The sequence below is a fragment of the Pseudoflavonifractor sp. MSJ-37 genome (genome assembly GCF_018917965.1).
Taxonomy (GTDB): domain Bacteria; phylum Bacillota; class Clostridia; order Oscillospirales; family Oscillospiraceae; genus Pseudoflavonifractor_A.
On the sequence record NZ_JAHLPP010000004.1, the window covers coordinates 114,679 to 170,483 of the forward strand.

General features: G+C 64.0%; 55 protein-coding genes and 1 other annotated feature (2 of these 56 only partly in view). Of the genes, 34 read left to right on the forward strand and 21 right to left on the reverse strand.

What is annotated here, in order from left to right; genetic code table 11:
• Positions 1–738 carry the 5' portion of an HpcH/HpaI aldolase/citrate lyase family protein gene (locus KQI12_RS09320; RefSeq protein ID WP_216572766.1) on the reverse strand. The gene continues 30 nt to the left of window position 1, outside the view, so 738 of the gene's 768 nt are visible here — the first part of the coding sequence; its start codon is at positions 736–738; its stop codon lies beyond the left edge, outside the window.
• 363 nt (positions 739–1,101) lie between these two features.
• Between KQI12_RS09320 and KQI12_RS09325 the strand changes: the two genes are divergently transcribed.
• Entirely contained in the window at positions 1,102–1,782 is a 681-nt protein-coding gene (locus KQI12_RS09325) for a 3'-5' exonuclease (protein ID WP_216572767.1), read from the forward strand.
• Between the two features lie 103 nt (positions 1,783–1,885).
• Here the strand turns inward: KQI12_RS09325 and KQI12_RS09330 are convergent, their stop codons facing one another.
• On the reverse strand, positions 1,886–3,970 hold the full coding sequence (locus tag KQI12_RS09330; RefSeq protein WP_216572769.1) for a heavy metal translocating P-type ATPase: 2,085 nt from the start codon (positions 3,968–3,970) through the stop codon (positions 1,886–1,888).
• A gap of 7 nt (positions 3,971–3,977) precedes the next feature.
• Entirely contained in the window at positions 3,978–4,280 is a 303-nt protein-coding gene (locus tag KQI12_RS09335; RefSeq protein ID WP_216572771.1) for a DUF6110 family protein, read from the reverse strand.
• A 598-nt stretch (positions 4,281–4,878) separates the two neighbouring features.
• Here KQI12_RS09335 and KQI12_RS09340 point away from each other — a divergent pair.
• From KQI12_RS09340 to rsmI, 8 genes are all read left to right on the forward strand, one after another.
• Positions 4,879–5,427, forward strand: a complete 549-nt coding sequence (locus KQI12_RS09340; RefSeq protein WP_216572773.1) for a QueT transporter family protein — start codon at positions 4,879–4,881, stop codon at positions 5,425–5,427.
• Positions 5,428–5,640: 213 nt separating this feature from the next.
• Positions 5,641–6,510 (forward strand): UTP--glucose-1-phosphate uridylyltransferase GalU, encoded by an 870-nt coding sequence (gene galU / locus KQI12_RS09345; RefSeq protein ID WP_216572775.1) that lies wholly within the window; start codon positions 5,641–5,643, stop codon positions 6,508–6,510.
• 195 nt (positions 6,511–6,705) lie between these two features.
• Complete coding sequence (locus KQI12_RS09350; RefSeq protein ID WP_216572782.1) at positions 6,706–7,950, forward strand: homocysteine S-methyltransferase family protein; 1,245 nt, start codon at positions 6,706–6,708, stop codon at positions 7,948–7,950.
• A gap of 76 nt (positions 7,951–8,026) precedes the next feature.
• A complete protein-coding gene (locus KQI12_RS09355; RefSeq protein WP_216572783.1) occupies positions 8,027–8,839 on the forward strand; it encodes a formyltransferase family protein in 813 nt (270 codons plus the stop codon).
• 14 nt (positions 8,840–8,853) lie between these two features.
• On the forward strand, positions 8,854–9,492 hold the full coding sequence (locus KQI12_RS09360) for a CatA-like O-acetyltransferase (protein ID WP_216572784.1): 639 nt from the start codon (positions 8,854–8,856) through the stop codon (positions 9,490–9,492).
• On the forward strand, positions 9,489–10,109 hold the full coding sequence (locus KQI12_RS09365; RefSeq protein WP_216572785.1) for a CoA pyrophosphatase: 621 nt from the start codon (positions 9,489–9,491) through the stop codon (positions 10,107–10,109). Before KQI12_RS09360 ends, KQI12_RS09365 begins: the two co-directional genes overlap by 4 nt.
• Positions 10,096–10,752: a tRNA1(Val) (adenine(37)-N6)-methyltransferase gene (locus KQI12_RS09370; RefSeq protein ID WP_371818003.1), complete on the forward strand. Its 657-nt coding sequence runs from the start codon at positions 10,096–10,098 to the stop codon at positions 10,750–10,752. The genes KQI12_RS09365 and KQI12_RS09370 overlap by 14 nt, the downstream gene beginning before the upstream one ends.
• A gap of 24 nt (positions 10,753–10,776) precedes the next feature.
• Positions 10,777–11,616: a 16S rRNA (cytidine(1402)-2'-O)-methyltransferase gene (gene rsmI, locus KQI12_RS09375; protein WP_216572790.1), complete on the forward strand. Its 840-nt coding sequence runs from the start codon at positions 10,777–10,779 to the stop codon at positions 11,614–11,616.
• 227 nt (positions 11,617–11,843) lie between these two features.
• Here rsmI and KQI12_RS09380 read toward each other — a convergent pair whose 3' ends face one another.
• Positions 11,844–12,089 carry an AbrB/MazE/SpoVT family DNA-binding domain-containing protein gene (locus KQI12_RS09380; protein WP_216572904.1) on the reverse strand — a complete coding sequence of 82 codons (246 nt, stop codon included), beginning with the start codon at positions 12,087–12,089 and terminating at the stop codon, positions 11,844–11,846.
• Positions 12,090–12,389: 300 nt separating this feature from the next.
• Between KQI12_RS09380 and KQI12_RS09385 the strand changes: the two genes are divergently transcribed.
• From KQI12_RS09385 to KQI12_RS09430, 10 genes are all read left to right on the forward strand, one after another.
• Positions 12,390–12,989 (forward strand): nucleoside recognition domain-containing protein, encoded by a 600-nt coding sequence (locus KQI12_RS09385; RefSeq protein WP_253290951.1) that lies wholly within the window; start codon positions 12,390–12,392, stop codon positions 12,987–12,989.
• Complete coding sequence (locus tag KQI12_RS09390; RefSeq protein ID WP_216572907.1) at positions 12,989–13,513, forward strand: spore maturation protein; 525 nt, start codon at positions 12,989–12,991, stop codon at positions 13,511–13,513. The genes KQI12_RS09385 and KQI12_RS09390 overlap by 1 nt, the downstream gene beginning before the upstream one ends.
• Before the next feature lie 120 nt (positions 13,514–13,633).
• The gene (locus tag KQI12_RS09395) at positions 13,634–14,635 is read left to right on the forward strand and encodes an ATP-binding cassette domain-containing protein (protein ID WP_216572796.1); all 1,002 of its coding nucleotides are present in this window, start codon (positions 13,634–13,636) and stop codon (positions 14,633–14,635) included.
• Positions 14,628–15,350 (forward strand): methionine ABC transporter permease, encoded by a 723-nt coding sequence (locus KQI12_RS09400; RefSeq protein ID WP_216572798.1) that lies wholly within the window; start codon positions 14,628–14,630, stop codon positions 15,348–15,350. The genes KQI12_RS09395 and KQI12_RS09400 overlap by 8 nt, the downstream gene beginning before the upstream one ends.
• Positions 15,351–15,501: 151 nt before the next feature.
• Positions 15,502–15,749, forward strand: a binding site (T-box leader).
• Positions 15,750–15,839: 90 nt separating this feature from the next.
• Complete coding sequence (locus tag KQI12_RS09405; RefSeq protein ID WP_216572800.1) at positions 15,840–16,715, forward strand: MetQ/NlpA family ABC transporter substrate-binding protein; 876 nt, start codon at positions 15,840–15,842, stop codon at positions 16,713–16,715.
• 183 nt (positions 16,716–16,898) lie between these two features.
• Positions 16,899–18,071, forward strand: coding sequence for an NADP-dependent malic enzyme (locus KQI12_RS09410; RefSeq protein ID WP_216572801.1), 1,173 nt, complete (start codon positions 16,899–16,901; stop codon positions 18,069–18,071).
• A 541-nt stretch (positions 18,072–18,612) separates the two neighbouring features.
• Positions 18,613–18,774, forward strand: a complete 162-nt coding sequence (locus KQI12_RS09415) for a hypothetical protein (protein WP_216572803.1) — start codon at positions 18,613–18,615, stop codon at positions 18,772–18,774.
• 164 nt (positions 18,775–18,938) lie between these two features.
• Complete coding sequence (locus KQI12_RS09420; RefSeq protein WP_216572805.1) at positions 18,939–19,682, forward strand: DUF4358 domain-containing protein; 744 nt, start codon at positions 18,939–18,941, stop codon at positions 19,680–19,682.
• A gap of 77 nt (positions 19,683–19,759) precedes the next feature.
• On the forward strand, positions 19,760–21,163 hold the full coding sequence (locus tag KQI12_RS09425) for an MBOAT family protein (protein WP_216572807.1): 1,404 nt from the start codon (positions 19,760–19,762) through the stop codon (positions 21,161–21,163).
• 18 nt (positions 21,164–21,181) lie between these two features.
• Positions 21,182–22,318: a DHHW family protein gene (locus KQI12_RS09430; protein ID WP_216572813.1), complete on the forward strand. Its 1,137-nt coding sequence runs from the start codon at positions 21,182–21,184 to the stop codon at positions 22,316–22,318.
• A gap of 64 nt (positions 22,319–22,382) precedes the next feature.
• Here the strand turns inward: KQI12_RS09430 and KQI12_RS09435 are convergent, their stop codons facing one another.
• From KQI12_RS09435 to KQI12_RS09445, 3 genes are read right to left on the reverse strand one after another with little or no spacing between them, the layout of a single operon-like run.
• Positions 22,383–22,979, reverse strand: a complete 597-nt coding sequence (locus KQI12_RS09435) for a hypothetical protein (RefSeq protein ID WP_216572814.1) — start codon at positions 22,977–22,979, stop codon at positions 22,383–22,385.
• 2 nt (positions 22,980–22,981) lie between these two features.
• On the reverse strand, positions 22,982–24,892 hold the full coding sequence (locus KQI12_RS09440; RefSeq protein WP_216572815.1) for a M56 family metallopeptidase: 1,911 nt from the start codon (positions 24,890–24,892) through the stop codon (positions 22,982–22,984).
• 3 nt (positions 24,893–24,895) lie between these two features.
• Entirely contained in the window at positions 24,896–25,270 is a 375-nt protein-coding gene (locus KQI12_RS09445; RefSeq protein ID WP_216572816.1) for a BlaI/MecI/CopY family transcriptional regulator, read from the reverse strand.
• Between the two features lie 174 nt (positions 25,271–25,444).
• Between KQI12_RS09445 and KQI12_RS09450 the strand changes: the two genes are divergently transcribed.
• Positions 25,445–26,929: a DUF1846 domain-containing protein gene (locus tag KQI12_RS09450; protein WP_216572817.1), complete on the forward strand. Its 1,485-nt coding sequence runs from the start codon at positions 25,445–25,447 to the stop codon at positions 26,927–26,929.
• A 58-nt stretch (positions 26,930–26,987) separates the two neighbouring features.
• Here KQI12_RS09450 and KQI12_RS09455 read toward each other — a convergent pair whose 3' ends face one another.
• Positions 26,988–28,400 (reverse strand): Sapep family Mn(2+)-dependent dipeptidase, encoded by a 1,413-nt coding sequence (locus KQI12_RS09455; protein ID WP_216572818.1) that lies wholly within the window; start codon positions 28,398–28,400, stop codon positions 26,988–26,990.
• 26 nt (positions 28,401–28,426) lie between these two features.
• Positions 28,427–29,131 (reverse strand): transcriptional regulator, encoded by a 705-nt coding sequence (locus KQI12_RS09460; RefSeq protein WP_253290952.1) that lies wholly within the window; start codon positions 29,129–29,131, stop codon positions 28,427–28,429.
• Between the two features lie 207 nt (positions 29,132–29,338).
• Here KQI12_RS09460 and KQI12_RS09465 point away from each other — a divergent pair, with 207 nt between their 5' ends.
• Positions 29,339–29,596 (forward strand): polya polymerase, encoded by a 258-nt coding sequence (locus KQI12_RS09465; RefSeq protein WP_216572819.1) that lies wholly within the window; start codon positions 29,339–29,341, stop codon positions 29,594–29,596.
• Positions 29,597–29,676: 80 nt separating this feature from the next.
• Positions 29,677–30,411 carry a tRNA pseudouridine(38-40) synthase TruA gene (truA, locus tag KQI12_RS09470; RefSeq protein ID WP_216572820.1) on the forward strand — a complete coding sequence of 245 codons (735 nt, stop codon included), beginning with the start codon at positions 29,677–29,679 and terminating at the stop codon, positions 30,409–30,411.
• A gap of 63 nt (positions 30,412–30,474) precedes the next feature.
• Here truA and KQI12_RS09475 read toward each other — a convergent pair whose 3' ends face one another.
• From KQI12_RS09475 to KQI12_RS09500, 6 genes are all read right to left on the reverse strand, one after another.
• Positions 30,475–30,879, reverse strand: coding sequence for a GNAT family N-acetyltransferase (locus KQI12_RS09475; protein ID WP_216572821.1), 405 nt, complete (start codon positions 30,877–30,879; stop codon positions 30,475–30,477).
• 45 nt (positions 30,880–30,924) lie between these two features.
• Complete coding sequence (locus tag KQI12_RS09480) at positions 30,925–32,232, reverse strand: HlyC/CorC family transporter (RefSeq protein WP_216572822.1); 1,308 nt, start codon at positions 32,230–32,232, stop codon at positions 30,925–30,927.
• Positions 32,233–32,540: 308 nt separating this feature from the next.
• Positions 32,541–34,448, reverse strand: a complete 1,908-nt coding sequence (locus KQI12_RS09485; RefSeq protein WP_216572823.1) for an LTA synthase family protein — start codon at positions 34,446–34,448, stop codon at positions 32,541–32,543.
• A gap of 96 nt (positions 34,449–34,544) precedes the next feature.
• On the reverse strand, positions 34,545–35,126 hold the full coding sequence (locus KQI12_RS09490) for an ATP-binding cassette domain-containing protein (RefSeq protein ID WP_216572824.1): 582 nt from the start codon (positions 35,124–35,126) through the stop codon (positions 34,545–34,547).
• A complete protein-coding gene (locus KQI12_RS09495; protein ID WP_216572825.1) occupies positions 35,123–35,890 on the reverse strand; it encodes an ABC transporter permease in 768 nt (255 codons plus the stop codon). Before KQI12_RS09495 ends, KQI12_RS09490 begins: the two co-directional genes overlap by 4 nt.
• Positions 35,891–36,021: 131 nt before the next feature.
• Positions 36,022–37,053 (reverse strand): ABC transporter substrate-binding protein, encoded by a 1,032-nt coding sequence (locus KQI12_RS09500; RefSeq protein WP_216572826.1) that lies wholly within the window; start codon positions 37,051–37,053, stop codon positions 36,022–36,024.
• Between the two features lie 149 nt (positions 37,054–37,202).
• On the opposite strand from KQI12_RS09500, the gene KQI12_RS09505 reads away from it, so the two are divergent.
• Both KQI12_RS09505 and KQI12_RS09510 read left to right on the forward strand, forming a co-directional pair.
• The gene (locus KQI12_RS09505) at positions 37,203–37,412 is read left to right on the forward strand and encodes a hypothetical protein (protein ID WP_216572827.1); all 210 of its coding nucleotides are present in this window, start codon (positions 37,203–37,205) and stop codon (positions 37,410–37,412) included.
• Positions 37,413–37,566: 154 nt separating this feature from the next.
• Complete coding sequence (locus KQI12_RS09510) at positions 37,567–38,628, forward strand: LCP family protein (RefSeq protein WP_253290954.1); 1,062 nt, start codon at positions 37,567–37,569, stop codon at positions 38,626–38,628.
• 62 nt (positions 38,629–38,690) lie between these two features.
• Here KQI12_RS09510 and KQI12_RS09515 read toward each other — a convergent pair whose 3' ends face one another.
• Positions 38,691–39,566: a prephenate dehydrogenase gene (locus KQI12_RS09515; protein ID WP_216572828.1), complete on the reverse strand. Its 876-nt coding sequence runs from the start codon at positions 39,564–39,566 to the stop codon at positions 38,691–38,693.
• A 3-nt stretch (positions 39,567–39,569) separates the two neighbouring features.
• Positions 39,570–40,589, reverse strand: coding sequence for a 3-deoxy-7-phosphoheptulonate synthase (gene aroF, locus KQI12_RS09520; protein ID WP_216572829.1), 1,020 nt, complete (start codon positions 40,587–40,589; stop codon positions 39,570–39,572).
• 458 nt (positions 40,590–41,047) lie between these two features.
• Here aroF and KQI12_RS09525 point away from each other — a divergent pair, with 458 nt between their 5' ends.
• From KQI12_RS09525 to KQI12_RS09535, 3 genes are read left to right on the forward strand one after another with little or no spacing between them, the layout of a single operon-like run.
• Positions 41,048–43,054 (forward strand): NAD(+) synthase, encoded by a 2,007-nt coding sequence (locus tag KQI12_RS09525; RefSeq protein WP_216572830.1) that lies wholly within the window; start codon positions 41,048–41,050, stop codon positions 43,052–43,054.
• A complete protein-coding gene (locus KQI12_RS09530) occupies positions 43,017–43,613 on the forward strand; it encodes a chromate transporter (protein ID WP_216572831.1) in 597 nt (198 codons plus the stop codon). The genes KQI12_RS09525 and KQI12_RS09530 overlap by 38 nt, the downstream gene beginning before the upstream one ends.
• Complete coding sequence (locus KQI12_RS09535; RefSeq protein WP_216572832.1) at positions 43,610–44,188, forward strand: chromate transporter; 579 nt, start codon at positions 43,610–43,612, stop codon at positions 44,186–44,188. Before KQI12_RS09530 ends, KQI12_RS09535 begins: the two co-directional genes overlap by 4 nt.
• Positions 44,189–44,260: 72 nt before the next feature.
• Here the strand turns inward: KQI12_RS09535 and KQI12_RS09540 are convergent, their stop codons facing one another.
• The 3 genes from KQI12_RS09540 to proB form a co-directional block, all read right to left on the reverse strand.
• Positions 44,261–45,508, reverse strand: a complete 1,248-nt coding sequence (locus KQI12_RS09540) for a glutamate-5-semialdehyde dehydrogenase (protein WP_216572912.1) — start codon at positions 45,506–45,508, stop codon at positions 44,261–44,263.
• A gap of 45 nt (positions 45,509–45,553) precedes the next feature.
• Positions 45,554–47,089: an S-layer homology domain-containing protein gene (locus KQI12_RS09545; protein ID WP_216572833.1), complete on the reverse strand. Its 1,536-nt coding sequence runs from the start codon at positions 47,087–47,089 to the stop codon at positions 45,554–45,556.
• 178 nt (positions 47,090–47,267) lie between these two features.
• Positions 47,268–48,080, reverse strand: a complete 813-nt coding sequence (gene proB / locus KQI12_RS09550; protein WP_253290956.1) for a glutamate 5-kinase — start codon at positions 48,078–48,080, stop codon at positions 47,268–47,270.
• Between the two features lie 263 nt (positions 48,081–48,343).
• Between proB and KQI12_RS09555 the strand changes: the two genes are divergently transcribed.
• From KQI12_RS09555 to eno, 5 genes are all read left to right on the forward strand, one after another.
• The gene (locus KQI12_RS09555; protein WP_216572834.1) at positions 48,344–48,829 is read left to right on the forward strand and encodes a tRNA (cytidine(34)-2'-O)-methyltransferase; all 486 of its coding nucleotides are present in this window, start codon (positions 48,344–48,346) and stop codon (positions 48,827–48,829) included.
• Between the two features lie 59 nt (positions 48,830–48,888).
• The gene (pgk, locus tag KQI12_RS09560) at positions 48,889–50,082 is read left to right on the forward strand and encodes a phosphoglycerate kinase (RefSeq protein WP_216572835.1); all 1,194 of its coding nucleotides are present in this window, start codon (positions 48,889–48,891) and stop codon (positions 50,080–50,082) included.
• A 373-nt stretch (positions 50,083–50,455) separates the two neighbouring features.
• Positions 50,456–51,232 (forward strand): triose-phosphate isomerase, encoded by a 777-nt coding sequence (gene tpiA, locus KQI12_RS09565; RefSeq protein WP_216572836.1) that lies wholly within the window; start codon positions 50,456–50,458, stop codon positions 51,230–51,232.
• A 214-nt stretch (positions 51,233–51,446) separates the two neighbouring features.
• Positions 51,447–52,967 (forward strand): 2,3-bisphosphoglycerate-independent phosphoglycerate mutase, encoded by a 1,521-nt coding sequence (gpmI, locus tag KQI12_RS09570; protein WP_216572837.1) that lies wholly within the window; start codon positions 51,447–51,449, stop codon positions 52,965–52,967.
• A 167-nt stretch (positions 52,968–53,134) separates the two neighbouring features.
• Positions 53,135–54,436, forward strand: a complete 1,302-nt coding sequence (gene eno / locus KQI12_RS09575; protein ID WP_216572838.1) for a phosphopyruvate hydratase — start codon at positions 53,135–53,137, stop codon at positions 54,434–54,436.
• Between the two features lie 64 nt (positions 54,437–54,500).
• On the opposite strand, the gene KQI12_RS09580 is transcribed toward eno, so the two are convergent.
• Positions 54,501–54,779 carry a PhzF family phenazine biosynthesis protein gene (locus KQI12_RS09580; protein ID WP_216572839.1) on the reverse strand — a complete coding sequence of 93 codons (279 nt, stop codon included), beginning with the start codon at positions 54,777–54,779 and terminating at the stop codon, positions 54,501–54,503.
• Between the two features lie 28 nt (positions 54,780–54,807).
• Between KQI12_RS09580 and KQI12_RS09585 the strand changes: the two genes are divergently transcribed.
• A complete protein-coding gene (locus KQI12_RS09585; RefSeq protein ID WP_256445867.1) occupies positions 54,808–55,128 on the forward strand; it encodes a LysR family transcriptional regulator substrate-binding protein in 321 nt (106 codons plus the stop codon).
• Positions 55,129–55,391: 263 nt separating this feature from the next.
• On the forward strand, positions 55,392–55,805 hold the beginning of the coding sequence (thrS, locus tag KQI12_RS09590; RefSeq protein WP_371818006.1) for a threonine--tRNA ligase. Its footprint extends 1,485 nt past the window's final position; 414 of the gene's 1,899 nt are visible here — the first part of the coding sequence; the start codon lies at positions 55,392–55,394; its stop codon lies off the right edge, out of view.

Consider the following 55,805-nt stretch of genomic DNA (forward strand, 5'->3'; position numbering starts at 1 on the left):
GTCCATGAAGCCGCGGGTGATGAGGGTGGTGGCCATGCCGAAGGGGATGTACTTGAAGCCCTGCTCGGCGCGCATCTTGGCGACCTCGGGATACTCAGCGTACACACCGGGGATCTTGCCGTACTTCTTGCAGGCGGCCAGCACGATCTCGGCGGCCTCCTCGATGCGGGGATGGTCGGTCTGGCCGGGGATGCCCATGGACTGGGACATATCATAGGGCCCGAGGAAGAGGACGTCCACGCCGTCCACGGCGGCGATCTCTTCGATGTTCTTGAGGCCCACGATGTTCTCGATGTGGACGGACACCAGAGTCTCCTCGTTCTCGTGCTTGATGTACTCGGTGAAGGGAGTCTTGCCGTAGTCGCAGGAGCGGGTCATGGCGGAGCCGCGGATGCCCATGGGGTAGTACTTGGCGCGGCGGACGGCCAGCTCAGCGTCCTCCTTGGTGTTGATCTGGGGGACCTGCACGCCGTAGGCGCCCACATCCAGGAGCCGCAGGATCTCGGTCTCGCCGTTGAAGGTGGCGCGGGCGATGGGGGTGGTGCCGCCCAGCTGAGCGGCACGGACCAGACCCATGGTGGTCTCAGGGGACATATAGCCATGCTCGCAGTCCAGGATCACGAAATCGAAGCCGGCCAGACCGCCGATCTCGACCACGTCGCTGGAATTCAGGCACATGAAGGTGCCGAAGCAGGTCTTGCCCGCATAGAGGTCGTGCTTGAGCTTGTTGGTGAACATATCAAAATTCCTCCCAGGGCCTGTCTCGGGCCAGCGGAAAGGACCGGCCCCGGGGCAGACAAATCATTGACATCGCGTCGTGTGATCCCGTATCACGGGATCAGTTTCCAAAGAAAAGGGAAAAGAAAGATGGTCCTTGCGGAGACCTTCCGCTCGGTCCGCTGTCATCATAGCGAAAAAAGGAGTTTTTGTCAAGAGATATCTGCACGATATTGGACGCTTATGTGGAAAAATGATAGATTTCAGCCAAAATGCCGAAACGAGAGTCTCGAAATGGAACAGCTGGAGGAAACGCTTGCGGACCGGTGAGATCTGTGGTAGGATCAGTGGAGGAGAAACGAGCGGCAGAAAGCAGGGAAAGACATGTATGACACCCATATTTTCCTGGATTTCGAGATGAACCCCATCCCCAGGGAATATAAAGAGGCGCGGGCGCTGGCCCGCAGTGAGATCATCGAGATCGGCGCGGTGAAGCTGGACGCGGATTATCGACTGGTGGACCGCTATTCCAAATATGTGAAGCCGGACTATGCGCCGATCCACAAGCGGATCACGGAGCTCACCGGCATCACCGACCGGGACGTGGCGGACGCCAAGCCCTTCGCCCCCGCCATGGCGGAGTTTGCGGAGTGGATCGGGGAGGGCCGGGGACGGATCTACTCCTGGAGCCGGAGCGACCAGTCCCAACTCTACAACGAGAGCTGGCTCAAGGAGTCGGAACTGCCCTGGCAGCTGGAACAGCGCTGGATCGACTTCCAGGCGGTATACACCCGGCTGATCGGGCTGTCCCGCTCCAACCCCCTCTCCCTCCAGAACGCGCTGGGCGCGGCGGAGTACCGCTTCGCCGGTGAGGCCCACCGGGCGGTGCAGGACGCGGAGAACTCCGCCTCCCTTCTGATCCTGGTGAAGGAAGGCCGTCTGGCCGAGCAGGCCAAGATCGTAATGGAGGCCATGCGGCCCAAGCAGGACCACAGCTTCGCTCTGGACAGCGCGGCGGCGGACAAGCTCCGGGAGTATCTGGCCCGGACCGGAGGGCAGGGCTGAACCGCCTTCTCTGCCGTGATAGAGATAAAAACGGATCCCCGGTGGGAGCAGTGCTGTTCCCGCCGGGGATCCGTCTTGTTTTGTGGGACGCGCTCCGGCCGGATCAGACCTCGTCGGGGAGAAGGTCGGTCATGCCGTGGATGCCCACCGCCAGGGTAGACATATTGTGCAGGAAAGCGGAGGCGCCGGGGGCCAGCACACCGGCCAGGCCCAGGGCCAGAAGACCGGAATTGAAGCCCATCACGAAGCGGTAGTTTGCGTGGATCCGCTTCATGAGCAGGTCGCTGATGGCCTTCAGCGTCACCAGACCGCCCAGATCGTTGTGGGACAGGGTGATGTCGGCGATCTCACGGGCCAGCTGAGAACCCTCCCGGATGGCGATGCCGGCGTCCGCCGCGGACAAGGCGGGCGAGTCGTTGATGCCGTCGCCGATCATGATGACCTTCCGTCCGGCGGCGTGCTCGGTCTGGACATAGGCGGCTTTGTCATCGGGCAGGACCTCAGAGTGGTACTCGTCCACTCCCACCCGCTTGGCGATGGCCCGGGCGGTGCGCTCACTGTCGCCGGTCATCATGACGATCTTCCGGATGCCCAGTTCCTTCAGGCGGCGGATGACCTCCGGGGCCTCGGGGCGCAGGGGATCCTCGATGCAGATGACGGCGACCAGCTCGCCGCCGATGGCCAGATAGAGGTGGGAACAGTCGTCGGGGAGGGCGTCGAACTTGGCCTGCTCTCCGGCGGGGATGGCGCAGTGCTCATCCTCGAAGATGAAGTGGTGGCTACCGATCCGGACCTGCTGGCCGTCGATCTCAGAGGCGATGCCGTGGGCGATCACATAGTGGACCTTGGCGTGCATCTCCTCATGGCGGAGCCGCTTCTGGGCGGCCTCCCGCACCACCGCGTTGGCGATGGAGTGGGGGAAATGCTCCTCCAGACAGGCGGCGATCCGGAGCATCTCGTCGGGGTCGTTCCCGCCGAAGGGCTCCACCATGCGGACCATGGGCTGGGCTTTGGTGAGGGTGCCGGTCTTATCGAAGACGATGGTGTCCGCGCCGGCCACAGCCTCCAGGAACTTGCCGCCCTTGACGGTGATCTGATGCTCGCTGCACTCCCGGATGGCCGAGAGGACGGACACGGGCATGGACAGCTTCAGCGCGCAGGAGAAGTCCACCATAAGGATGGATACCGCCTTCTGTACGTTCCGGGTCAGCAGGTAAGTCAGGGCCGTGCCCAGGAAGCTGTAAGGCACCAGCTTGTCCGCCAGATGGGCGGCACTGCTCTCCACAGAGGACTTGAGCTGCTCCGTATCCTCGATCATCTGGATGATCTTCTCATACCGGGTGGCGCCTGCGGCCTTCTGGATGCGGATGGCCAGGTCGCCCTCCTCCAGCGCGGTGCCGGCATAGACAGTAGCGCCCGGAGTCTTTTTCACGGGAAGGGGCTCGCCGGTGAGGGAGGCCTGGTTGACCATGGCTTCGCCCTCCTCCACGGCGCCGTCCAGCGGGATGACGGAGCCCACGGTCACGTGGATCAGGTCGCCGGGCTCCACCTGGCTGACCGGGACCTGGACGTCGCCGTCAGGACGGCGGAGCCAGACCTTGTCCACATTGAGGGACATACTGCCGGCCAGGTCGGCCACGGACTTCTTGTGGGTCCACTCCTCCATCAGGTCGCCGATGCCCAGCAGGAACATCACCGAACTGGCGGTGGAGAGATCCCGACGGATCAGGGAGACCAAGATGGCGGTGGCATCCAGCACGGGGACCTCCAGCTTCCGCTGGGCCAGACACCGCAGACCGGCCTTCAGATACCGGACGGACAGGACGATGGCCTTCAGGGCCCGGATAGGCGCGGGGAGCACGGCCCGCAGAGCGAAGTGCGCTACGGTCCGGCTGATGAGCTTCTCCTGATAATAGCGGTCGAGGGAGCGGGACGTGTGCTCGGGCACCAGCTTCTTCACCGTGTCGCTGGCCAGAGAGAAGCGGCAGATGCGGTGGAGGAGCTCCTCCCGGCTGCCCTGATAGGTGACCACAGCGTTACCGCTGCGGTCATAGACCTTGGCGGCCTTGACGCCGGGCAGGGAGAGGAGGTAATAAAGGAGGGCGTCGGCCTGGTCGCAGGTCAGGCGTCCGTAGCTGGTGGTGAAACGGATACGCCCCGGGATGGAATGTGCGATGCGGATCGTCATAAAAGGATCACACCTCGGCAGCGGCGGCCTCGGCGTCACAGCCGCAGCCGCACTCACAGTCATCAGAGCACTCCTCGGAGGCGGCGGCACGGGCGGCGTTGATCTCCTTGGCCTCGGCCAGCACGTCGCCGGCGTTCTCCTGGATCTTGCTGACCACGTCCATCACGCACTCCTTGGCGCGCAGGACGGCAGCGGTGGTGTGGGCATAGGCGCGCTTGGCGTCCTGGCTGGACAGGATCTTGACACCGGCAGTACCGAACGCGACGCCGCCGACGAACAGAGCGATCTCCTTAGCATAACGGATCTTCATGATAGATTACCTCATTTCTATAAAATATACGGATGTAGGATGGGAGGGCTGCCCGGGACCGGAGCGGCTCACTGCCGGTGATAGCCGGTCCAAAAGGCCATCACGCCGCAAAAGACCATGGCCCAAGCCCAGAACAGATGCTTCTTCACGCGAGATACCTCCTTTGGGACGGATAGTTGCCCGGAACAAACCGGAAAAGTTATATAAAACTAACTTTTCTGATATAAAAACGGGATGTTTCCCGTTCTGTGGCCCTATTTTACTTCTGCTTGGCACAAATGTCAATATAAAATTTGAAAACTGGATGAGACGGTAAAAATCGAAGCAGAACGATGAGTTTATGATGATGGTTGTAAGGAAAGACTAACAAAAATGTGTCAAAACAGCGAGACCTTTACAGAAGATCGGAAACATGGTAGAATACGTCCGACTGGTTTCCAACCCAGTCCAAGCCCGACCGGCCGTCCAGGCTGGGGCGCGTCCCGGCAGTCAGTGGGACACAGCACGGAACCTCTTCGAGCGAGGCTCTGTCGGGTTCGTTCGGCGGGGCAGTCCCCCCGATCCGTTCTCTAAACAAAAAATGGGAGGAAAACGACCTATGACATCCGATCAGACCAGAAAGCGCCCGTCCCTGGCGGGACAGATCACCATGGCGGCTATGGTGGCCGCCCTCTACGCCGTGCTGAGCTATTTCGGCAATATCTTCGGCCTGACCTACGGACCGATCCAGTGCCGGTTCTCGGAGGCACTGTGCGTCCTGCCGTTCCTGTTCCCGGCCACGGTGCCCGGACTGTTCGTGGGCTGTCTCATCACCAACCTGATGAGTACCGTGGGCCCGCTGGACATCGTGCTGGGCTCTCTGGCCACCCTGCTGGCCGCGTTCCTGACGTCCAGGATGCCCAACCGCTGGCTGGCTCCCTTGCCTCCGGTGATCTGCAACGGCGTGATCATCGGCGCGATGATCGCCTGGTATGAGGTGGGCTTCGGCCCTCGTTTCTGGGGGCTTTTCGCCTTCAACGGCATCACCGTGGCCCTGGGCGAGCTGCTGGCCTGCTATGTGCTGGGCGAGATCCTGCTGACCGTCCTGCCCCGCGTGAAGTACTTCCGGGGCCTGATGTCCGCCGCCCGTCTGGACTTGGGCCGCTAAAAAGGCGACATCGGCTCCCGTGTGACGGAGCGATAGAGATAAAAGACCTTTACATAGAAAATTGAGATAGAGACGTTTGTTGGAACTCCAGGACCGCCTTCCCCAGACTGCCGGGGAGGGCGGTCCTATTTTTCTGGATTTTTCGCGGGAAGCGTGGTACACTAGAGGCGATGTGTGTGGAAGATCTTCTACTTACCAAGGAGGTTCAGACCATTGAAAGTGCGTAAAGCTGTCATCCCCGCCGCCGGACTGGGGACCCGGATGCTCCCGGCCACCAAGACGGTGCCCAAGGAGATGCTGCCCATGGTGGACAAGCCAGTGATCCAGTACATCATCGAAGAGGCCGTGGCCGCCGGGATCGAGGATATCCTCATCGTCACCAACCGGGCCAAGTCTGCCATGGATGACTATTTCGACTATTACCCGGAGCTGGAGACCCGTCTGGTCCAGGCCGGGAAGGAGAAGGAGCTGTGCGAGGTCCGCCGGGCGGCAGATCTGGCCAATATCTTCTATGTGCGGCAGAAGGAGACCAAAGGGCTTGGCCATGCCATCTGGCGGGCCAAGCGTTTCGTGGGGGACGAGCCCTTCGCCGTCCTGCTGGGCGATGACATCATGCGGGCGAAGAAGCCGGTCACCAAGCAGCTCATCGAGGCGGCGGAGAAGTACGACGCCTCTGCTGTGGGCGTGCAGACCGTCACCACCCAGGCCATCTCCAAGTACTCCTCCGTGAAGGTGGATCCGCTGGAGGAGCGGATCTTCTCCGTCAGCGATATGATCGAGAAGCCCCGCCCGGAGCAGATCTTCTCCAACTACGCCATCCTGGGACGGTATGTACTCAAGCCCGAGATCTTCGCCATCCTGGAGGACCTGAAGCCGGGCTACGGCGGCGAGATCCAGCTCACCGACGGCCTGAAGGAGCTCTGCCGCCGGGAGAAGATGGTGGCGGTGGACTTCGAGGGCCGCCGCTATGACACCGGGAACCTCCAGGGCTTCCTGGAGGCTACGATCGACTTCGCTCTGGACCACCCATCCACCGGGGAATGGCTCCGGAAGTTTATCAAGCAGAAGGCAGGAGCGCTCTAAACAGACGAAAAGACGGGACGATGGGCCGCGGAGGCGTGAAAATGCCTCCGCGGCCCGTTTTATCGGGGAAAAGGGGGCCAGCCGCCGCTTGATTTCCCGGCTGGAGTCATATATACTTAAAAAGTATACGAGCCGATCGACGGTCCGGCCCTGTCTGGGCCCGGATCTGGAATATCATGAGGAGGAAACGGATCCATGGACAATATCCCCCTATCGAGGCCGCTCATCCTGGACGGCGCTACGGGAAGTGAACTGCTGAAGCGGGGCATGCCTGCCGGCGTCTGCACGGAGCAGTGGGTGCTGGACCGCCCCGGCGTCCTGCTGGGGCTCCAGCGGGAGTATGTGGCGGCGGGCTCTGACATCATCTTGGCCCCCACCTTCTGTGCCAATGTGATCAAGCTGGAGGAATACGGTCTGGCCGACAAGGTGGAGGAGTACAACCACCGTCTGGTGGCCCTGGCCAAGGAGGCCGCCGATGGGAAAGCATGGGTGGCCGGAGACATGGCCCCTACTGGAAAGTTCATCCAGCCCTTCGGCGAGCTGGAGTTCGAGGATCTGGTGAAGGTCTACCGCCAGCAGGCCGCCGCTCTGGAGGACGCGGGCGTGGACCTCTTCATGGTGGAGACCTCCATGACCATGCCGGATGTCCGGGCCGCCGTGCTGGCGATCCGGGAGGTATCTGAGAAGCCAGTGTTCGTGTCCTTCACCTGCGATGAGAACGGCCGGACCCTGTCCGGCACCGACGTGCTGGCCGCCCTGATCGTGATGCAGGGGATGGGCGTCAACGCTTTCGGACTGAACTGCTCCTGCGGCCCGGACCAGATGCTGGAGCAGATCCGCCGGCTGACTCCCTATGCCCGGGTCCCTCTGCTGGCCAAGCCCAACGCGGGCCTGCCCGAGATGGAGAACGGCGAGGCCCACTATCACTGCTCGCCCAAGGAGTTCTGTTCTTATACCAGGGCCATGGCGGAGGCCGGCGTGCGGATCTTCGGCGGCTGCTGCGGCACCACCCCCGACCACATCGCCGCTCTGAAGGAGACCGTGTCCCAGATCGACTTCGGCGCGATCCCCACCGTGGAGCACGATCCGGACGTGATCCCCTGCGCCAGCGAGACGGAGGCCCGGTTCATCACCCCTGACGTGGATGTGGGCGAGACCATCGAGTGTTCGTCCGACCTGATGGAGGACATCTTGGAGGCCGAGGAGAACTGCCCCCAGGGCGCGTTGAAGATCGACATCCTGGAGGAGGATGACCTGACCGTCTTTGCGGAGAACCAGTATGCCATCAAGGACGCCCTGTGCATCGGCACGGATGTGCCCGAACTGCTGGAGGGAGCCCTGCGGGCGTTCCAGGGCCGCGCCTTCTGGGACGGCACCGAGGAGCTGGATCCCGAGTTCCTCCAGAAGATGAGACAGAAGTACGGTTTGGTACTGCTCTGACCGGGATGATTTAGGAGGCCGCGCCTTTAGTCGCTGACTGGGCGCGGCCTTTTTGGACAGCGGAGGAGGATGACCGATGAAAGTGGCTTATGCGGGCTTCGACCTGCTCTACCCCTGCCTGGAGGCCCTGGAACGGGCCGGATGCGAGATCCTGAGGGTGTTCACCTATCCCACTGACGGGGTCTACGAGTTCACCACCGATGTGACGGGCTTCGCGGAAAGGCGAGGCATCCCCTGGACGGACCGGCGGGTCACATCGGCGGATATGTACGCCCTGCTGGATCAGGGCTGTGAGGCATTCTTCTCCGCCGGGTATATCTATAAGATCCCAGTGGATACGCCCATGCGGTGCGCCAACGTCCACCCGGCCCTCCTGCCCATCGGACGGGGGCCCTGGCCAATGCCCTGTACGATCCTGCGGGGGCTGGGGCAGAGCGGCGTCACGGTCCACAAGGTGGAGGCATCTCTGGACACGGGCGACATCCTGCTCCAGGAGCCCTTCCCAGTGACGGCGGCGGACGACCTGGAGACCATGACCGAGACGATCCGCGCCATCGCCCCCCGGCTGGTGGAGCGGACGGCCCGGGACTTCGACGCGCTTTGGGATGCCGCCCGGCCTCAGGGGCCGGGGGAGTACTGGAAGGAGCCGGCCGAGGAAGAGCGGACCTTCGTCCCGACCGACCGGGCGGAGCGGGTGGATAGGATCGTCCGGGCCTTTGCCGGGTTCGGCAGCATCCTGCGGCTGGGGGACGGGAGCGACCGGACCGTCCTCCGGGGCAGGGTGTCCTTCGGCGATCCCGGCGCGGCGCCGGGATCGGTCCGTATGGAGGACGGGAAACCAGTCTATGCCCTGGACGGCGGCTGGCTGACGGTCCTGGACCAGCGGTGAGAGGAGGAGATCGGATGCAGATCCTGGATATGGAGACCTGGGACCGGCGAGAGATCTATCAGTTCTTCCGCCAGACCGAATGGCCCTTCTACGCAGTGAGCTTTTCTCTGGATGTGACCGCGCTGAAACGGACCACCAAAGAGGAAGGGCTGTCCTTCTACTATGCGCTGGTCTATGAGACCACCCGGGCCATGGAGGAGGTAGAGGCCTTTCGCCTGCGGGACCGGGGGGACCATGTGGTCCGGCACGACAGCCTGGTGCCCAGCTTCACCGATCTGACGCCGGGCTCGGAGCTCTTCCACATCACCACGCTGGAGCTGGAGCCGGACCGGGCGGCCTTCTGCCGGAGAGCGAAGGAGCTGAGTACGGCTCAGACCGCCTTCCTGGCCGAGACCGGGGCCTGGGACCGGGACCAGATGGTCTTTTTCAGCTGTCTGCCCTGGGTGCCCATGACCTCCATGACCAACGAGCGGGACAAGGACCCCGCCGACACGATCCCCCGGGTGAGCTGGGGCGGGTATGAGGAGCGGGGCGGCCGTCTGGTGCTGAACATGGCTTTGGATGTGAACCACCGGACGATCGACGGGGTGCATATCGGCCGCTTCTATGAGACGCTGTGCCGCCGGATCGCCGCTCCGGAGGCAGAGCGATGACGATCCGGGAGATCGAGGCGAGGTTCCGGGGACGAGCGCCCGGGGTGCAGGACATCACCGGAGAGAGCGCCGTCCTGGTGCCGCTGATCCCGGGAGAGGACGGGCCGGAGCTCCTGTTCGAGGTCCGGGCGTCCAGTCTACGGAGCCAGCCGGGAGAGGTCTGCTTCCCCGGCGGCCGTATGGAGCCCGGGGAGCGCCCGGAGGAGACGGCCCTCCGGGAGACTTGGGAGGAGCTGGCCATCCCGCCGGAGCGGGTGCGGGTCCTGGCCCATCTGGACGGACTGCTCCACCAGAGCGGCTTCCTCCTCCATCCCATCCTGGGAGAGGTGGAGACGGAGGCGGCCGCCTCCCTGCGGCCCAGTCCGGCGGAGGTGGGGGGGACCTTCCGGGTGCCCCTGCGCTGGTTCCTGGACCATCCGCCCCGGGTGGAGCACTATGCCCTCCGGCCGGAGGTGGCGGCGGATTTCCCCTATGACCTGATCGGTTTCCCTGAGGGCTATCCCTGGAAGTGCGGGCATGCGGCCGTGCCCATCTACCGGTGGGAGGGCCATGCGGTCTGGGGCATCACCGGACGGATCGTGCTCCACCTGACGGAGGTGCTCTGTGGGCAGAGCTGACCGGATGGTCCGGGAGGAAGTGCTGGGCCCTTTCCGGTACCGCTGGACGGCGGACTGTTTCCCGCTGGGGCGGGACAGTCTGGAGCTGGGGGCCTTCGCCACAGTACGGCCCCGCTGGCGGATCTGTGACCTGGGCTGTGGAGGCGGACTGCTCCTCCTGCTCCTGGCCGCCCGGGCGGAGGGCCTGACGCTGGCCGGGGTGGAGCAGTCTCCCTCCGCGGCGGAGGCCGCCCGGGCGAACCTGCGCCGAAACGGCCTCTGCGGCACGGTCCTGACGGGAGATCTGCGGGAAGGAGCGCTCCCGGCGGGGAGTTGGGATCTGGTGGTGTCCAACCCGCCCTATTTCGCGCCGGGCACCGGGACCTCCGGCGGCCCCGCCCGAATGGAGGGGTGCGGTCCGGACGCGCTGTGCCGGGAGGCGGCCCGGCTCCTGCGGGCCAAGGGACGCTTCGCGCTGGTCTACCGGCCGGAGCGGCTCCCGGAGCTGATGGAGGCCCTGCGCCGGGCCCGTCTGGAGCCAAAGCGCATGGCGCTGATCCAACATGACCGGACACACGCGCCCTCCGCCGTCCTGCTGGAGGCGGTGAAGGAGGGACGGCCGGGACTGGAGGTCCTGCCGGTGCGCCTGTTATCGGATACTTAGAATCGAAAAATCGGAGGTGCCAATATGGCCGGGACGCTCTATCTCGTTCCTACCCCCATCGGCAATCTGGGAGATATCTCCCAGCGGATCGCCGATACACTGGCGGAGGTGGACTTCATCGCCGCCGAGGACACCAGGGTCTCTCTGAAGCTCCTCAACCACTTGGATATCAAAAAGCCCATGGTGAGCTACTACCGCCACAACACGGAGGCGGGCGGACAGGCGGTCCTCAGCCGCCTGCTGGCCGGGGAGAGCTGTGCGCTGGTCACAGATGCGGGCACACCGGCCGTCAGCGATCCCGGCGAGGAGCTGGTGGCGATCTGCGCCGCCAACGGGGTGGACGTAGTGGCGATCCCGGGGCCCTGCGCTCTGGTGACGGCTCTGGCCGTGTCCGGCCTGCCCACCGGCCGCTTCACCTTCGAGGGGTTCCTGCCCATGAACAAGAAGAACCGGAAGGCCCATCTGGACGCCCTCCGGGAGGAGCCGCGGACCATGATCTTCTACGAGGCGCCCCATAAGCTCCTGAGCACGCTGGAGGACCTGCGGAGCTGGTTCGGCGGAGAACGGCGGCTGTCGGTGTGCCGGGAGCTGACCAAGCTCCATGAGGAGGTCCGCCGGGGCACGATCGAGGATGCCCTGTCCTGGTTCGGGGAACACGCGCCCAAGGGGGAGTTCGTGCTGATCCTGGAGGGCGCCGCCGTGCGGGAGGAGGAAGCCCCCACGCTGGAGCAGGGGCTGGCCCGGGTCGAGGCCCTGCTGGAAGCGGGGCAGTCCCTCCGGGACGCGGTCCGTCAGACCGCCAAGGACATGGGACTTCCACGGAAGGCGCTGTACGATATGGCTGTCTCCAAAAATGGAAATTGATCCCGCTATTTGGAAGGACCGGCGGGTCGAAGGATCAGACGGAGGAGCCTGACGATCCAATCTGTCCCATTACAGAACGTATACCTTGTCGGAACGAGTCTGCGCGAGTCGTTCCGGGCTGAAAAACGCCGGCCGGGAGAAGGGCAGTCCGCCCGCTCCCGACCGGCGAAAAAACGCAAAAAAAGACCCGGCGGCCGGAACGGCTGTCGGGTCAGACTATGTACGGATCAAAGGCGCTCCGCCAGCTCGCGCAGGCAATTGGGACAGACGTTCTTGCCGCGGAAATTGATGATATCCTTGGCATCATCGCAGAAAATGCAGGCAGGCTGGTACTTTTTGAGGACGATGGAGGCTCCATCTACATAGATCTCCAAAGAATCCTTCTCGGCGATGTCCAGGGTACGGCGCAGCTCGATAGGAAGCACGATCCGGCCGAGTTCATCGACCTTTCTGACGATGCCGGTAGATTTCATAGCGATACGTCCTTTCTCATGGCTACCATGTTTTTCTTGTTGCACTTGGGATCGACTGGAAACTGCCTCCATTATAACATAGTGTATTGGAATGTCAATCAGAAAATGGAAATTTTGGTCAACTTGTACCGAGAAAGGAAGAATGGATGGTAAAAAATGTATATTCGGTAGAACGGATGTGAAAGATGCGGAAAGACTTCTCTATTTTCCTCAAAAATGAGATATCTGAAATGAGAAAGTGCATAAACTGAAGTCAGTATCACGTTATGGAAAGAAGAGGTAAAAATGGGGATGTCGGTCATGTGGACAGCCATGGTGGGCATAGCGGTCCTGTGTGGGATCGGGACTGGACAAGGGGCGGAAGTAGCCGCAGCCGCGGTGGAGGGCGCCTCCGCGGCGGTGGAGCTCTGCCTGTCCATGGCGGGGATGCTCTGCCTTTGGATGGGGGTGATGGAGGTCATGGAGCGCTCCGGACTGTCAGATGGACTTTCCATGCTCCTGCGGCCGGTGCTCCGGCGCCTCTGGCCGGACTTCGCGGAGGATGGGGAGACGATGGACGCCATCGCGGCCAACGTGTCGGCCAACCTGCTGGGGCTGGGGAACGCCGCCACGCCATTGGGGATCCGGGCGGCCCGCCGGATGAGCCGCCGCTCTCCGGGAGTGGCCTCGGACGCCCTGTGCCTGCTGGTGGTGTGCAATTCGTCCTCCATCCAACTGATCCCTGCCACAGTGGCCAGCGTCCGGGCGGCGGCAGGATGCGCCGCGCCCTTCGATATCCTGCCGGCGGTGTGGCTGGCCTCGGGGATCTCGGTGAGCGTGGGGATCCTGGCGGCGGGCCTCATGGGGCGGGCCCGTCCTATGGAGCGTCTGCCCCTGCGCCCGGAGCGGAGGCGGGCATGATGGAGGGGGCCTTCACCATGCTGGTGCCGGGGATCCTGCTGGCCACGGCGGTCTGGGGGCTGATCCGGCGGGTGGACGTGTACGATGCCCTGATCCACGGGGCGGGGGAAGGGCTGGGTGTGCTGGTGCGGATCGCCCCGTCCATGATCGCTCTGCTGACGGCGGTGCAGATGCTCCGTGCCTCCGGGGCGCTGGACCTGGCGGCGGGGGCCCTGGCCCCGGTGCTGGACTGGCTGGGGATCCCGCCGGAGACGGTGCCGCTCCTGCTGGTCCGGCCGATCAGCGGGTCTGCCGCCCTGGGGGTGGGGGCGGACCTCATCCGGGCCTATGGACCGGACTCCGCCGTGGGCCGGACCGCCGCCGTCATGCTGGGTTCCACAGAGACCACGTTCTATACGATCGCGGTGTACTTCGGCGCGGCGGGGATCGTCAAGACCCGCCATACGGTCCCGGCGGCCCTGTGCGCCGACCTGGCGGGCTTCCTGGCCGCCGCGTGGGCAGTGCGGGTCTGCTTCGGGACATGAGCCCCTGTCGCTTGACATCCCGGCAGATCTATCATAAAATGGGGTCCAAACGGAAAAAACGGGAGCGATGCGGATCCCAAAGCCCGGAGATCGCCTCCCGATACGAAGGAGAAACGCAGCGTGATCGAACTGAAACAACTGTGCAAGACCTTCCCCACAGAGGAAGGCACCTTCACCGCGCTGGACCATGTGGACATCACCATCCAGGACGGAGACGTCTACGGCATCATCGGCATGAGCGGAGCGGGCAAGTCCACTCTGGTACGGTGCATCAACCTGCTGGAGCGGCCCACCTCCGGTCAGGTGCTGATCGACGGGGACGACATGACGGCCCTCTCCCCTAAGGCCCTGCGGGAGAAGCGGCGCTCCATCAGCATGATCTTCCAGCAGTTCAACCTGCTCATGCAGCGGACCTGCCTGAAGAACGTCTGCTTCCCTATGGAGATCGCCGGAGTCCCCGCCGCCAAGGCCAAGGCCCGGGCCAGGGAGCTGCTGGAGATCGTGGGCCTGCCTGACAAGGCGGACGCCTATCCGGCCCAGCTCTCCGGCGGCCAGAAGCAGCGGATCGCCATCGCCAGGGCTCTGGCCTCTGATCCTAAGGTCCTCCTGTGCGACGAGGCCACCTCCGCCCTGGACCCCACCACCACCCGGAGCATCCTGCGGCTGATCCGGGACATCAATGAGCGCCTGGGCATCACCGTGATCATCATCACCCATGAGATGACGGTGGTGGAGGAGGTCTGCTCCCATGTGGCCATCCTGGACCACGGCCATGTGATGGAGACCGGCTCCGTGGAGGAGGTCTTCTCCAACCCCAAGACCGAGGCGGGCCGGAAGCTGGTCTACCCGGACGGCGTGATCCTGGATCCCATGAAGAGCGGACGGGCCATACGCCTCGCTTTCAATGGCGGCTCTGCCTACGAACCTCTGATCGCCTCTCTGGCCATCGACTGCGGCGTGAAGGTCAACATCCTGGGCGCCGACACCAAGAACATCAACGGACAGGCCTTCGGCACCATGATGATCGGTCTGCCCGAGGACCCGGCCGAGGCCGCCAAGGCCCTGGCCTACATCAAGCAGCAGCCCAACGTGACCATGGAGGAGGTGGAGGAACATGAGTGATCTGCTGAACGATGCGGAGGTCCTGCGTCTGCTGGAGCTGAGCAAGAACGGCCTCCTCTTCGCCATATGGGAGACCCTGTATGTGACGGTGATCTCTACCTTCTTCGCCTATGTGATCGGCCTGCCCCTGGGCGTGATCGCGGTGGTGGGCGAGCCCGGCGGCGTGCGTCCCTTGCCCCGGCCGGTGATGGCGGTGCTCAATTTCGTCATCAACATCCTGCGCTCCGTGCCCTTCCTGATCCTGATGGTCATGGTCATCCCCCTGTCCCGGCTCCTGCTGGGCACGTCGATCGGCACTGTGGCCACCATCGTCCCCCTGATCGTGGCGGCGTTCCCCTTCGTGGCCCGTCTGGTGGAGGCCTCCCTGCGGGAGGTGGACCGGGGCGTCATCGAGGCGGCGGAGTCCATGGGCTGTTCCCCCCTCCAGATCATCACCAAGGTGATCCTGCCGGAGAGCCTGCCCTCCCTGATCTCCGGCTTCACCACGGCGTTCATCACCATCCTGAGCTATGGTGCCATGGCCGGCGCGATCGGCGGCGGCGGACTGGGCTCCATGGCCCTGAACCTGGGCTATCAGCGCCAGATGAAGGTCATCCTGTGGGTGTCTGTGGTGGTGCTGGTGGTGCTGGTGCAGATCTTCCAGTCGGCCGGCACCCGTGCCGCCGTGCGGACGGACAAGCGGGTCCGGAACAAGAGTCGGAAAAAGAAGTCCTGACCGCGGTCCTTTGGATCGGCCGCGGTGATATTGGCAGAGACGGGCAAAAAATGGATCTGCCCGTCTCTGTTTTTGTCTAAAATGGACGTTGACGGAAAAGCCTTCGGTGTCATATACTAAGTGCGACCCAAGCGGAACTGAATAACGCCCCTCAAACGCAAGGAAGAGAAGAGTAGGCTGGAAGATACGGCACAGAGAGCCCGGTATGGTGGAAACGGGTACGGAAGGTCCGGTCGAACATGGTCTCGGAGCGGCGCACCGACTGCGGATGACCTCTGCATAGGCTGCGACGGGAGCGCCCGTCAACGCGCAGGAGTATGCTTGTACTCCATAAGGCTCCTGTCGTGAGACAGGGGTGAAGCAAGGTGGTACCACGAAGCGAAAGCTCTCGTCCTTGAAGTCGATTCAAGGGCGTTTTTTTGTACCTAGGACGGGTCCGAATCTAAGGTCCGGCCTCTGCCGGACGAATCGAAAAGGAGAAAATGTACCATGAAAAAGTCTGTCTCTCTGCTCCTCACCGGCGCTCTGTCCCTCGGCCTGCTGGCCGGCTGCGGCTCCAGCGGCTCCGCCAGCCAGACCCCCGCTCCCGCCGGCTCTGACGCCCCCGCTCCCGCCGAGTCCTCCTCCCTGGAGGGCACCACCCTGAAGGTGGGCGCCACCCCCGCGCCTCACGCCGAGATCCTGGAGAACGTGGTGAAGGGTCTGCTGGCCGAGCAGGGCATCACTCTGGACGTGGTGACCTTCAACGACTACATCCAGCCCAACACCGCCGTGGAGAACGGCGAGCTGGACGCCAACTACTTCCAGCACATCACCTACATGGATCAGTTCAACGAGGACAACGGCACCCATCTGGTGTCCGCCGCCACCGTCCACTATGAGCCCTTCGGCCTGTATGCCGGCAAGACCGCCTCTCTGGACGAGCTGGCCGACGGCGCTCAGATCGCCGTGCCCAACGACACCACCAACGAGGCCCGTGCCCTGCTCCTGCTCCAGCAGGAGGGCCTGATCACCCTGGCCGATGGCGCCGGCCTCAGCGCCACCAAGGCTGACATCGCCGAGAACCCCAAGAACTTGGACATCGTGGAGCTGGAGGCCGCTCAGATCCCCTCCCGTCTGGGCGATGTGGATCTGGCCGTCATCAACGGCAACTATGCGCTGGACGCCGGCCTGAAGATCGCCGACGCTCTGGCCGTGGAGTCCGCTGAGGGCGAGGCCGCTCAGGCCTATGCCAACGTGCTGGCCGTCAAGGAGGGCCGCGAGGACGATCCCGCCATCCAGGCTCTGGTGAAGGCCCTCACCAGCCAGGAGGTCAAGGACTACATCGAGGAGACCTATCAGGGTGCCGTCGTCCCCCTGTTCTAAGCGGGACACCTTATATAAATAAGGGATGAAGCACTGCGGTGCCCACCCGGCGAGAGCCGGGTGGGCACCGTTTTTGCGCCCGGACAGGTCCGAACACTTGCGCCGAGCACGGGATGGAGCGTATAATGGAACCGATACAGGACCTGACCTGTCCTAAAGATCCTATGAAATGAGGCATGATCCATGGATTACGCGAAGGAATCTCTCAAGCTCCACTACCAGTGGCACGGCAAGCTGGAGGTCGTCCCCAAGATGAAGGTGGACTCTAAGGAGGCCCTCTCCCTGGCCTATACCCCCGGCGTGGCCCAGCCCTGTCTGGAGATCCAGAAGGACCCCTCTCTCAGCTATGAGCTGACCGGCCGGTGGAACACCGTGGCCGTGGTCACCGACGGCACTGCGGTGCTGGGCCTGGGCGACATCGGGCCCGAGGCCGGCATGCCCGTCATGGAGGGAAAGTGCGTGCTCTTCAAGGCCTTCGGCGGCGTGGACGCCATCCCCCTGTGTGTACGGAGCAAGGATGTGGACGAGATCGTCAACACCGTGGCCCTGCTGGCGGGCTCTTTCGGCGGCGTGAACCTGGAGGATATCTCCGCTCCCCGGTGCTTCGAGATCGAGCGGAAGCTGAAGGAGCGCTGTGACATCCCCATCTTCCACGACGATCAGCACGGCACCGCCGTGGTGGTGTTGGCGGCCCTGACCAACGCTCTGCGGGTGGTGGGCAAGAAGATCGAGGACGTGAGGATGGTGGCCTGCGGCGCCGGCGCGGCGGGCATCGCCATCATGAAGCTCCTGATGGCCTGCGGCCTGAAGCACGTGATCATGTGCGACAAGCAGGGCGCGATCTATGACGGCATGGAGGGCTTGACCGATGCGCAGGCCGAGATGGCCAAGGTCACCAATCTGGAGAAGCGGAAGGGCAGTCTGGCCGAGATGCTGGTGGGCGCCGATGTGTTCCTGGGCGTCAGCGCTCCCGGTCTGGTGACGCCGGAGATGGTCAAGACCATGGCGCCCGGCGCGGTGCTCTTCCCCATGGCCAACCCCACCCCCGAGATCATGCCCGACCTGGCCAAGGCCGCCGGTGCGGCGGTGGTGGGCACCGGCCGGAGCGACTACCCCAACCAGATCAACAATGTGATGGCCTTCCCCGGCATCTTCCGGGGCGCGCTGGATGTGCGGGCCAGCGACATCAATGTGGAGATGCAGCTGGCCGCCGCCCGGGCGATCGCCGGACTGGTCTCCGACGAGGAACTGGGTGCCGAGTACATCATGCCCGCCGCCTTCGATCCCCGGCTGAAGGACGCGGTGGCCCAGGCAGTGGCCCAGGCCGCCCGGGACTCCGGCGTGGCCCGTATCTGAGCCATAAGAGACCAGAACGCCCCCGGCCACAAGGCCGGGGGCGTTTTGGTGTGTGTGTCGTGTGTGTTTGAAAAGGGTTCGGAGAGGGATCGGTCAGCGTGTCTGATCGTTTTGGAAGCCGGGTCTGCTCTTCCCCTGCTTCCTGAGACAAGGATACCAGCCAAATGCGTCCGAACTGTGGCGGGATCGTGAATAGATCGTAAACATCTGGAGATCCCAGGGGAAAAAGAGACGGATGCTGTGTTATGATGGAGATACGAACGACGGACATACAGCAGGAAGGGGAAGGGACACGGATGACGGGAAGAGGGAAGCGCATCCTGGACCGGATGATACAGTTCATACTGTACGGCAGACTGGAACGGGGACGATACCGGTCCATCAAGTCTGATATCGACGAGGCCGACCGGCAAGCCTGGCTGTCAGCGAGGTCCGATGGGCGACCATGCTTTTTTTGGTGTTCTTGGTGGCGGGGCCCGGCCCATGCTGTTCGCTCTGAACGCGGTGGAGCGGATGCGTACCGCCCCGGCGGATCCGCCGGATGAAGGACCCGGAGAAGGCGCGGGTCCTGATCGTGGCCATGACCGCCAACGCCTTTGAGGAGGACCGACGCGCCGCCTTCGCCGCCGGCATGGACAGCCGCATCGTTAAGCCAGTGGACCGGACCAAACTGGTGGAGACCATGCGCAGACCCATCCGATGAACGACAGGAGGCCGCCGGGACGTCCGGCGGTCTCCCTGTTTTTGTGGAGATTTCGGTGGGGAAGGGAACTTTTTCGGCGGGGGGCACGTCAAAGAGGATGCTGTCTATGAGACGGCTGGAACAAAGTCCGACCTTGATGATAGATGATAAAGGAGCAATTGATGATGGATCGTCGTATTCCTGCTTTGGCCCTGACGGGCCTCCTCTCCCTGAGTCTGCTGGCCGGCTGTGGGGACAAAGCCCCCGCCGCCACCACCGCTCCCACAGAGAGCGCCGCACCCGTCCCCACGGAGACACTGGCTCCGCGGCCTACGGAGAGCGTCCTCCCCGCGGAGAGCGCCGCGCCGGAGGAGACTCCCTCCGCCGGACCGGAGGCCGCGCCCTCGGATATCCCGGCCTCCAAGCCCACGGAGCAGCCCGCCGCGAAGCCCTCCTCCAAGCCTGCCGCCACAGCCAAGCCCTCCGCCAAGCCAAGCGCCGCTCCCTCGGCCCAGCCCACGCCGAAGCCCAGTGCCGCTCCGGCAGCGGCCACCTCCGCAGACATCTGGAGCGCCATCGAGCAGAAGATCTCCCTCCCCGGCATGGAGGGGCTGGATGCCGCCGCCCTGAGCGCGGTGTATGGGATCGACGCCGGCGACCTGACCGACTATGTGTGCAGGATGCCGCAGGTCAATGTCAGCGCCGACGAGTACTTCATCGCCCGGGTGAAGCCCGGAAAGATGGACACGGTGAAGGCCGCACTGACTGCCCGTCAGGCGGATCTGGAGGAGCAGTGGAGCCAGTATCTGCCCGATCAGTACGAGTTGGTCAAGGACTACCGGCTGGTGAGCCATGGGGACTATGTGATCTTCGCGATCGGCGCGCAGGCGGGCGATGCGGTCCAGGTATTCGACTCCTATACAAAGTGACTGTTTTCGAGTATACTAAAGGGACCGTCCGGAGCTGTGCCGCTCCGGAGACTCTGTTTGCCGGAGGATGATGGACCTTGGTTTTTTCTAGCCTGTATTTTCTGTTTGCATATCTACCGATCGTATTGTTGATATACTACCTGACGCCTTTGAAATGGCGGAACCTGGTCCTGCTGGCGTTCAACCTGATCTTCTATGGCTGGGGCGAGCCTAAGTATATCCTGATCATGTTCGCCTCCATCGCCATCGACTACACCCACGGGATGCTGGTCGCCCGGTGTCAGGAGAAGGGAGACGACCGGGGGGCCCGGCGGGCCGTGGCCTCGTCGGTAATCTTCAACCTGGGGCTCCTCTTCTTCTTCAAGTACTGGGACTTCATCGCCAAGTCTCTGGCAGCGGTGGGACTTGGCTTCATGCCGGTGCTGGGGATCCGTCTGCCGATCGGCATCTCCTTTTATACCTTCCAGACTATGAGCTACACGATCGACGTGTACCGCCGGGACGCCCGGTGCCAGAGGAACATCGTCACCTTCGGCACCTTCGTGACCCTCTTCCCCCAGCTCATCGCCGGACCGATCATCAAGTACAAGGATCTGGACGATCAGCTGGAGCACCGGACCCACTCTCCGGAGCAGTTCGCCGCCGGCGTCCAGATCTTCGTGGTGGGCCTGGCCAAGAAGGTCCTGTTGGCCAATAATTTGGGGATGCTGTGGGACGCCTATAAGGCCATGCCGACAGAACAGCTCACCGTGGTGGGGGCCTGGCTGGGGGTGCTGGCCTTCTCCCTCCAACTCTATTTCGATTTCTCCGGCTATTCGGACATGGCGGTCGGCCTGGGTCGGATGCTGGGCTTCGAGTTCAGCCCCAACTTCAACTATCCCTATATCTCCAAGTCCGTCACCGAGTTCTGGCGGCGGTGGCACATCTCTCTGGGGAGCTGGTTCCGGGAGTACCTGTACATCCCGCTGGGGGGGAACCGGGTGAGCCGCCCACGGCTCCTGCTGAACCTGCTGATCGTGTGGGCCGCCACCGGCATCTGGCATGGGGCCAGCTGGAACTTCCTGCTCTGGGGCCTCTACTTCGGGGTCCTGCTGGTACTGGAGAAGTTCTTGCTGCTCCGGCGGCTGGAGAAGCTCCCGGCCGTGCTCCAGCATATCTATGCCCTCTTTTTGGTGCTGGTGAGCTGGGCCATCTTCGCTGTGGAGGACTTCGGCCATCTGGGCCAGTATCTGGCCGCCATGTTCGGCGGAGCGCAGGGCGGCCTGGCGGACGGGGCCTTCGGGTATTACTTCCGCTCCTATCTACCCACCCTGTTGGTGAGCTGTGCGGCGTCCCTCCCTCTGGGGGCCAGACTGTGGGGGAAACTGGCGGAGAAGCCGAAGCAGATCCTCCTGCCGGTCCTGCTCCTGGCGGGACTGGTGTTCTCCACCGCCTATCTGGTGGACGCCACCTACAATCCCTTCCTCTATTTCCGTTTCTAAAGAAGGAGGCTCCTCTCTATGGACAAACGATACGGCATTTTCCTCTCCGGCGCGTTCTGTGCCTTCCTGGGCGTGTTCCTGGTGGCCGGAGCGGTGACGCCGGACAAGACCTTCTCCCCGCTGGAGAACCGGAACCTCCAGCAGCTCCCCGCGCCCAGCGTCAAGACGGTGCTCAGCGGACAGTTCATGTCCGACTTCGAGACCTATGTGACCGACCAGTTCCCCGGCCGGGACAGCTGGATGGACCTGAAGGCCCGCACCGAGCGGGCGGTGGGCAAGGAGGAGAACGACGGGGTCTACTTCTGTACCAAGGACACGCTGATCAGCCGCTTCGACCCGCCGGATGCCGCCACGGTGTCCAAGAACCTGGGCTATGTGGACCAGTTCGCCGCCAAGGCGGGGGTGCCGGTGTACTTCTCCCTGATCCCCGGCGCGGCGGAGATCTGGTCCGACCGGCTCCCGGCGGGGGCCCCCAACGCCAGCCAGAAGGCCATCCTCGACCAGGCGGCGGCCTCCATCCAGAACGCCCGGATGTACAGCACCTATGACGCGCTGGAGGCCCATAAGGGGGAGGACATCTACTACCGCACCGACCACCACTGGACCAGCCTGGGAGCCTACTACGGCTACACCGCCCTCATGGATGCGCTGGACATGGAGCCGGTGCCCCTGACCGACTACCAAAAGACCACCCGCTCCACGGAGTTCTATGGGACCATCTACTCCTCCTCCGGCGTGCGCTGGGTGGCGCCGGACACGATCGACACCTATGTCCCCGACACGGGCATCACCGTGACCTCCTACACCTACGACAGCAAGGGCGTCCCCGTGGAGGAGGCCCGGAAGCTCTATGACACCTCCTTCCTGACGGTGAAGGACAAGTACTCCATGTTCCTGGGCGGCAACCAGCCGCTGGCGGTGGTGCGGACGTCCCATACAGACGCCCCCAAGCTGCTCATCGTCCGGGACTCCTATACGGACAGCCTGGTGCCCTTCCTGACCGCCCACTTCTCGGAGATCCATCTGGTGGACCCCCGGTACTACAAGCTCTCCGTGGCGGACTATATCCGGAAGAACGGCATCGACGAGGCGCTGGTCCTGTACAGCGTGCCCAACTTCACCTCGGACAAGAACCTGGTCTGGCTGACCAAGTGACTGGACGATCCCACAAAAAACGCCCCTGAGACGTTCCATCGAGCGTCTCAGGGGCGTTTCCGCTTCATACGGCGGGATCGGCCTCGTCCGGGGCCTGCTGGTCGTAGTCCCGCCGCAGATCGGCCAGGGCCAGCACCAGGAACAGGGTGGCCGCGATCACCGCACCGGTCAGCAGGAGGACGATCCATCCGGGCAGAGGGAGATAGCCGCAGAGGAACAGGGCCGTCATGCCGCAGGTGAGGCCGTCCCGCCAGCGGCGGAGCGCCTTCCCGTGGCCGCAGTCGGGGAAGGTCCGCTCCGCCAGCCGGGCCATATCGGTGAAGAACTGGAAGTTGAAATAGATCCCCGCCGCGGAGAAGAGGAGCGACACCGGCCACAGCAGGCCGCCGGTCCCCAGCAGGGGGGTCAGCAGGGTGGAGAGGAGCGGCAGGGCGGAGGCCCAGCGGACGGCGGCCTCCGCTCCCAGCAGGGCACAGAGCGGGGCGAGGAGCCCGATGTCCCGGAGATGGGGCGTCAGCAGACGGATGGCCTGATAGAGCAGGATCCAGCCGGCCCATTGGGGCAGAACATCCAGACTGCCGAGCTTGAAGTCGATATGGAGGAAGAGCTGGGCCCACATGATGGCCCGCAGGGCCTGAGAGATATCGTTCCGTTCGTCCATGGTCAGCCCTCCTGTTCGGCCAGCAGGATGCGGTGTTCCGTGCCGCCGTCCTGGAAGGAGACGGCGAAGGCGGCGGGGAAGGCCCAGTCCTCCAGCCCGTTGAGGTCGGTGGTGCCGCCGCTCCCGGTCTCACCGATGGTGGAGGGGTAGTCGGCGGAGGCCAGCCAGTCCTTGTCCAAGGCTTTGTCGAAGGCACGGGCGCTGGGGGCGGTCCGGTCCAGCACGGCATAGGTGAGGGTACCGCGTAGGGCCTGTCCATTGGATGTGACCTTGGCCGCGGAGCTGGTCCAGATGGTCTGGAAAGGGGCGTCAGGCTGGGGCAGGGTCAGGAACGTGCTGGTCTGGAAGAAGCCGGAGCCGCTGTCTGCGGTGTTGTCGATGCCAAGCACCTGCTGATAGGACAGCTCTACCCGATACGCTCCGTCCCCACCCACGAAGTGGACCGGCGGGAGGGCATCGTCCGGATAGGCGATGTTGAACAGCTCCGGCTCCGGTCTGAATGCCGAGCGGGGGGAGATATACCAGCCGTCCCGGTCCTGCGTCAGCGCGACGGACTGGACATAAGGCGTGACAGCGCCGTTCCCGGCGGCAGCCCAGGCGCTCCAGTCACCGGACTGGACGCAGAGGAGACCGGACCACACGCCGTCCGCTCCTTTCCGGAGATCCCAGATCCGCCAGTCCATCGTCCCGGAGGGGGCGCCGTCAGCCAGCGCGTCAGGCAGGTCCCAGCGGCCTTCCGGGAGCTGCTCCAGCAGGCCGGACAGATCTGCGGGGTCCGTGGCCATGGCCACCCAGATCCCGTTCCGGCTGGTGACGCCCTTGGCATAGGTGTCCAGTGCCCCGGCAGGAGTGGAGGGCCGGTGGGTGTGGACATAGGCCAGCCCCTCGGCCCGTCCGGCGTCCAGACCGGGCGGCACGGCGGAACGCTCCGCCGCCTGGGCCTGAGCGGGACTGCCCAGCAGACAGCCGGCCCCCAGCACCAGCGCCACACAGGACGCTCCCAGGGCCATGCCCTGGGGATAGCGGCGGAACCGAGCGATGCACTGGATGCGGCGCTTGATGTTCTGCCCCCCGTTGGCCATAGAGGAGGTGCCAGGGGCCCTGGGATAGCGCTCGTTCACCATGGACAGGAGGATCCGGCCATAGTCCCGGCGTTCCTCACCTTTGAGGCGCTCCAGGACCCGCTGGTCGCAGATGGCTTCACAGTCGTTCTGGATCTGGTCACAGCACCACCAGATCAGTGGGTCGCACCAGTGGAGACAGCGGAGGAGACAGAGCGCGGCTCCCACCGCAGGATCCCAGTGGCGGAGATGCAGGAGCTCGTGGAGGAGGACCTTGTCGTCCACCGGGACGCCCTCCGGCAGGACCAGCACCGGCCGGACCACGCCGCACAGGAAGGCGGAGGGGAGCCCGGGGACCTCTACGGCCTGGCAGGTGGACAGCCCATAGCGCTCTGCCGCCCGATGGAGCTGATCCAGCCGCTCCGGCCCGGCGGGCCTGCCCCGGCGGAGGGCCAGCCGGAGCCGGAGATAGGAGCCCAGGAACCAGATCAGCAGGCCCAGAGCACCCGCGCACCAGAGGACGAAGAGCCAGTCGGTGGCGCTCACCGGCTGTCCGGTCAGCCAGGGGAGGGGGGAGCGGACCCGGATCGGCGCATAAGGGGAACAGAAGGCGGAGGAGAGCCGGAGCTCGATGGGCAGCCGGAGCCGCTCCAGGGCCCAGCGCAGATGGACGGTCCGGTCCCAGCCGAAGGTCCCCACGGGGATCAGGGCCCGGAGGGCCAGGAGCCCCCAGATACCATACTGCCAGCGGGGGGACAGCTTGTCCCGGAAGAGGGCCTTGGCCCCCAGCAGGATCAGAGCGGTCAGACAGAGGCTCAGGGTCTGGAGCAGGAAGGACCAGAGATCGGTCATGGCTCACACCTCCATCTCGTCCAGCAGACGGCGGAGCTCGTCCCGCTCTTCGGCGGAGATGGGCTCTGTTTTCAAAAAGGCGGTCACCAGCTTCCCGGCGGAGCCCTCATAGGCCCGCTGGAGCAGGGAGCGCCGCTCCACAGCGGCCCATTCCTCCCGGGCCACCGCCGCCTGATAGCGGTGAGGGACGCTGTCCCCCAGGATGGCCACCAGCCCTTTCCCGGCCATGCGGGTCAGGTAGGTCTGTACGGTGTTCCGGCTCCAGCCGGTGGCGGGGCGGAGGGCTTCGGTCAGCTCTCCCAGCACCATGCCCTCCGGACGTTCCCAGAGCGCGGAGAGGACGGTCAGCTCCCGCTCCGAAAGATCCCATGTGGTCATATGGGCGCACCTCCTACGATCGTAGTATCTGCATTGATACTACAACTGTAGGATGAAAATGTCAAGGGCGAAATGCGGCGAAAATTTGTGCGGCGGCCTATGCAGGAGGGCGGCGATATGCTATAATCATTAGCTGATTTTGAATGATGGTATCAGAGAGGGGAAGACCATACTATGAACCAGATCGGTTTCGACAATGAACAGTATTTGGAGACCCAGTCGGCCCATATCAAGGAGCGCATCGCCAAGTTCGACAACAAGCTCTATCTGGAGTTCGGCGGAAAGCTCTTCGACGACTACCACGCCTCCCGTGTGCTGCCTGGCTTCGCGCCGGACAGCAAGATCCGGATGCTGACCCAGCTCCGGGACAGCGCGGAGATCGTGATCGCCATCTGTGCCGCGGATATCGAGAAGAACAAGGTCCGCGGCGATCTGGGCATCACCTATGACGTGGATGTGCTCCGGCTGATCGACGCCTTCCGGAGCCAGGGCCTCTTCGTGGGCAGCGTGGTGATCACCCAGTACGCCGGCCAGCCCGCCGCCGATGCCTTCAAGCGCCGCATGGAGCAGCTGGGTCTGCGGGTCTATCTGCACTATCCCATCCAGGGCTATCCCCACAACATCCCTCTCATCGTCAGCGATGAGGGCTATGGCCGGAACGAGTATGTGGAGACTGAGCGGCCTCTGGTGGTCGTCACTGCCCCCGGCCCCGGCTCCGGCAAGATGGCAGTGTGCCTCTCCCAGCTCTACCATGAGTACAAGCGGGGCGTCAAGGCGGGCTACGCCAAATTCGAGACCTTCCCCATCTGGAACCTGCCCCTCCAGCACCCGGTGAATCTGGCCTATGAGGCCGCCACCGCCGATCTGGGCGATGTGAACGTGATCGACCCCTTCCACCTCCAGGCCTACGGCGAGACCACGGTCAACTACAATCGGGACGTGGAGATCTTCCCGGTCCTCTCCGCCATGTTCGAGAAGATCATGGGCGAGTGCCCCTACAAGTCCCCCACCGATATGGGCGTGAACATGGCCGGGAACTGCATCTTCGACGACGAGGCCGTCCAGGCCGCCGCCCGGCAGGAGATCATCCGCCGGTACTACACCGGCCTCAGCGACCGCCGCCAGGGCAAGTGCGATGACGGCGTGGTGTACAAGCTGGAGCTGCTCATGCAGCAGGCCAAGGCCAGCGCCGACCAGCGCCCGGTGATCGCCGCCTCTCTGAAGGTGGCGGAGGAGACCGGGAACCCGGCCTTCGCCATCGAGCTCCCCGACGGCGAGGTGGTCACCGGCAAGACCACCGACCTTCTGGGCGCCTGCTCTGCCACCATGCTCAACGCACTCAAGCGTCTGGCGGGCATCGAGCACGAGTACCATCTGATCTCTCCGGAGGCGCTGGCCCCGATCCAGACCGTGAAGGTGAAGCATCTGGGCTCCACCAACCCCCGCCTCCACAGCGACGAGACTCTGATCGCCCTGGCGATCTCCGCCGCGAGCGACCCGGTGGCGGCCAAGGCGCTGGCCCAGCTCTCCAAGCTCCGGGGCTGTGAGGCCCACTCCACCGTGATCCTGGCCCAGGTGGACAGCGCCAACTGCTCCAAACTGGGGATGCACCTGACCACCGAGCCCCAGTACGAGACCAACAAGCTCTACCATCGCTGATAGGGACTGATAAAAAATATCCACCATCCGAAGCCGGATGGTGGATATTTTTTATCGGTCAGCGGCAGAGCTCCAAAATAGCGTGGGTGAAGATCTTGCAGGCGCTGAGGAGCATGGAGACATCGGCCTGCTCATCGGGGCAGTGCATCTTGGGGTCGAAGCCGGGGAAACAGCAGCCGAAGGCCACGCCGCCGGGGATATCGTGGACATAGGTGCCGCCGCCGATCGCCACCGGCTTGGACTTGGTGTCCCCGGAGAAGGTCTGATAGCTCTTCATGAGGGCGGTCACGAAGGGGGAGTCCGCGGGGACCCGGTGGATCGGGGTCATCTCCGGGTCGGCGGTGACGGAGATACCGTGCTGGGCCAGGATTATCTCGCACATCCGACGGCAGTTGTCCTCATTGGAGGACACGGGCCAGCGCACGTCGAACTTGGCGGAGAAGCCGGTGTCGTCCAGACGCATGAGGGCCAGGTTCAGCGTCAGGGGGCCGGACTCGTCGTCCTGCCGGGCGATGCCCAGACCCCGGCCCCGGGTGTCTCCGTAGGGGAAGAGGACCCGCATGGACTGGACCGCCTGTGTGCTCTCGCACTCGGCCAGCGGCAGACGGGCCAGGAGCTCCAGCAGGGCGGAGATCGCGTTGCGGCCGTCATCAGGAGAGGCGGCATGGGCGTTCTTGCCGGCGCAGTGGATGCAGACGCCCTCCTCGCGGTCGGTGCAGGTGAAGGGAGTGGCGGTCCTGGCGGCGATGTCCTTGGCGAGGGCTTCGACGTCCGCGGCGGTCAGGCCGGCCACCACACAGGAGGCCTCCGGGGGCACCACGTTGGTGCGGAAGCCGCCGTCCAGCCGGACCACCCGGGGGAGGGCGGTCTCCGGCTCCCAGCTCCGGCCAAAGCTGGGGTGATAGTGGCCCTTCTCGATGTGGATCACCGGGAAGTCGGCGTCGGGAGTGAAGGTATAGGGCGCGTAGGGGTGCTTAGAGTAGTAGTAGGCGATGTCGCTGGAGCCGCTCTCCTCGTCGGTGCCCATGATGAGCCGCACGTTGGCGGACACAGGCAGGCCCATGTCCTTGATGGCCTTCATGGCCATGAGGGCGCACGCCACAGGGCCCTTGTCATCAGAGACGCCCCGACCGTAGAGCATGCCGTCCTTCTCCGTGCAGACATAGGGATCGGTGGACCAGCCGGTGCCCTCGCCCACCACGTCCAGATGGCCCAGGATGTGGAGCCTGGTCTCCTGCTCGTTCAGGTCGGCGGAGCCCACATAGTTCTCGTGGTTTTCCGCGTGGAAGCCCCACTCAGAGGCCAGGGCGAGCCCTTCGGCCAGAGCGGCGGCAGGGCCTGGGCCGTAGGGCTTGCCGGGCTCAGCCTCCCCGCAGACGCTCTTCACCGCCACTAGGCGGGAGATAGCGCCGATCAGGGTCTCGCGGGCCTTGGGGTCGTCGAAATAGGCATTGATCTGTTCTTCGTACATGGATGATGTCCTCCTGATAGATGCAGTCATGTTCGGTCGGGAGCGGGCTCATCAGAGTCGGCGGCAGGGATGGTCCCGCCGTTCTCCGCCAGCTCCCCCAGATATTTGTAGATCGTATAGCGGGATACCTGGAGCCGTTTGGACACGAAGGGCACCGACTTGCGGAAGGAGAAGGCATTCTTCTGATCCAGCAGGGCGATGATCTTCAGCCGGTCCTTCTTGCTCAGTGCGTCCACCGGCTTTCCGACGGCCGAGAGACACTCGTCCAGCATATCGGACAGACGGCGGTCGCTGCCCTGCCACATGACGCTCTGGAGATCGGCCTCCGCGTTCATCAGGTCCACCAGGATCCGATTGGCATACACCAGAGAGGTGTAGTCGAAGTTGATGCCCAGAGCCAGATTGTAGCCGTCCTTCCCCTCCTGGATCATATGGAAGGTACTGCTCTTGATCTGCTGGCCAGAGGGCGTAGTGGCGTAGAGGTTTACGAAGTCAGTGGTCAGTCCCGTATTGTCCAGCTCCTTGGCGGTGCCCAGGATGTCCATGGTGGAGCCCACAGAGCGGCCGGAGACATGGCCGTTGTAGATGGATAGGATGGGGTGCTTGGGATCCCCCATGTCGTGGACCAGTGTCTCACAGGAGGAGCCGAACATCTCGGCGATGCCCCGGGCCGTCCGGTCCAAAAATTCGAATGCTTCTGCGCGGGTCACGGTCTGTTCACCTCGGTTCAACGATCGATGAAAAAACTGCCTATATTGTATCACCGGATCGGGCAGATCGGCAAGAGCGGGGATCGGACCATGCTCTGATCCAAAAAGTTTATGCGTTTTTCACGAAAAATCCTGTTGTCTGACATTTCCAACTGTGATATACTCAAGACATCGGAAGTCATGCGGGTATGGCTTCAAGCATTTTCGATGGCAAAGGAGCGGGTACAAATGCGTCTGACCAATATCAAGGATGTGAAGAAGTTCATCGATGTGGTGAACTCCTGCGAGCATGAGGTCTATCTGAAGTCTCTGGAGGGCGATGTTTTCAATCTGAAGTCCTCCATGTCCCAGTACATCGCCGTGGGCCGGCTGATCCAGGAGAGCGGTGACTCTCTGGAGCTGTTCGCCAATGACAAGAACGACCAGATCCGTCTGCTGAACTTCCTCCACGATCTGAACGAGGAAGAGGCTGAGGCTCAGAAGTAAGCAGGGACGAGCACGTCCATCCGCCGCACCGGCAGATCTGCCGGTGCGGCTTTCCTATCCCACCGATCTGGAGGTCCGCGATGAACTACAAACTCGTCCTGAGCTATGACGGGGGCCGGTATGACGGCTGGCAGAAGCAGGGCAACACCCCCAACACGATCCAGGGGCGGCTGGAGGGGATCCTCGCCCGGCTGGCCGGGACGCCAGTGGAGGTCCACGGGGCGGGCCGCACCGACGCGGGAGTCCATGCCCTGGGACAGACGGCCAGCTTCCGTCTGCCGGGGGAGCGTCCGCCGGAGGAGGTGGCGGCCTTCCTGTGCCGGGAGCTGCCCGACGATATGGCGGTGGTGTCCCTCCGGACCGCCGGGGACCGGTTCCATGCCCGGCTCAATGCCGTGGGCAAGACCTATCTCTACGCCATCCGGCTGGGGCCGGTCTCCGATCCCTTCCGCCGCCGGTATCAGCTCCGTGTCCCGGAGCCGCTGGATCTGGAGGCCATGGAGCGGGCCGCCGCCCTCCTGACCGGCCGGCACGACTACCGCTCCTTCTGCTCCAACAAGAAAATGAAAAAGTCCACCATCCGCACGGTGGACCGGATCGAGCTCTGTCGGGAGGGGGCGGATCTGACGATCGCCTACCACGGGGACGGCTTTCTCTACCACATGGTGCGGATCCTCACCGGCACGCTGATCGAGGTGGGCCGGGGAGCACGCCGGCCGGAGGAGATGCCCCGGATCTTGGCCGCCCGGGACCGGGCCGCCGCTGGATCCACCGCGCCGCCCCAGGGGCTGGCCCTGGCCGAAGTGGAATATTGACGGAACGAGACCGCCGCCTGGAACTGCAAGAAAGATGCAGTTCCAGGCGGCGGTTTGGTCTCATCAGGGCTCCCGGACGAAACGGGGCCCCTCTGTTCCGCTGGCCCCCGTGGGGCGGAAACCGCATTTGGCCAGGACCCGTTGAGAGGCGATGTTCTCCGGAGCCGTCTCAGCTTCCACGCGAAGGACACCGGGCTGGCAAAGGGCCCACTCAACGGCGGCGGTCACCGCCTCGGTGGCATAGCCCTGTCCCCAGTATCCCTCGGAGAGGCCATAGCCGATCTCCACAGAGCCGTCAGGGGACCGGCCCTTGAAGCACAGGTCGCCGAGAAAGAGGCCGTCCGACCGGCTGATCGTCCAGGCGGCGTACCACTGCCACTGATCTGGATGGGCCAGACAGCCCTCCAGCATCTCGGCATAGGCGGCCTTCAGCTCCGGATCGCGCTGGCCCTGGATCAGCTCCTCCATGACGGCGCGGGAGGCGACGGAGAGCCTCAGACGCCTCGCTCTCGATCATCCGTCCTCCTCCCGGTCCCTGCGGCCCCGGCGGCTGTCCTTGTCGTTGTCCTTCTCCTCATCCTTCGGGAGGACCACCACCCGGATCTCCAGCACCCGGCGGTGCTCCACCTTGGTGACCGTCACATCCAGGCCGTCGGCCTGGAAATGGTCGCCGGCCTCAGGGACCCGGCCCACCTGCTCCATGACCCATCCGGAGACCGTGTTGGCGTCGCAGTCGCCCTTGATGGAGAAGAGGTCGAACATATCGCTCAGATCGGCGGTACAGGAGATCAGATAGCTGCCGTCCTCCTGCTTCTTGAACTCCTCGATGACCTCGTCATGTTCGTCCCAGATCTCGCCTACCAGCTCCTCCACGATGTCCTCCAGAGTCACGAGGCCCTCGGTGCCGCCGTATTCGTCCACCACGATGACCATGTGGGCCTTCTCCTTCTGGAGGACCCGCAGGAGGTCGGAAATCTTGGTGTTCCCGGTGGTGTAGAGCACATTGCTGATCAGGGCGGAGATATCGTCCTGCCCGTGGTAGCGGGCGGCGTGGAAGTCCTTCTCATGGATCACGCCGATGATGTCGTCGATATCCTCGTGGTACACCGGGAGCCGGGAGAAGCCGCTCTCGGCGAAGGCCTTGGCCACGTCGGCCATGGTGTCGGTGTCCTCCACCGCCACGATGTCCACCCGGGGTGTGAGGATCTCCTCCACCTCCAGCTCATTGAACTCGATGGCGGCGCGGATCAGCTCGCTCTCGTGCTGGTCTAGCCCGCCCTCGGTCTCGGCCTGGTCCACCATCGTGACCAGCTCCTCCTCGGTGATGCCGCTGTCCTCCTGCTTATGGAACACTTTGGAGAGCAGACGCTTCCACTGGCCGAACAGGAAGTTCAGCGGGGTCAGCACCGTGATCAGGAAGCGCAGGAAGGGGGCGGCGAAGGAGGCGAAGGCCTCCGGGGACTCCTTGGCCAGGCTCTTGGGGGAGACCTCGCCGAAGATCAGCACCACCACGGTCAGTACGATAGTGGACACCGTAGGGCCGCGCAGAGCGCCGATCAGCTGGATGAAGAGCACGGCGGCCACGGTGGCGGCGGTGTTGTTCACGATGTTGTTGCCGATCAGGATCGTGGAGAGCAGCTTGTCATAATCCTCTGAGAGAGAAAGCGCCAGAGCGGCGCGGCGGTCTCCGTTGTCCGCCCGGTTCTTCATCCGGGCCCGGTTCAGAGAGGTATAGGCGGTCTCGGTGGCGGAAAAGAACGCCGACATGGCGACCAGGACCACCAAGGCTGCGATCATTCCGATACTGGCACTGTCCAACATAGGGACTCATCAACTCCGTTTGCTTGTTTTTTCGATGGGATTCGGTCGCGTCGTCAAAGCAGGAAAGGACAGCCCTAGCCTCCGATCGATGGAGGTAAGGCTGTCCTGTCATTCATCAAAAGAGGCGTCGGTACAGGGCGGTTCGTCCACCTGGGCTCACCTGCTCCTTCCTGAAAAAATGATACCTGCTTCCCGCATTGGTGAACAGTATACCATAGTGCCTCGGGAATTGCAAGAGCGTCAAAAAAGCTTTACAAAGGGCCGGAAAGGACCTGAGACCGTTCCGGCTGCGAGCACCGTCCCTATGCTCACTCCTCCGGCTTCAGCGTGAAGAAGTCCTTGGGCCTTCGGCCCTTGTCGAAGATGTTGCAGTACTCCAGGATCTTGTACCGGGACAGGTCCTCCTGGGCATAGTCCGGAAGCTTCTCAGCATGCTCCTCCGGCGTCCAGACGTCGTCCATGTCCAGATAGCCCACAGTGTTCACCACAGGCAGGCTCTCCCACTGGTCCAGCAGGAACTTCTGATAACCCGTCTGGGGCAGGTGGGCGGTCTTGGTCAACAGGGCGGAGAGATAGTTCAGGGAGAGGGTCACGTCCTGCTGCTCCGGGATGTCATAGTTGGCCCAGATCACGAAGGGGACGATCTGCTTCTTCTCCGCGGTCTCGGTGTCCAGAGCTTCCACCTCGCCGCCGAGGGCATCGGTGTAGAAGTTGGTGGCCACCTGGGGCTGATGGTCGCCGAACATACAGATCATGGTGGGCTCATCCACCTTGGAGAAGTATCCCACCAGAGACTCGAAGGCCTGATCGCTCTGGTAGACCAGGTTCAGATACTGGTCCACCGTGCGGAAGCGGCCCTTGAACGGGCCGGTGAGCCACACATCCTTGTCCAGATTGGTCCACTCGCCGGTATAGGCACTGTGGTTCTGCATGGTCACGTTGAACAGGAAGAGGGGCTGGCCCTCCTTTTTGGCCTCGTACCGGGCGATCACGTTCTCGAAGTCCGCCTGATCGGACAGGTACTCCCGGATGATGTCGCTATCATCGTACTGGAAATCCTCCAGGAAGTGCTTCTCGTCGAAGCCGAAGTCATTGTACACGGCCACCCGGTTCCAGCCGGAGGAGTAATAGGGATGCATGGCTACGGTATAGTAGCCCAGATCCTTCATCTGCCGCACCAGAGAGGGGTCCCCCTTGCTGACATACATATGATAGGGCACCGTGCCCGCCGGGAGGAAGGTGGTGGTATTGCCGGTGAGGAACTCGTACTCCGAGTTGGCAGTGGTGCCGCCGAACACGGAGGAGTAGGCATGGCCCTTGATCGTGTCCTCCGTCAGGGAGTGGAGGAAAGGCATATAGTCCTTATTGGTCTCGACGCCCGGGATCACAGCCAGGTCGGCGAGGGACTCGTTCATGATCACGATCAGGTTCACTGGCTGAGTGCCGCCCTGAGCGGCGGCGGTGAGGGAGGCGTCATCCGAGGGCGCGGCTTCGGTCAGCTCCGCAAGAGCGGCCTGAGAATAGCCGGAGGGCTGGCCCACATGGCTGTACCGGACACAGAGGGAGAAATTCAGGGCCAGTCCATTGCCGCGGGTGGTCCACATGGAGGGCGCGATCCCGGCGTCTGCCACTACGCTGGTAGAGAAGAACAGATACAGGAAGGCCGCGGAGCCGACGGCGCTGGGGAGGAAGAGCCTCCAGGAGAACTTCTGCCGGGCGTTCCCGCTTCCGCTGTCGGGCAGGAGGGAGATCGCGGCCACGAAGGCGGCGGCGATCAGGGCGGTGATCAGCATCATGGCGTCGGGAGTATAGTTGTAGTTCCCGGCCACGTTCAGCGCGGTGCGGATCGTCATGATGTCGCCGGGGAACAGGGTCCGGCCACGGAAAGCGATGGCATACCGGTTGACGATGCCGATGGCCCAGGCAGTCAGGAAAGCCACCTTGGCGGCGCGGTCCCGCCGGCCCAGGACGAAGTAGAAGAACAATGCGCCTAAGTAATACCAGACCAGATTCAATACGATCTGTAATGGCGTGAAGTCGGTCCAGGGAGCATTATAGTTGAGGACCTCCACCAGCGTATAGGACAGCAGGGGGCCCAGCAGGAAGAAGAGCCGGGACAGCCAGAGGGCCGTCCGCTGGCTCAGAGGGAGCTTGGGATAGGGAGGCAGACGCCGGCGGCGGGCCGGCTTCGTCTGCGGAGTGGTCAGTGTATCCATAGCGTTCGGGAAAACTCCTTTTTTCGACAGGCTGATCCCAGTTATACCCCAGCCTGCGGCGGAGCGCAAGGGGGTGCGGGGGGATCCTATGCTGCTTCATAGATCTTTAAGGATCAGGGGCGGGCCGGACAGGGAGACCATCCGGTCTGCCATGGCTACCACGACGGGCTCATGGCTGGAGAGGACCACCGGCACGCCCAATCCCCGGATCCGGTCCAGGATCCGGGCGGCCCGGGCTTCGTCCACGCCGGTGAAGGGCTCGTCCAGCAGATAGGTCCCGCCGCCGCAGGCCAGCGCCCGGGCCAGTGCCAGCCGCCGCCGCATCCCGCCGGACAGGGCGGCAGGACGCTTTCCCCCTTCGCCCTCCAGCTCCACCAGAGCGAGCCAGCGGCCGGCCTCGCTCCGGCCGGACCGAGGGAGCACGTCAGCGATATGTTCCTCCGCCGTGCGCCAGGGGAGGAGCCGATCCTCCTGGAAGAGGATCGTGGGCGGAGCGGGCAGGTCCACCCGGCCGCGGTCCGGGACCAGGAGCCCCGCCATCACCCGCAGGAGGGTGGTCTTGCCGCACCCGGAAGGGCCGGACAGGGCGGAGATCCCCTCCGATGGAAGGGAGAGGGAGAAACGGTCCAGCACAGGGACATCCTGATAACGGACCGTGATGTCGGCGATGGAGATCATAGGCTGGGCCTCCTCTCCAGACGGGACAGGCACGCGCCCAGAAGGCGCTCCAACAGGAAACTCAGTACCAGAACCACGATGGTCCAGGCGAAGAGCCTGGGGGTCTCCAAATAGATCTTGGACCAGTAGACCTGGGTGCCGATGGCCTCTTTGGGCAGACAGAGGACTTCTGCCGCCACGCCGGCCTTCCAGGCCAGCCCAAGGGCTGTATGACACCCGCTGGCGAAGTAGGGCAGGACGGAGGGCACATAGACCAGCCGCACGGTCTTCCAACGTCCGAAGCGATAGGCCCGGGCAGCCTCCAGCAGGAGAGAGTCGGTCTGGGCGATGCCCCGGCTCACATTGCCCCACACCACCGGCAGGACCATCAGGGCGGACACGATCGCCGGGACCCGACCGGTGGGCGCCCACAGGATGATCAGCAGGATGAAGGAGGCCACAGGGGTGGCACGGATCACCCGCACCGCCGGGGAGAGGAGCCGGTCCGCCCACCGCCAGGCACTGGTACAGATCGCGGTGAGGCTCCCGGTCAGGACGCCGAGCAACAGCCCGCAGAAGATCCGCAGGAGGGTGCTCAGAGCGGTCTGCCAGAACACCGGCTCCACCACCAGAGCCGCCAGAGTCCGGAACACCAGCAGGGGCGGCGGGAGGATGAACTCGGTGGTAGGCAGGCCGCGGACGGCTGTCAGATACCAGACCGCCCCCTGCCACACCGTCAGCCAGAAGAGGAGGGGCAGCAGGAAGGCGTACCAAAACTGTTTCATGGCCGGCCTCCTTTCGAACGACTCATGGGGAATAGTATAGCGCCTGATGCGAAAAGAAACAAGTGGGTCTTTTTTTCAGAAAAAGCGTCCCGGAACGGTTCCGCTCCGAGACGCTCAGACGTTGTGTACGCTTATTTTCCGGTATAGAAGAACCCGTCATCGGGGATGCTCCCGCCGATGGAGGCGGGATCCGCGTTATAGAGGACTTCATAGTAGGAATTGATGGACAGCATATCGGAGCCAGTGATGCACACCAGGTTGGCCTGGGGGATGGCGGCCTTGGCGATGGGGGCCTTGGGCACGATGCCCGCGTCCACCACCATCTGGGCGGCGTCGTCCCTGCCGGCGGAGATGGCCTCGATGGAGGCGGCATACTCCGTCAGGAAGTCCTCCACCGCCTGGGGGTGCTCCTCTACGAAGTCGGCCCGGGCCACCACACAGCCCATAGTGAAGGTGCCCTCGATGCCGCTGTCCTCCCAGACCTGGTTCAGGTCCAGCGCCAGACGCACGTCGCTGTTCTGCATGGTCACGGCGGTGGCGGCGGGGATGGGCAGCATGGCCAGCTTGGCCTCGCTGGAGGCCATCAGGGCCTGGACTTCATCGGCGGTCTTCCACTCGATGGTCACGTCCTGATCGGGATCCATGCCGTTCTGCTGGAGCAGGTAGCGGAGCACATACTCCGGGTTGGCGCCCTGACCAGTGGCATAGATGGTCTGGCCCTTCAGGTCGGACAGGGACTGGACGGTCTCACCGTTCTCCAGGATGTAGAGCACGCCGAGCGTGTTCAGAGCCAGGAGCTTCACGGAGCCGGTCTTGTTGTAGAGGGCGGCGGCCACGTTGGTGGGCAGGGCGGCGATGTCCAGCTCGCCGCTGGTGAGCTTGGCGGTCACGTCAGTGGGCTGGGCGTCCACCTCTACGGTGTAGTCATTGAGCGTGGTGCCCTCCTTGCTGTCGGCAATCAGCTTGGCGGCGCCCATGCCGGTGGGCCCGTTGAGCATCGCCAGGCGGACGGTCTCCTTCTCCCCGGCAGGGGCGGGGGTGGCGGTGGCCTCCGGCGCGGCGGAGGGAGCGGGCGTCTCGGCGGCGGACTTGTGACCACAGCCGGCCAGCAGGCCCAGGCTCAGCGCGGCAGTGAGTGCCAGCGCGATCCAATTCTTCTTCATGGCATCCATTTCCTTTCCAACGGACTGGTCCTCATAAGACTAGACCGTCCTGTTCGATGGTTAGACTTTACTCGTTTTTTTGCTCCTTGTCAAGCGGGAGCGCGGCGGCATAGGATGGCGCAGGAAATGAGGAGAGGAGGAACACTGCCATGCTGTCACATCCGTCCGCGCCGGAGAAGATGAACTGTTATCCCAGACCGCTCGGTCCGCCGTCCCGTCCCACGGAGGATCTGGTCCAGCTTCGGATCCTGGAGACCCTTTTAGAGGAGAAACAGCTCCTCATCGACTTGAACGGCGCTGTGGAGGCCCTCACATCGGCCCTCCTGGCCGTCATCCGGCGGGAGGACCGGCGGCCATAGCGAGAGCCATTCCTTACATTTTCCGAAAGGATCCGGCTTTTTCCAAAGTAATGCTTGCCCCACTGAGAGACATTGGGTATACTTAAAAGAAAGAGGCCCGTTGACATAATGGCCAATGGGCATGAAAGAGAAAAGAAAGGAGCCGTCAGCTCCCATGGGAAAGCGTGTCTTGAAGCGCCAGCGCAGGCCTTCCGTCCTGGCCAGACTGGGACGGATCATCTACCGGATCCTGGTGTTCCTCTCCACGGTGATCGTGGTGCTCTTCTGCGTCTATCAGTTCCTGAAGCAGAGACCCAGCATCGCCGCCGACCCATCCGTCCTCCCCACGACAGTCCTGCCGGAGGCGTCCCAGCCCGCCGCGCCGGAGGCCACGCCGAACGGCGGCAGTCAGGGCCTGACCCGGAAGAAGGACACCTGGACGGTGCTCCTGGCCGCCAGTGACCAGGCCAGCGGCAACGCGGACACGATCATGGTAGCCATGTATGACACCGTAGAGCAGAAGGCCGGTCTGGTCTCCATCCCCCGGGACACGCTCTATCTGGGCACCCGGAAGGACGGCGGACACTACTATAAGATCAACTCTACCTATTCCTACTACGGGGCGGAGGGCCTCCGGGAGGCCGTGTCCCAGACGCTGGGCATCCCCATCGACCACTATGTGACGGTGGATCTGAAGGGCTTCCAGAAGATCGTGGACGCAGTGGGCGGCGTGGACTTCAACGTGCCGGTCCGCATGAACTATGATGACCCGGTGCAGGACCTGCATATCCACTTCTCCCCGGGGATGACCCACCTGGACGGCAAAAAGGCCATGCAGGTCTGCCGCTTCCGGCACAACAACGCCAATGACGAACAGGTGGCCTACACCGATGTGGAGCGGACCCAGACCCAGCAGCAGGTCCTGTCGCTGATCGCCAAAAAGGTGCTGTCGAATCCCCAGAAGGTGGGGGAGTATGTGGAGATCTTCTCCAAACATATCGACACGGATCTGAGCCTGTCCGAGATGCTGTGGTTCGTAGAGCCGGCGCTGGGCTTCGATCTGGACGATCTGTCCACCGCCACCCTCCCCGGAGACGGCAGTGTGACTTATAAGGGCTGGACCTACTGCTATGAGCTGGATCGGGAGAAGTGTCTGGACATCATCAACGAGATGATCGACCCCTACACGGTGCCCGTCACGCTGGACATGGTGGACATGCCGCAGAAGCGTGGATAGCAGATGATGGAAGCGAGGCGGCCCCGGCCGACGCGGATGCGTCAGCCGGGGCCGTTCCATCTTTATTTCAGCAGATCGGGGCCGGGCAGGTCCATCTCCCGCTTGCGGCCGGCGGAAAAGGCCAGCTTTTTGGCCAACTCCTTGTCATCGCCGGAGGCTAGGGTGTCCCGGTAGGACTCCAGATGGCCGATCAGCCGGTCCAGTACTTCGGTGAGGGCGGGGCGGTTCAGCGAGAAGAGCTGGGTCCAGAGGTCCACGTCCAGGGCCGCCACCCGGGTACAGCCCCGGAAGGAGGAACCCTCGAAGCCCCGGCACTGGAAGAGCATGGGGTCATCGCAGACGCTGACGGCGATGATGTGCATGACCTGGCTGGTGTACGCGATCATGGCGTCGTGGTCCTCAGGCGTGGTCTTGTACACGTCCCGGCAGCCGATATGGACGGCCAGCCGCTCCATCAGGGCCAGATGCTCCGGATCGCTGTCCTCCCGGGGGGTGAGGATCAGGTGGCTCCCCTGGAACATCTCGGGGAAGGCGTGCTCGATGCCGGAGAACTCGGTGCCCGCCATGGGGTGACAGCCGATGAAGTCCACGTCCGGCGGGAGAGACTTGGCGGCCCCATCCATGATGGCGGTCTTGATGCCGCACACGTCCGTGACCAGCGCGCCGGACTTGAAGTGGTCCTTATGCTCCTCCAGGAAGCGGAGGATGCCCTGAGGATGGAGGGCCAGCATGACCACGTCGGCCCCGCCGATGACCGAGGCGGCGTCTCCGGTGACGAAGTCGCCTACGCCATGCTCCGAGGCAAAGCGGAGGGTGGGTTCAGACACGTCCACGCCCACGATCTCAAGATCCTCGAAGCCCTTGAGGGCCATGGCCATGGAGCCGCCGATCAGGCCCAGGCCCACGACCACGAGGCGCTTTTTCCGCTCATCTGCCATGGATCACACCTCCCGGCCCACGCAGGGGGCGATGGCAGCCAGCTTGTCCATCACATCCTTGAACTGGTCGGGGGTGATGGACTGAGCGCCGTCGCACAGAGCGTTCTTGGGGTCGTTGTGGACCTCGATGATCAGGCCGTCGGCGCCGGCGGCCACGGCGGCCATGGCCATCCGCTCCACCATCCAGGCCCGGCCGCAGGCGTGGGAGGGGTCCACCACCACGGGCAGGTGGGACAGGCTCTTCACCGCCAGCACGGCGGACAGGTCCAGAGTGTTGCGGGTGTAGGTCTCGAAGGTCCGGATGCCCCGCTCGCAGAGGATGATCTTCTGGTTGCCGCCGGCCATGATGTACTCCGCGGCCATGAGCCACTCCTCGATGGTGGCGGAGAGGCCCCGCTTGAGCAGGATGGGCTTGGTGGTCATGCGGCCCAGCTTCTTCAGCAGGTCGAAGTTCTGCATATTGCGAGCGCCCACCTGGATCACGTCCACGCACTCCTCGAAGAGCTCGATGTACTCGGTGCCCATGATCTCGGTGACGATGGGTAGGCCGGTGGCCTCCTTGGCCTTCTGGAGGAGCTTCAGGCCCTCACACTCCAGGCCCTGGAAGGAGTAGGGGGAGGTACGGGGCTTGAAGGCGCCGCCCCGGAGGGCCGCCGCGCCGTCGGCCTTCACCGAGCGGGCGATGCCGGTGATCTGCTCCTCGCTCTCCACGGAGCAGGGGCCGGCGATCACGGCCAGCTTCTTGCCGCCCACCATGGTGCCGCTGCCCAGATCGATCAGAGTATCATCGGGGTGGTACTTGCGGTTGGCCTTCTTGTAGGGCTCGGTGACCCGCATGACCTTCTCCACGCCGGGGAGCTGCTCCAGCAGCTCCTGATCGATGTTGGCGGCGCTGCCCTCCGCGCCCAGGACCGTGGTCTCAGAGCCCTTGGAGATGTTGACCTTCACGCCGCCGGCCTTCATGGCCTGGATGGCCTCCTGGAGCTGCTCGGGGGTGAAGCCGTTCTTCATGATGACGACCATATCGTGTTCCTTCCTTTCTTATCGTGAAACATATGGTGGGCGGCCCGAGGCGCCGCGGAAACGAAAAAGACCGCGGCCGCCCGGAGGGGCTGCCGCGGTCTGGTGTTCCTCCGTTCCCCGGTGGATCCGGGGGCGGGGACATCCATCCTGACGAGCCGGTCATGGGCAGGCAGACACGCCGCTGCTAAAGTAATAGCAACGGTAATAGCCATATCCAAGACCGACAGTACGGATCATAGGACGGTGTCCTCCTTCTTGGTTCGATGTATGCACTTTAGCACTTTTTGTTATTGAAGTCAACCCCTGTTTTCGATTTTTTTGCCGCGCTCCTCCGGCAAGCCTTGCGCTCCGGGGCGGAATGGGATATCATGGTATCGTGCAAATCACCTGCCGCGGAGCGGGATCCCACCGGGCGGCCGGCGGGGCCGGGACGCGGCCCTCAGAAGGAGGCTGTTTCCATGCGCGATGGATTCATCAAGGCAGCGGCCGGCACCCCCAAGATCCGGGTGGCTGACTGCCGATACAACGCCGAGCAGATCTTCACGCTCATGCGGGAGGCAGACAAGCAGGGCGTCCGGATCCTGTGTCTCCCCGAACTGTGCATCACCGGCTATACCTGCGGGGACCTGTTCCTCCAGGACACCCTGCTGAAGGGGGCGGAGGAGGCTCTGGCCACCATCCTGGAGGCCACCAAGCATCTGGACATGGTGACGGCGGTGGGCGTGCCCGTGAAGCACCGGAGCAAGCTCTACAACTGCGCCGCCGTGATCCACCAGGGCAAGATCCTGGCCCTGGTGCCCAAGACCTATCTGCCCAACTACGGGGAGTTCTATGAGAAGCGCTGGTTCGAGTCCTGTCCTCAGGGAGACCGGCTCTTCTCCTACTGCGGCCAGGAGGTCTATCTGGGGGCTGATGTGGTGTTCCCCTGCGAGACCATGCCCGGCCTGACCATCGGCGTGGAGCTGTGCGAGGATTTGTGGGCCAGCACGCCGCCCTCCGTGGCCCTGGCGGAGGCGGGGGCCACCGTGATCCTGAACCTGTCCGCCTCGGACGAGGTGGTGGGCAAGGCCGACTACCGCCGACAGCTGGTCTGCGGCCAGTCCGCCCGGCTCCTCTGCGGCTATATCTACGCCAACGCCGGGGAGGGGGAGTCCACCACGGATCTGGTGTTCACCGGCCATGATCTGGTGGCGGAGAACGGGGCCCTGCTGGCGGAGCGCCGCTATGCCACCGGACTCACCGTGTCCGAACTGGACGTGGACCGGCTGGAGCATGAGCGCCGTCGCATGACCACCTTCCGCTCCGCCCCGGAGGGGGACTATCTGACCATCCCCTTTGCGCTGGAGCCCGCCACCACGACTCTGACCCGGCACATCAGTCCCCTGCCCTTCATCCCGGAGGACGCGGGAGAGCGGCGGGAGCGTTGTGACGAGATCATCCTGCTCTCCGCTCTGGGCCTCAAGAAGCGGATGGAGCACAGCCATGCCAAGACGGCGGTGGTGGGGCTCTCCGGCGGCTTGGACTCCACACTGGCCATCCTGATCGCCAGCGTGGCCATGCATCTGATGGACCGTCCCAACAGCGACATCATCGCTGTGACCATGCCCTGCTTCGGCACGACCGACCGGACTCGGGACAACGCCGTGGAGCTGGCTGAGCGTCTGGGGGCCACCCTCAAGCGCATCGACATCGGCGAGGCAGTGAAGGTCCACTTCCGGGATATCGGCCAATCCATGGAGGACCACTCCGTCACCTTCGAGAACGGTCAGGCCCGGGAGCGGACCCAGGTGCTCATGGACATCGCCAATCAGAACGGCGGCCTGGTGGTGGGCACCGGCGACCTGAGCGAGCTGGCCTTGGGCTGGGCGACCTACAACGGCGATCATATGTCCATGTACGGCGTCAACGCATCCATCCCCAAGACGCTGGTGCGCCATCTGGTGTCCTTCGTCTCCGACGACAAGGCCGACGAGGACCAGCGGCTCTCCGCCGTCCTCTCCGATATCCTGGACACCCCGGTCTCCCCGGAGCTCCTGCCCGCCATCGAGGGCAAGATCGCCCAAAAGACCGAGGACCTGGTGGGGCCCTATGAGCTCCACGACTTCTTCCTGTATTATGCGGTGCGCTGGGCCTTCCCACCCAAGAAGGTCCTGCGGCTGGCGGAGCACGCCTTCGGCCGGTCCTATGACCGGGCCACGATCCTCAAGTGGCTGAAGAACTTCTACCGACGCTTCTTCGCCCAGCAGTTCAAGCGCTCCTGCCTCCCCGACGGTCCCAAGGTGGGTTCCGTCACCCTCTCCCCCCGCGGCGACTGGCGGATGCCGAGTGACGCGGTGGCGAGCCTGTGGCTGGACGAGCTGGAACCGATCGAGTGGCCTCCGTCCCTGACTCTCCACGATCGACTCTACACGAAACGGAGATATCCGGATGAACGAATATTGGGATCTTTTTTGGACCTTTGCTAAGATTGGAGCCTGTACCTTCGGCGGCGGCTATGCCATGTTGCCGATCCTCCAGCGGGAGCTGGTGGAGAAACGGGGCTGGACCACGGAGGAACAGCTGTCGGACTACTTCGCGATCGGGCAGTGTACCCCCGGCATCATCGCGGTGAACACCGCCACCTTCGTGGGCCACAGCCGAAAGGGGAAGGCCGGCGGTGTGACGGCGACTCTGGGCGTAGCGTTCCCCAGCCTGGTGATCATCGTGGCGATCGCTGCGTTCCTCCAGAACTTCGCGGAGCTTTCAGTGGTGGTCCACGCCTTCAACGGCGTGCGGGCCTGTGTGTGCGCCCTGATCTTCTCCAGCGTGCTCAAGCTCCGGAAGAGCACGATCATCGATCGGCCCACCCGGATCATCTTCGGGATCGTGCTGGTCCTGTCGGTGCTGGGGAACTTCGTGACCTTCGCGGGCTGGTTCCCCGGCGGCGCACTGGTGGACCGGCTCCTCTCCCCTGTGGTGCTGGTGGTGGCGGCCGGCGTGGCCGGCCTGTGCATCCGGGCGGCGAAGGGAGGGGAGCAGGCATGACCTATCTGCACCTCTTCTTCGAGTTCTTCAAGGCTGGTCTCTTCTCTGTGGGCGGCGGCCTGGCGACCATCCCCTTCCTGACGGACATCGGCGCCCGGACCGGATGGTTCGACTCCGGCGACCTGGCTAATATGATCGCGGTGTCCGAGTCCACCCCTGGCCCGCTGGGGGTGAACATGGCCTCCTACGTGGGCTACCATGTGGGGGGCGTCCCGGGCGGCGTGATCGCTACGGTGGGCCTGATCTGCCCCTCCGTCATCGTGATCCTGATCATCGCCGGGTTCCTCCAGAAATTCCGCCAGAGCAAGCGGGTGGAGGACGTGTTCTATGGACTGCGCCCTGCCTCTACAGGCCTGATCGCGGCGGCGCTTTTGCAGGTCTGCTCGATCGCTCTGATGTTCCATAAGACCGCGCTGCCCGACCAGGGAGTCGTGCGGACGGAGCTGTTCTACTGGCCGGCGGTCGCGCTGGCGGCGGCGGTGTTCTTCGCCATGCGGGAGAAGCACTTGAAAAAGCTCCACCCCATCGTGTTCATCGCCTTCTCTGCCGTGATCGGCATCCTGTTCCAAATGTAAATGTAAAATATGGAACGAGAGCGCCCCGGATCGGCCGATCCGGGGCGCTCTGTCGTGTTATGGGCCATGGCCTTACCGGGTCTGGCCGGTGCCGTAGATCACATACTTGAAGGTGGTCAGCTCCTCCAGGCCCATGGGGCCCCGGGCGTGGAGCTTCTGGGTGGAGATGCCGATCTCCGCACCCAGGCCGAACTCACCGCCGTCAGTGAAGCGGGTGGAGGCGTTCACATACACCGCCGCCGCGTCCACCTGATCCAGAAAGCGCTGGGCGGTGAAGTAGTTGTCGGTGACGATGGCCTCGGAGTGGCCGGTACCGTGGGCGGCGATGAAGTCCATGGCCTCATCGGGGCCGGAGACCACCTTGCAGGCCAGGATATAGTCGCCGAACTCGGTGTCCCAGTCCTCTGCCGTGGCGGGGACCGCCTTGCCGCTGAGGATGGCGCAGGTCTCGTCACAGCCGCGGATCTCCACGTTCTTGCTCTTGAGGAGCTCCCAGGCCATGGGCAGGAAGTCGGCGGCCACGCCCCGGTCCACCAGCACGCACTCGGCGGCGTTGCAGACGGAGGGACGGGAGCACTTGGCATTGAAGAGGATGCGGGCGGCCATGTCCAGATCGGCATCGCCGTCCACATAGATGTGGCACACGCCCACGCCGGTCTGGATCACCGGGACCCGGGCGTTCTCCACCACGGAGCGGATCAGGCCCGCGCCGCCCCGGGGGATCAGCACGTCCAGATAGCCGGTGAGCTCCATGAGCTCCTTGGCGCTCTCCCGGCTGGTGTCGCGGACCAGAGCGATACAGTCCCGGGGGAGGCCGGCGGACTCCAGTGCGTCCCGCATGATAGACACCATGGCAGCGCTGGAGCGATAGGCCTCCTTGCCGCCCCGGAGGATCACGGCGTTGCCCGACTTCAGACAGAGGGCGGCGGCGTCCACGGTCACGTTGGGACGGGCCTCGTAGATGATGCCGATGACGCCTAGCGGGACCCGGCGCTTGCCGATGGTCAGACCGTTGGGCCGGGTGTACATCTTCACGGTCTGGGCGGTGGGGTCGGGGAGCGCGGCCACCTGACGGACCCCGGCCACGATGCCGGCGATCCGGGCCTCGTCCAGAGACAGGCGGTCCAGGAGGGAGGAGCGCATCCCGGCCTCCCGGGCGGCATCCAGATCGCGCCCATTGGCCTCCAGGATCTCGGCGGAGCGGCGCTCCAGCGCGGTGGCGATGGCCTCCAGCGCGGCATCCTTAGCGGCGGTGCCGGCCACGGCCAGCACACGGGCGGCGTTGCGGGCCGCAAGGCCCTGCGTTTCCAAAACAGTCATCATGATGGGACCTCCTTACGATCGGACGATGAGGGAAAGGGTGGATCAGCAGACGGACACCGCGTGCCGGCGGACCAGATAGAGCCGGTCGAAGGTGGCGCCGTCGATCCAATAGTAGAGGGAGTGGGACCGGTCCTTCTTGTTGTAGGGATCGGCGATGTAGTAGCGGTCGTTCACGCTGTCATAGCCGGTGACCAGGACGGCGTGGTTGTTGTTGAGGAGCTGCTGTTTCGTGCTGCCCACGTTGTACCAGCGGTAGCTGGGCTGGTTCCACCAGAGGGTCACATAGGCCACCACCGGATGGCCCAGCAGGAGCTCCTCGTGGATGGTGTCGATGTCGGCGCCGGTCAGGTCCTTCACGGGCCCGTACTGGGAGCCGAACCTGGCCAGCGCGTTGGGATAGATCGTGGTGCGGATGCTCCGGTCCACCTGGAAGGGGGACCCGGCGAAGCCCTTGGAGGGGTCCGAGGGGTCCTTGGGCATGGCGGTGAGGAATTCCCGCAGGCCCACGTCCTTGGCGTAGCCCTTGCCCTTCAGGCCCATGAGCAGGGAGGTGCCCTCGCAGCCCACGGGGGCGTATACGGGGCTGAGCTGACTGATGTAGGGCACCGGCGTCACCCGATAGGTGGGCAGGGGCGCGTAGGTCAGGGGCTCGGCGGTGTAGCCGGAGGCCTGGAACAGGAACTGGGCGGCCTCGGCCCGGGTGATGGCGTCGTCCGGGTGGAAGAGGCCGTCGCCGCTCCCGTGGACGATGCCCAGAGCCTTCAGGTGGGCCACCGCCCGGTCGGCGGCGCTGTCGGCAGTGTCGGAGAAAGCGGGCGCGCCGGCCTCGTGTTCGGGCGTCACCGCAGGTGTGGGAGAGAGCTCCGGCTCCGGGGAAGGCTCCGCCGTCTCAGCGGGAGCCTCCGGATCCGCGCCGGCGGGCGTCTCAGAGGGCATGGCGTCGGCCCGGTCCTCTGCCTCCGGAGCGGCAGAGGGGCTGGGGACCGCGGCGCTGGGGACAGGTTCCTCCGAGGCGGCAGGCGTCTCGGAGGGGGCCTCGCTGGCCTCGGGAGCAGGGGCCTCAGAGGCCTCCGGGGCGGGGAGCGCGCTCTCCTGGGGCACAGGGGAGTCGGAGGGCGCCGGAGAGGGCTGGGCCGCCAGAGCGGCCTTGCGGTCCACATAGCGGTCCAAGAGCTGAGCGGTCTGGGCCCGGGTGATCCGAGCCATGGGATAGAAGTCCCCGTCCACGGGGTCCAGGAGCCCATGCTCCTCCAGCCGGGCCACCACGGCGGCAGACCAGCGGCCGGACAGGTCGGGATGGCTGGCCGCCTGGGCCACAGGATCGGCGGAGAGGAGCTCCGGGGCGGTCTGCTCCGTCAGGCGCAGGAGGGCGCTGAGGAATTCCTCCCAGGTGAGGAGCTGGTCGGGACGGAAGGTACCGTCCTCATAGCCGGAGAGGATGTGATGGGTCTCCAGCGTGTTCACGGCGGAGGCGCTCCAGTGATGACGGAGGTCGTAGGAGGCGGCCGCCTGAGCGGGCGTGAGGGTGCCGGCGCAGAGCAGGGCGGCGGCAGCGGCGGAGCTCAAAAAGCGCTCCATGGTTTTGTTCTTGCGAGTAGACACTTCAATCCGATCCACCTTTTTGACCGGACGGAGGCCCCGGAGAGGGGGGCTGGGAGCGGTCGTCTCTCCCTGCGTCCGGTATCGTCTGACTTCGACCGATCGCTGGGGAACGCTGGGGGAAAGATACGGGGCTGTTTGGATAGGGCCGGCCGGCTCAGCGGGCGGCGCAGAAGCGGGTGCCGATGTCCTCTCCGGCCACGATGCCGTAGAGGTCCTCCATCCGGGCGCCGTTGGTGATCACCATGTCGATGCCGTGTGCCATGGCCCGGCGGGCGGCGGTGAGCTTGGTGAACATCCCGCCGGTGCCCCATTTGGAGCCGGTGCCCCCGGCCAGAGCCAGGATCTCCGGCGTGATGGCGTCCACCCGGTGGATGAGCCTGGCGTCCGCGTGCTTCCGGGGATCCGAGTCGTACAGACCGTCGATGTCGGAGATCAGCACCAGCAGGTCGGCCTGACAGAGCCCGGCCACGATGGCGGAGAGGGTGTCGTTGTCGCCCAGGACCTTGGCGTGTCCGGTCTCCGTCTCGATCTCAGCGGAGGAGACGGAGTCGTTCTCGTTGACGATGGGGATACAGCCCAGCTCCAGCAGGGCGGAGAAGGTGTTGGACAGATGGGCGGCCCGATGCTCGTCCTCCACGTCGTCCCCGGTCAGGAGGATCTGGGCCACGTTCTGGCCGTACTCCCCGAAGAACTTGTCGTAGAGGTGCATCATCTCGCATTGTCCGATGGCGGCCACGGCCTGCTTCATCCGCAGTTCGGAAGGTCGTTCCTTCAGACCCAGCTTCACGGTCCCGATGCCGATGGCGCCGGAGGAGACCAGGATGACCTCGTGCCCCATGCCCTTCAGGTCGGACAGGGTGCGGCAGAGGTGCTCCATGCTGTAAAGGTTCAGCCCGCCGGTGGAACGGGTGAGGGTGGAGGTGCCCACCTTCACCACCACGCGGAGGGGAGAGTGCTGTGCGTCCAAAACGATCCACTCCTTTTGTGTCGATGACTCAGCCGATGAGGGCGCGCCGGAGCCCGGCGCGGGCCTTATTTTATCCAGCAAGAGTATAGCACAAATAGAGGAACGTCGAAAGAGAAATTTCGTGCGAAAGAGGCTATGGACCGGTTTTGGTCAGATCTTCATATGCAGAGCCATCTTTCGACGGCTTCGTTATTGAAATCTGGACATAAATGGAGTACAATATGCTCCGACAAATCAGGGAAAACTGGGAAAGAGGGAGCCATATGCTGAACATCGTGCTGGTGGAGCCGGAGATCCATGGGAACACCGGGAACATCGCCCGGACCTGCGCCGCCACCCGGAGCCGCCTCCATCTGATCGAGCCGCTGGGATTCGACATCAGCGACAAAGCGGTCAAGCGGGCCGGTCTGGACTATTGGCATATGGTGGACCTCCACGTCTACCGGGATCTGGACGACTTTTTCGCCCGCACCGGGGCGGAGGATATCTGGCTGGCCACGGCCAAGGCCCCGCGGCCCTACACCGAGGCGGTGTTCCGCCCCGACTGCTGGTTGATGTTCGGGAAGGAGAGCACCGGACTGCCCGAGGAGTTCCGGTCCGCCCATGCGGACCGCTGTATCCGCATCCCCATCCGGGAGGGGGCCCGCTGTCTCAACCTGTCCAACGCCGCCGCGGTCCTGGCCTATGAGGCCCTGCGCCAGTGGGGCTTCCCGGATCTGGACCAGACCGGAGACATGACCGCGCCCTGAGGTCGTCCCGCCGTTCCACCCGCTGGAAGAAGCGCCAATACGGAAAGGAGCACGCCATCATGAATTATGATAAGAAGACGGTGAAAGACATCGACGTGAAGGGAAAGAAGGTCCTCCTCCGCTGTGACTTCAACGTCCCACAGGATAAGACCACCGGCGCGATCACCGATGACAAGCGCATCGTGGCCGCCCTGCCCACCATCCGCTATCTGCTGGAGCAGGGGGCGGCGGTGATCGCCTGCTCCCATCTGGGCAAGCCTAAGGGCGAGTGGAAGGAGTCCCTGTCCCTGGCTCCTGTGGCCGCACGGCTGAGCGAGCTGCTGGGACAGGACGTGATTTTTGCCAAGGACATCATCGGCGCGGACGCCAAGGCCAAGGCCGCTGCCCTCCAGCCCGGCCAGATCATGCTGCTGGAGAACCTGCGCTTCGACAAGGGCGAGGAGAAGAACGACCCCGCCTTCGCCAAGGCGCTGGCTGACCTGGCGGAGATCTACGTGTCCGACGCCTTCGGCACGGTCCACCGCGCTCACGCCTCCACCGCCGGCGTGGCGGCCTATCTGCCCGCCGTGTCCGGCTTCCTGATCGGCCGGGAGCTGGAGATCATGGGCAATGCCCTGGCCGACCCCAAGCGTCCTCTGGTGGCGATCCTGGGCGGCGCGAAGGTCTCCTCCAAGATCGGCGTCATCAACAACCTGCTGGACATCGCCGACACCATCATCGTGGGCGGCGGCATGACCTATACCTTCATCAAGGCACTGGGCGGCAGTGTGGGCACCTCTCTGCTGGAGCCCGACTGGCTGGATTACTGCAGGGATATGATGGCCAAGGCGAAGGAGAAGGGCGTCAAGTTCCTCCTGCCTGCGGACACCCTCTGCGCCGCCGAGTTCTCCGCCGACGCCAAGCCGGAGCTGGTGGACACCATGGCGATCCCGGAGGGCCGCATGGGCATGGACATCGGTCCCAAGACCATCCAGGAGTTCTCCGACGCGGTGAAGGGCGCCGGCACTGTGATCTGGAACGGCCCGATGGGCGTGTTCGAGTTCCCGGCTTTCGCGGAGGGCACCCGCGCCATGGCCAAGGCGCTGGCGGAGACCGATGCCATCACCATCGTGGGCGGCGGCGACTCGGCCGCGGCCGTGACCCAGCTGGGCTACGCGGACAAGATGACCCACATCTCCACCGGCGGCGGCGCCTCTCTGGAATTCCTGGAGGGCAAGGAGCTGCCCGGCGTGGCCTGCCTGCTGGATAAGTAAAGAGCCTCGGGCCGGGCAACTCTTGGGGCCCCACGGGAGCCCAGCGGAGCGGGGCCCGTGGGGAAAAGGAGCCGCAAGGGAGCGGGCGAAGTTTTCCGCAGGAGCGGGAAACGGAGCTGAGCGGACTTTGCGGGGACGCCGCCCGGCGTGGCCTGACCCGTTTGGACGCGGCAAATGATCGTCAAGACGATTTTTGCGGGTAGAAGTGCGCAAAATGAAAATATTCGCTTGACAAGTCTGAAAAAAGACGTAAAATGATTAAATTGGACCGTCGGCTCAGAACGCGGTCTGCCAGATGGAGATCCACACGAAGCGGGAACTCCGCGCACTTCGTTTTTGATACAGATGAAGCATTTTGAGGAGGCTGTCAGCCATGAACAGAAGATACCGCAAGACGATCATTGCCGGTAACTGGAAGATGAACAAGACCCTGTCCGAGACCCGTGCGTTCGCGGAGGAGCTCAAGCCCATGCTGGGCAAGCCCAAGTGGTGCGAAGTGGTGCTCTGCGTACCCTATGTGAACATCCCCGCCGCCGTCCGCCTCTTCAAGGAGAGCCGTGTGGCCATCGGCGCGGAGAACGTCCATTATGAGTCTCACGGCGCCTATACCGGCGAGGTCTCCGCCGAGATGCTCAAGGAGCTGGGCGTGAAGTACGTCATCATCGGCCACTCCGAGCGCCGCAGCTACTATAACGAGACCGACTTCACCGTCAACAAGAAGGTCCACGCCGCTCTGGACGCGGGCCTCTATCCCATCGTCTGTGTGGGCGAGAGCCTGGAGCAGCGGGAGCTGGGCGTGACCATGGATCTGATCTCCTATCAGGTCAAGGCCGCCCTGTCCGGCGTGCCCGCCGAGAAGATGCGCCATGTGGTCATCGCCTATGAGCCCCTGTGGGCCATCGGGACCGGCAAGACCGCCACGGCGGAGCAGGCCGGCGAGGTCTGCGAGTCCATCCGTGCCGTGATCCGCAAGCTGTACGGCGCCCGTGTGGCCCGTTCCGTGACCATCCAGTACGGTGGCTCCATGAACGCCAAGAATGCCTATGAGCTGCTAGCCCAGCCCGATGTGGACGGCGGCCTGATCGGCGGAGCGGCGCTGAAGGCCCCCGATTTCGTCCAGATCGTCAACGCGGCGAACCAGGACCAGTAACGTCGTCTGCGTCGGCGAGCGGGAGCGAGCCCGCGCCTGCGGCGCGCCCAAGCGCGCCGGTACCTTGCCGCAGGGCAGACCCTGTGAGGCAGAGATGCGCTGGGGGCCGGTGGGCCCCGAGAGAGAAAAGAGATGGATAAGTCCGGCCTCCGGCATGGGGGCCTTCATCGAGTACGATCCTTCATTTTCGATCCATCAGAACCGAGGTTTATCTATGAGTAAAACACCGACTACCCTGATCATCATGGACGGGTTCGGCCTCAGCGGCGAGGAGAAGGGCAACGCGATCATGAATGCCCGGACCCCGAATCTGGACCGGATCTTCGCCTCCTGCCCCGGCTGCAAGCTCTCCGCCTCCGGGCTGGACGTGGGCCTCCCCGACGGCCAGATGGGCAACAGCGAGGTGGGCCATACCAACATCGGCGCCGGCCGGGTGGTGTTCCAGGACCTGCCCCGCATCAGCAAAGCGGTGGAGGACGGGTCCTTCTTCCAGAACCCCGCCTACACCGAGGCCATGGATGACTGCAAGGAGCGCAGCAGCGCCCTGCATCTGATGGGGCTCCTCTCTGACGGCGGCGTCCACAGCCATATCAGCCACCTCTTCGCCCTGCTGGAGATGGCCAAGCGCCGGGGGCTCTCCAAGGTCTATGTCCACTGCTTCCTGGACGGCCGGGACGTGCCGCCCGCCTCCGGAAAGGGCTATGTGGAACAGCTGATGGACAAGTGCCGAGAGCTGGGCGTGGGCCAGATCGCCACGGTCATGGGCCGCTACTACGCCATGGACCGGGACAAGCGCTGGGACCGGGTCCAGCGGGCCTATGACGCCATGGCCAACGGCGAGGGCGCCTTCGAGCCAGACCCCGCGGCGGCGGTCCAGAAGTCCTACGACGCCGGCGTCACCGACGAGTTCGTGGAGCCTGTGGTCTGCTGTAAGGATGCCCGGGTGGAAGAGGGCGACTCCGTGATCTTCTTCAATTTCCGGCCCGATCGGGCACGGGAGATCACCCGGTGCTTCGTGGACCCAGGCTTCGGCGATGTGGACCGGAAGCGGGGCTATCTGCCTGTGACCTTCGTCTGCACTACGGAGTATGACGCCACTATGCCCAATGTGTCGGTGGCCTTCCCCCATCGGGAGCTGAAGAACATCTTCGGCGAGTATATCAGCAAGCTGGGCCTGACTCAGCTCCGGATCGCCGAGACCGAGAAATATGCCCACGTCACCTTCTTCTTCAACGGCGGCGCAGAGCAGGTGTTCCCAGGGGAGGATCGGGTCCTGATCCCCTCTCCAAAGGTGGCCACCTACGACCTGAAGCCCGACATGAGCGCCCATGAAGTGGCCGCTGAGGCCGTGGCGCGCATCGAGAGCGGGAACTATGACGTGATCATCCTGAACTTCGCCAACTGCGACATGGTGGGTCATACCGGCGTCTATGAGGCCGCCCGTCTGGCCGTGGAGGCCGTGGATGAGTGCGTGGAGCAGGTGGTGGAGGCCACGTCCAAGATGGGCGGTGTCTCCCTGATCACCGCGGACCACGGCAATGCCGAGCGGATGCTGGACAGCGACGGCGTGACTCCCTATACCGCCCACACCACCAACCTGGTGCCCTTCTATATCGTGGGCGCCGACGTGAAGCTCCGGGACGGCCGCCTGGCCGATATCGCCCCCACCATGCTGGACCTGATGGGTCTGGCGAAGCCGGAGGAGATGGACGGGAGCACTCTGATCGAGAACTGAGCCGGCCCAGCGTACCTGCGTTTGCCCCCCGAGCCGGCTCCCGCCGGCATCCGCCCCTGCGGCGGGAACGGGCAGAGATAGCCCGTCTGTCTGACCGGACAGACGGGGCCGGCATGGCCGGCGGGGAGGGGAGGATCCCCTCCCATATAGAAAGGAGCAGATCACCCATGAAGCAGATCATCGAGATCGTTGACGTCCTGGGCCGCGAGATCCTGGATTCCCGCGGCAATCCGACCGTTGAAGTGGAAGTCTATCTGGACGACGGCACCATGGGCCGTGCGGCGGTGCCCTCCGGCGCTTCCACCGGTGTCCATGAGGCCTGTGAGCTCCGGGACGGCGACAAGAGCCGTTACCTGGGCAAGGGCGTCCTGACCGCTGTGAACAATGTGAACACCGAGATCGCTGAGGCTCTGGTGGGCATGAACGTGCTGGATCAGGTGGAGATCGACAAGACTCTGATCGAGTTGGACGGCACCCCCAACAAGGGCCGTCTGGGCGCCAACGCCATCCTGGGCGCCTCTCTGGCCTGTGCCAAGGCCGCCGCGGAGAGCCTGGGCGTGTCCCTGTACAACTATATCGGCGGTGCCAACGCCAAGACCCTGCCTGTCCCCATGATGAACATCCTGAACGGCGGCGCTCACGCCACCAACAACGTGGATATCCAGGAGTTCATGATCATGCCCGTGGGCGCCTGCTGCTGGAAGGAAGCCCTGCGGATGTGCGCCGAGGTGTTCCACACCTTGAAGAGCGTACTGAAGGAGAACGGCACGCCCGCCGCCGGCGTGGGCGACGAGGGCGGCTACGCTCCCAACCTGAAGAAGGATGAGGACGCCTTCAAGTGCATCGTGGCCGCCATCGAGAAGGCCGGCTACAAGCCCGGCGAGGACTTCATGATCGCCATCGACGCCGCCGTGTCCGATTGGTACAACGCCGAGACCGGCTGCTATGACCTGCCCAAGGCCAAGAAGAGCATGACCAAGCAGCAGATGGTCAATATGTGGAAGAAGTTCGCCGACAACTATCCCATCATCTCCATGGAGGACTGCATGGGCGAGGACGACGTGGAGGGCTGGCAGATGCTGACCAAGGCTCTGGGCGGCCGCGTCCAGCTGGTGGGCGACGATTTGTTCGTCACCAACACCGAGCGCCTGAAGATGGGCCTGGAGAACAAGATCGCCAACGCCATCCTCATCAAGGTCAACCAGATCGGCACCCTGACCGAGACGCTGGACGCCATCCAGATGGCCAACCGGGCGGGCTACACCGCCGTGGTCTCCCACCGCTCCGGCGAGACCGAGGACACCACCATCGCCGACATCGTGGTGGCCACCAACGCCGGCCAGATCAAGACCGGCGCGCCCAGCCGCACGGACCGCGTGGCCAAGTACAATCAGCTCCTCCGCATCGAAGAGGAGCTGGGCGACGTGGCCCAGTATCTGGGCAAGGACGCCTTCTTCAACCTGAAGTAAAAGGATATCGTCGAACGAAGCACAAGGGGCCGCTGTCCGGGAGGACAGCGGCCCTTTCCTATCTTCAGGGGAGATGGATCTCGCTTTCGGCGAAGAGGACCGCGTCCCCGCTTAGATAGGTGCGGTCTCCCGCATAGCGGCAGTACAGCGTGCCGCCCCGGGTGGAGGCCTGGTAGGCGGTCAGCCCGGTCTGTCCCAGTGTTTCCGCCCAGATCGGCACCACATGGCAGTGCCCGCGCCCACAGACCGGGTCCTCTGGGAGCCAGCGGTCCATCAGACAGACCGCCGCCGGGTCCCCATGGAACGGCTCTGTGGTGGATGCGTCGATGATATACTGTTTCATGGTCTAAACGTCTCGCTCCATTCTCCTGCTGGAGGAGGGGTGTTACAGCGAGCCGCTGGAGGCGTTCCGGGCGGCGGGCCTCACGCCTGATGTCCGGCTGACCATGCACGATGACTACTCGATTTTGTCCATGGTAGAGCAGGGGCTGGGCTATTCCCTGTTGGCGGAGCTGGTCCTGCAAAAGACCGCCTATGACGTGGCGGTCTGTCCGGTCCGGGAACCGATCTCTCGGACGATAGCGCTGGTGATGAAGGACAGCCGGGCCCTGTCTGCGGCGGCCAGGACCTTCATGCGGTCGATCGTCCGGGAGGTGGCGGCAGACCGGATAGCGGGAGACATCTGTCTCTGACGAGATGACAAAAAACGCAAAAATGCCGCTCAAGCGCACTTGACATTTTCCGGCGGCGGTGATATAGTACGTCTATCAAATCGGCAGAGACGGAGACGAGATGCCTGCGGCCGCGCTCAGAGAGGGTCCTGTATGGTGAAAGGGACCTGTGCGGGACGGCGTTCTTACCACTCCCGAGCCGCCCGGGACCTCAACCGGGACGGGTCCGCCCGTTACAGCGGTCACGAGCGACGGTACGCCCTTCCGGGCGGGCCGTAAGCAGGGTGGGACCGTGGAGCGTCTGCGCTTCATCCCTGACACGCATCAGGGGTGAGGCGTTTTTGTTTTGCCCCGACCGAACGACTAGGAGGTCAACTGTCATGTCTGAAGAAAAGAAAAACGATCCGTTCAGCTTCGAAGACCCTGAATACCGCAAGACCTATTGGCACACCTGCTCCCACATCCTGGCGCAGGCCGTGAAGCGCCTGTGGCCCGAGACCAAGCTGGCCATCGGCCCCGCCATCGAGAACGGCTTCTACTACGATCTGGACAGCGAGGAGTCCTTCACCCCTGAGGATCTGGAGAAGATCGAGGGCGAGATGCGGAAGATCTGCAAGGAGAAGCTGAAGCTGGAGCGCTTCGAGCTGCCCCGCGAGGAGGCCGTCAAGTTCATGGAGGAGAAGGGCGAGCCTTATAAG

Excerpts from the sequence above, each read along its gene's own strand:
- KQI12_RS09325 (WP_216572767.1), top strand. The coding sequence starts at position 1,102 with ATGTATGACACCCATATTTTCCTGGATTTCGAGATGAACCCCATCCCC.
- KQI12_RS09330 (WP_216572769.1), bottom strand. The coding sequence starts at position 3,970 with ATGACGATCCGCATCGCACATTCCATCCCGGGGCGTATCCGTTTCACC.
- KQI12_RS09335 (WP_216572771.1), bottom strand. The coding sequence starts at position 4,280 with ATGAAGATCCGTTATGCTAAGGAGATCGCTCTGTTCGTCGGCGGCGTC.
- KQI12_RS09340 (WP_216572773.1), top strand. The coding sequence starts at position 4,879 with ATGACATCCGATCAGACCAGAAAGCGCCCGTCCCTGGCGGGACAGATC.
- KQI12_RS09350 (WP_216572782.1), top strand. The coding sequence starts at position 6,706 with ATGGACAATATCCCCCTATCGAGGCCGCTCATCCTGGACGGCGCTACG.
- KQI12_RS09355 (WP_216572783.1), top strand. The coding sequence starts at position 8,027 with ATGAAAGTGGCTTATGCGGGCTTCGACCTGCTCTACCCCTGCCTGGAG.
- KQI12_RS09360 (WP_216572784.1), top strand. The coding sequence starts at position 8,854 with ATGCAGATCCTGGATATGGAGACCTGGGACCGGCGAGAGATCTATCAG.
- KQI12_RS09365 (WP_216572785.1), top strand. The coding sequence starts at position 9,489 with ATGACGATCCGGGAGATCGAGGCGAGGTTCCGGGGACGAGCGCCCGGG.
- rsmI (WP_216572790.1), top strand. The coding sequence starts at position 10,777 with ATGGCCGGGACGCTCTATCTCGTTCCTACCCCCATCGGCAATCTGGGA.
- KQI12_RS09380 (WP_216572904.1), bottom strand. The coding sequence starts at position 12,089 with ATGAAATCTACCGGCATCGTCAGAAAGGTCGATGAACTCGGCCGGATC.
- KQI12_RS09385 (WP_253290951.1), top strand. The coding sequence starts at position 12,390 with ATGTGGACAGCCATGGTGGGCATAGCGGTCCTGTGTGGGATCGGGACT.
- KQI12_RS09390 (WP_216572907.1), top strand. The coding sequence starts at position 12,989 with ATGGAGGGGGCCTTCACCATGCTGGTGCCGGGGATCCTGCTGGCCACG.
- KQI12_RS09400 (WP_216572798.1), top strand. The coding sequence starts at position 14,628 with ATGAGTGATCTGCTGAACGATGCGGAGGTCCTGCGTCTGCTGGAGCTG.
- KQI12_RS09405 (WP_216572800.1), top strand. The coding sequence starts at position 15,840 with ATGAAAAAGTCTGTCTCTCTGCTCCTCACCGGCGCTCTGTCCCTCGGC.
- KQI12_RS09410 (WP_216572801.1), top strand. The coding sequence starts at position 16,899 with ATGGATTACGCGAAGGAATCTCTCAAGCTCCACTACCAGTGGCACGGC.
- KQI12_RS09415 (WP_216572803.1), top strand. The coding sequence starts at position 18,613 with ATGAAGGACCCGGAGAAGGCGCGGGTCCTGATCGTGGCCATGACCGCC.
- KQI12_RS09420 (WP_216572805.1), top strand. The coding sequence starts at position 18,939 with ATGGATCGTCGTATTCCTGCTTTGGCCCTGACGGGCCTCCTCTCCCTG.
- KQI12_RS09430 (WP_216572813.1), top strand. The coding sequence starts at position 21,182 with ATGGACAAACGATACGGCATTTTCCTCTCCGGCGCGTTCTGTGCCTTC.
- KQI12_RS09435 (WP_216572814.1), bottom strand. The coding sequence starts at position 22,979 with ATGGACGAACGGAACGATATCTCTCAGGCCCTGCGGGCCATCATGTGG.
- KQI12_RS09440 (WP_216572815.1), bottom strand. The coding sequence starts at position 24,892 with ATGACCGATCTCTGGTCCTTCCTGCTCCAGACCCTGAGCCTCTGTCTG.
- KQI12_RS09445 (WP_216572816.1), bottom strand. The coding sequence starts at position 25,270 with ATGACCACATGGGATCTTTCGGAGCGGGAGCTGACCGTCCTCTCCGCG.
- KQI12_RS09450 (WP_216572817.1), top strand. The coding sequence starts at position 25,445 with ATGAACCAGATCGGTTTCGACAATGAACAGTATTTGGAGACCCAGTCG.
- KQI12_RS09455 (WP_216572818.1), bottom strand. The coding sequence starts at position 28,400 with ATGTACGAAGAACAGATCAATGCCTATTTCGACGACCCCAAGGCCCGC.
- KQI12_RS09465 (WP_216572819.1), top strand. The coding sequence starts at position 29,339 with ATGCGTCTGACCAATATCAAGGATGTGAAGAAGTTCATCGATGTGGTG.
- truA (WP_216572820.1), top strand. The coding sequence starts at position 29,677 with ATGAACTACAAACTCGTCCTGAGCTATGACGGGGGCCGGTATGACGGC.
- KQI12_RS09475 (WP_216572821.1), bottom strand. The coding sequence starts at position 30,879 with ATGGAGGAGCTGATCCAGGGCCAGCGCGATCCGGAGCTGAAGGCCGCC.
- KQI12_RS09480 (WP_216572822.1), bottom strand. The coding sequence starts at position 32,232 with ATGTTGGACAGTGCCAGTATCGGAATGATCGCAGCCTTGGTGGTCCTG.
- KQI12_RS09485 (WP_216572823.1), bottom strand. The coding sequence starts at position 34,448 with ATGGATACACTGACCACTCCGCAGACGAAGCCGGCCCGCCGCCGGCGT.
- KQI12_RS09490 (WP_216572824.1), bottom strand. The coding sequence starts at position 35,126 with ATGATCTCCATCGCCGACATCACGGTCCGTTATCAGGATGTCCCTGTG.
- KQI12_RS09495 (WP_216572825.1), bottom strand. The coding sequence starts at position 35,890 with ATGAAACAGTTTTGGTACGCCTTCCTGCTGCCCCTCCTCTTCTGGCTG.
- KQI12_RS09500 (WP_216572826.1), bottom strand. The coding sequence starts at position 37,053 with ATGAAGAAGAATTGGATCGCGCTGGCACTCACTGCCGCGCTGAGCCTG.
- KQI12_RS09505 (WP_216572827.1), top strand. The coding sequence starts at position 37,203 with ATGCTGTCACATCCGTCCGCGCCGGAGAAGATGAACTGTTATCCCAGA.
- KQI12_RS09510 (WP_253290954.1), top strand. The coding sequence starts at position 37,567 with ATGGGAAAGCGTGTCTTGAAGCGCCAGCGCAGGCCTTCCGTCCTGGCC.
- KQI12_RS09515 (WP_216572828.1), bottom strand. The coding sequence starts at position 39,566 with ATGGCAGATGAGCGGAAAAAGCGCCTCGTGGTCGTGGGCCTGGGCCTG.
- aroF (WP_216572829.1), bottom strand. The coding sequence starts at position 40,589 with ATGGTCGTCATCATGAAGAACGGCTTCACCCCCGAGCAGCTCCAGGAG.
- KQI12_RS09525 (WP_216572830.1), top strand. The coding sequence starts at position 41,048 with ATGCGCGATGGATTCATCAAGGCAGCGGCCGGCACCCCCAAGATCCGG.
- KQI12_RS09530 (WP_216572831.1), top strand. The coding sequence starts at position 43,017 with ATGAACGAATATTGGGATCTTTTTTGGACCTTTGCTAAGATTGGAGCC.
- KQI12_RS09535 (WP_216572832.1), top strand. The coding sequence starts at position 43,610 with ATGACCTATCTGCACCTCTTCTTCGAGTTCTTCAAGGCTGGTCTCTTC.
- KQI12_RS09540 (WP_216572912.1), bottom strand. The coding sequence starts at position 45,508 with ATGACTGTTTTGGAAACGCAGGGCCTTGCGGCCCGCAACGCCGCCCGT.
- KQI12_RS09545 (WP_216572833.1), bottom strand. The coding sequence starts at position 47,089 with ATGGAGCGCTTTTTGAGCTCCGCCGCTGCCGCCGCCCTGCTCTGCGCC.
- KQI12_RS09555 (WP_216572834.1), top strand. The coding sequence starts at position 48,344 with ATGCTGAACATCGTGCTGGTGGAGCCGGAGATCCATGGGAACACCGGG.
- pgk (WP_216572835.1), top strand. The coding sequence starts at position 48,889 with ATGAATTATGATAAGAAGACGGTGAAAGACATCGACGTGAAGGGAAAG.
- tpiA (WP_216572836.1), top strand. The coding sequence starts at position 50,456 with ATGAACAGAAGATACCGCAAGACGATCATTGCCGGTAACTGGAAGATG.
- gpmI (WP_216572837.1), top strand. The coding sequence starts at position 51,447 with ATGAGTAAAACACCGACTACCCTGATCATCATGGACGGGTTCGGCCTC.
- eno (WP_216572838.1), top strand. The coding sequence starts at position 53,135 with ATGAAGCAGATCATCGAGATCGTTGACGTCCTGGGCCGCGAGATCCTG.
- KQI12_RS09580 (WP_216572839.1), bottom strand. The coding sequence starts at position 54,779 with ATGAAACAGTATATCATCGACGCATCCACCACAGAGCCGTTCCATGGG.